The organism is Bizionia saleffrena (genome assembly GCF_008086175.1).
Classification (GTDB): Bacteria; Bacteroidota; Bacteroidia; order Flavobacteriales; family Flavobacteriaceae; genus Bizionia; species Bizionia saleffrena.
Map to the genome: position 1 here is coordinate 230,686 of NZ_VSKM01000005.1, position 57,671 is coordinate 288,356.

The window sequence follows — 57,671 nt, forward strand, 5'->3', positions numbered from 1 at the left end:
TTTAAGTCTTAAATGAAATACGTACAACTACTTAATCTGTAGAACATAAAAAAGCCCTGTAGTGAAACACTGCAGAGCTCTGTTGGGTTATTTATTCTTTCAATACTGTTGATTAATAGCACAGTAAAGGTATACTCTTTTTTGCTAAAATGAAATACGTAGAACTACGTAAATTTTGTTTTGGGGTGAAGAATAAAAGCAAAAAAAAACTCCGCAACACTAGAATAGAATTGCAGAGGATTAGTTGATTTTTCCCTAAAAAAACCATTAATAGCACTGTAAATGTATGGTGAATTTATAAGATATGAAATACGTATAATTACGTAATATAAAGAAACACCTTACTAAGATGTTGCTTATACGGTCTCTAAAAGTTCTTTGTTTAGGGTAGACCAGATCATTAAAGCATTGTGAGATTTTTGGAGTTTCAGTTTTTTAACAATGTTACTTCTATGTTTTTCAACCGTTCTCACCGAACAGTTTAAATGTTCTGCAATTTCATTACTCGACAGACTGGACGATAGTAGCTTCACAATTTTTAATTCAGATTTTGTAAGAAGTGCAATTAGACTCTTATCGGTGTATGTTATTTTGGAATTAAGATACGAGGCAATTTCTTCACTAAAATAAGGTTCGCCACGCTTAGTATGCTCTATACACGTTTCAATCTCTTCAATAGCAAACTCTTTTAAGATATAGCCGTAAACGTTATATTCCTTTGCTTTATCGTACAAGTGCTCTTCATTATCAAAAGTAATCAGTATCACTTTTGTTCTTAAATTGTTTTTCTTACACTCGTAAGCCACTTCCAAACCTGTTAAGTAAGGCATTCGTATGTCTAAAATGGCAATATCGGGATCGTGCTTTACTATTAAATTATAGGCGGTTCTACCATCTTCAGCTTTACCCAAAATAGTATAGCCTTTAGAAGATATAAAGTCGCTTAAACCTCTTAACATTAAGGGGTGGTCGTCTGCAATTACAATAGTAGCACTCATAAGGGAAGTTAGTAGTTAGTAGCGTATACTTATAAAAGTAAGAAAATTATTATGCTTTTTTAGGTTTTAGATATAAGTATTTTTTGTCATAATCGATAATAGCTTTGGCTTTGTTTAAAATATCGGCGCCAATAATTCCGTTTACAGCTTGTGCATTATGAGTGGTTAATGCGGTGTTTACATGCACCAAATCGAATAAGATTAAAGTCACTTTCTCCGTCTCCCATTTACCTATTTTAATCGTATTTTTTTTCGATATTCTAGTGAGCATATTTGTAGCGCCGGCACCTGCAGCTTTTACATCTGATGCTTTTACTTTTAATTTAAAAAGCGTAGCATCCTCAAAGCCTATACAGCTACTCGATGCGCCAGTGTCTAGAATAAAAAGCCCTTTAACACCGTTAATAGAGGCTTTTATTTCAAAATGATTCGTTTGAGTAAGTCTTAATTTTGTTTTTGTATATCCTTTATTAAGAAGAAATTCTTTGAGATCGTTTTTCATACCATTGCTTAAATAAACGCAGTAAAAGTACTACAAACAGAATTGAAATAATAGTAATAACACCATAATTTATGTTATTATCTCGAAGCGGTTCTATGCTGCCATAAAATACGAAAGCGCTCCAGTAATAAGGCGATTTTTTTATATTACTGATGTTTTTATCCTCTAAATAAGCAATTTTTGAACGGTGATTTGCGTGAGAAGCCGAACTAGTTTTTCCATAATCATTATAAAATAATTCCATAATTTTCGCCGTTGAAGCATCGCTAATTTGCCATAGTGAAAACAATATAGTCTCCGCGCCAGCATAATTAAATCCTCTTGCCAAGCTCATAGGACCTTCACCCTTAGTCAATTTGCCAATACCCGTTTCGCAAGCGCTTAAAACGACTAATTTTGGCGAAATGTTTAACGCGTATAGTTCGTTTAGGTATAGGGTTTCATCTGAAAACTCAATATGAGCGGGCACAATAAAATCGCCACTACTAGCGTGGGTGGAAAGATGTAAAATATTATACTGAGAGGCGTAATCTAAAAAACTTTGTTTTGTTGCCGAATGGTACATTAAAAATTTAGCATCTACCTCTTGCTCTATGCTTTTAGCCTCATTAATCGTGTATTTTAACGCGTTGGTAGTGCCTTCAAATACAGGGAATACACCGAGTAAATGATCTCCCGATTCGTGCTTTTTGTTTTTTAAAAAAAAGTAAGCACTCGAATTATAAACGATAGTGTGTTGCCTTACCATAAATGGCATTTTGCTATAATTAGATGTTTCTGTATGTTTTGTGAGTAAGGCTTCAAAAGGAATAAAATTAAGTAAGCCGTCGGGAATAATAACGATATTTTTATTATGCTGAAGGGGGGCTAATTGAAGCCTTTTGTACACTGAAAATGCTTGAGCACGATAGTCTGAAACATCATTATTTATAGCCGATGCATCGTTAAATAAAGTAATAAACCCCCGTAGGGATTCCTTTGTTTTATTATTTAAATTAATAGCGTTTAGAGTTGTGGTGTTATCCGTGAATATAAACTGATAGATGTTTTCTTTACCATAAAAATAAGCGACTAAAGCCGCGTCATCTACCAAAAGTCTTTGTTTTAAAACAGGAATGTTAATACGGTCATTGACTGAAAAATTATAACGCGTTTGAATTATTTTTTGAGCTGTTCTCAATGCAATATTAATACTGTTTAAAGAGTCTCTAACTTCTGAAAGGTTTTCTGTCTGCGTTCGCTGATAAGGCGTTCTAATAAGCCGGTTTGTTAATTGCTCTTGTGTTTTTAATAGCCATTGTTCTTCAATTAATAAAGTATCGCTAGGGTGTGCTTTTAGCAACTCTTTTTTCGAGTGATTTTCTTTTAATATAGACGCTTTACTGTTTTCGGCATATTGAAAAGCGCGTGTGGTATAACTTGTATTTGCGCTTTTAGATTCAAGCTGATATAATAAAGCGATACATTTTTCACTACGTATTCTATTGGCCGCTATTTCTACCATATTGGCCTCTTGCGACGTAATCTGGGCATTGAGTAAATTAGAAACATAAAAACTCAAATCGTAATATTGCAATGCCATTTCAGGGGTGTCTTGTAAGGCGGCTAAGGCATCGAAGATTTCAATAAAGGTGTTTTCTGGATACAGGTGGTTTGTTTTTGGGAGGCTGTTCTTGTCGTATTTAGGAAGTAAAAGGGATACCCCTAGTTGTAAGGCGTTTTTAGCTTCTTCATTTTGGTTTAATAAAGTGTATAGCTTTGCTTCCTCGTGTTTTAATTTCGCTAGTTCTCGAGCTGAAGTTAAATCGTTCTGCCAATAGTGCATTGAAGATTTAAAGAGGTATAGTGCCGTTTCGTAATCTTTGTGCTGCATAGCAGTAGTATAGGCTACTTGCTCATTTTTAAAATGGAAACCTATATTAGAGGCTTTGTTTTTAGAGGTGCCAATAGCTGTTTTGTTTCCTTTTAAAGTTATACTGCTATTCGCTTTAATTTGTTTAAGTCTTTGATATTCTCGTGAGTTTGGTGCCGCGATTTTCAATCCGTTATTAGCGACTTCTATGGCTAAAGTGTGTTTACCTAGTTTTTGATATAAGTTGGCCAAATTTACCGCGCCAATAGCTTGTTGCTGTGTATTATTTTGCTTTTTGGCTAATGCGATATAATATTTAATCGTGTTTTCAGCATTGGTGTAATTATTTGTTTTGTGATATAATACGCCCAAATTAATTAAGCAATTCTCGATGATATCGTATTGAAAAATAGTATTTATTTTTTCCTTTTTATACAAGCTCCAAGCGTCTTCGTAAGTAGAAATAGCCGATTGATAACTTTGGTTTTGTTCTAGGTAATAGGCTTTATTAATGAGAAGGTTAACAAAGGCTAGATAATCGTCTTTAGACTGTAATTCAGCTTCAAAAGCACTAATTTCAACGTTTAAAGTTGCTAAGGCTTCCGTAGTTTGTTGCGTGTTAAAAACTGCAGTAGCGCTATAAATGCGATCTTCTATCGTCTGAGAATAGAGACTTCCGCTAATGATAAAATAGAAAACAAGTAAGAGGGACTTCATCAGCAAAAGGGTTTTGGTATTTTATTTAGGCAGGAGAATGGATTCTAATATTAAAATTTCCATAAGGCGTAAAATTGTAAGTAATCATAAGCGTCTTTAAAGTTAAATACATAACGCACGCCAGCTGTGGGACCAATGCGCGCAAATCCGGCAGTAGCTTCAATTAAAAAGCCCGTTCTAAAATTTGCAAAATTATTTTTTGTATCACTTTCCGTGACCGATTGATTGATAAGAAGGTTTGAATCCGTCTGCTCACCTTCGTATTGCTGGATGGTAATGCGTTCTGTTTTTTGCTGGCTAACTGAAAAAGTGCCTTGCAGTCCAGCGCCCAAACCAATATAATTATTAACATTGTAACGGGCTAAAACTGGAATTTCCCAATCGATATTATCGTAAGAGCTTTCTTTTGTGGTGCGTTCAAGCGCTATAAAACCGGCGGGAGAATCTACAAATTCTTCGCGTATTGTTTTAGTGCCATTGTAAGAATGAAAACTGTTTAATAATTCCACCTGCCAATACCATCGGTACGATTTGTAAGGGGAAACCGTGGCGCCAATAAAATAACTTTTAGAGTTTTTTAAATCGCTGAATGAGTTATAACCCGCTTTTGCTCCAATAGAAATGCCCGGTAAAAAACGCGTGGTAGAATAATTGGTGATAATCGGGTCGTTTTTATCGAAAATAATCGCCGTTCTAGACTTGGTTTTTTTCTTATGAAAATCGTCGCTAAACTTTATGTTATACTTTACAAAACCTTTTGTAGAATCGTAATCTTTTACATTTTTTTGTTCGCTTCCTGGTAAATAAATGTTTTTAAACGTAAAAATGGCTTGCGTGGCGGTGTAAGTGGTGTCTAAACAACTGTACTGAACTTCCTCTTTTGGGCAAATTTTACACTTGGGGTACATATCTTCTACGGTAATACTAGATTTATCTAACATCTCTGGGATATCGGTTTCTAACCTAATTGTTGTGGCCGGACCTTCGCCATTATTTTGAAATTTTATTTTGAATTTTGGTGTTTTATAACGCACCAGTCGGTAATTTAAAAAGGTAGCGTTAGATGACATTTTATTGGGATCGTGAGACGTTACAATCTCCATTTCCATTTCCTTTACTTTGTGGTTTTGGTAATTATCGTCTGGAACATACACCCCGCGAATGGTTACAATTGCGCTCGTGTCCTTTATCATTTCGGGCGTTGTTTTTAGGGTGTAAAACAAATTGCGCTCTTCATTAGGTTTCATATTTTTAAAAGCAATCGTTTTTGAAGCGCGGTATTTAGTTTCAGATTCTGCTAACGTTAACGGCAGGTTTAATTTTTCGGTAGAATCTTGAGCTATCGTTTTAAATTCTAGAGGTTCTTGTGTGTGGCTCGCGTAAAAATAGTCGTTTGTAGTAATACTATTTACCATAACTAATTCTGTGTCGCTGACGTCTTCCTCGTTGTTGTAAAAACGAGCATCCAATACTTCAAAATTATCTGCTGTAAACGCTGTTTCATTATAATACAAATAAAGTGTGCCGTTTGTTTCGTAATCTTTGGTGTTTTTATAACGCATTACGACAACAATATCTTCCTCTGGCATAGGTTCGCGATTGCGTACTAAATCTAAACTTGTGTCTAAAGTAGCGCTGCTGTTGTCTGTGGAGCTATCTGTTGCTGTGTCAATTCTTATTTTTTTAGGACGTGCAGTGGGTGGTTTTCCCGAGGAATACATATTGGTTGTCCATAAGCGAACGTCGTATTCTTTAGCGTTTTTATAGGTGTGTTTTGGTAGTTCTTCATTACTATATTCTCCGTCTCCAAATTCCCAGAAATGCGTGTAAAAGGCTTTCGGTGCGCCTGCTGTTTGTATTAATTGTGGTGCTTTGGGACTAAATTGTACCGTATTATTTATTTTACTGTAATTAATTTCAGATAGGCCTCGAGTGGTATCTAAAGGTGTATCTGCTGTTTGGGCAAGTGTAACTAACGACATAAAAAAAGCGACGGTAAAAGAGAGCGTTTTCATAATTTTCTGATATTAATAGCTTTATAAATATAGCAAAAACTATGAGAGTGATTATTTAAATAGTTTATGAATCTTTTTTAGGATGAAAAAAGCAAAGCGCAATCACTTTAAAAGAGGGTTTTATAACCTTACTGAAAGTAAGTCTCTTATCCTGAAAGCAAAACTGCTAAAAACAAAAAAGCCAAAAACCGAAGTTTCTGACTTTTTTTAAGTAGGAATTTAATCATGGTAGCACATTAATATCTCCTTGTAAAGCGTTGTCATCTCCAATAACAAGATCATCTAGTGTGAAAGTGATGATATCGTCGTTAGCAATTGTAACAGGTTTTATAGCATATTTCCAAAGGCCATCTTCCGTGGTAATAAAAATAATATGGCACTCTAAACCAATAGGGATTTGTCCGTAATGTTCGCTAAATGCTTGAAAAGTATTGTCGTAAGTATCCAAACTAGCTAAACCAGAATCTTCGCCATCGTAAGATAAATATACCGCGCTATTACCAAAATTAAAACCTTGTGGCGCTTTTACTAGTATTTGAGTCTTTGGTCTTGGGTCGCTATAAAAGCGATCAATATTGCTCCATCCAAAACCTTGTAAAACGGCGTAGTATTCACCCATCTCATCAAAAACACCATCGTTTGTGCCAGGTTCTATTTGATCCCAAGTTAAGTTGCCATCGGTATCAATTTCGCCATTCCAAAGTGTCATTGCTGGATCAAAGCCGCCAGTTAAAGCAGACGGCACTAATAGGCTTAACCCACAGTTTGCGTCCAATGGAAGTCCGTTAATAGTCGCTTCTAGAAAGAATTCTCCACCAGTAATAATTAGAGTTTTGTCGCCATTTGGTAATCTTCCCATCGTAGGTTTGTTGGTAACAAGCATATTTGCTTTTTCAAAAATTTCTACATACTCTAAATCGATTGGGCCGGTAACGGGGTTTCCGTTTTGAGATAGGCATGACGTATTTAGTGAGATTTCTACACCATTGCTAGAGGTTAAAGTCACGAATCCGTCGCTGGCATCAAACTGAAAATGTTGCGTATTATCTTCCATAGCGCTCTGTCTAATGGCATCAAACTCTGCTGAGGTTGGAGCGGGGATTCCTGCAAAATAATCGGGGTTATCATCTTTACTTGTGCAACTGGTAATAAGTGTTAACGCCGTAATTGATAACGTTGTAAATAGGTGTTTAAATTGTTTCATAATTTCTAAGGTTTAAAATGAGTAATCTGTTTTTATGGAATTATAAACTGGATACCTGGTGAGAAGCATCCAGAATGTCTTATTATTTTATTTCTGAGCTAGCAACTATTTTATAGTAAACAACATCTCCGCTTGATACTAAGTTGATCATTCTATGGGCTGATGCTTCGCTAGTCGAAAATCCTTTCGCACGACCGTTTTCACTTTGTACTTCCCAGAAATACAATCTGTTTTCTGGTTTGTTTATATCGCTTCCTACTACGAAATAGCTAGTAATTATATGTTCTAAAACGATTAGGCCGTTACTTGCTAATTGCACTCGGCGTTCTGCTGAGGTTAAAGTTGAAGCGGTTCCAGAAAATTGGCCTACTGTTGTTGTAACCGACCAGTTATAAATTTTTACGATGTCGTCCTTTATAAGGTCTGAATTGTTAAAAGTTGTAGGCGTTGAATTTGGTGTTGTAGCGTTTGCTGTTAATAATCCAAAAACTAGGGCTGCGATAATTAAAATTGATTTTCTCATGATTTCTAAATATTAAAGAGTTAATAATTGATTTAATAGTTTTGCCATTTTGGCTTTTACAACCTTATATCAAAAGCATTTTGAATTTGTTACCCATTTATTTAAAAGTTTTTTTAAATTCGTTAGAAACCAACCAATATATAGGGGTTAATGGGTGATAAAAAAATACACGAAGACCAGAAGTATATTCACGGATTACTTCAAAATAATAGTTTTATTATACAAGCTATTTACGATACGTTTGTGCCTAAAGTGATAAATTACATCAAACAGAATAGCGGTAACGCTACCCAAGCAAAAGATGTCGTTCAAGAAGTATTGGTTACCATTTATAATCAAGCAAAACAGAAAGGGTTGGAATTAACTTGTCCTTTCGATGCCTATTTCTTTCTCTTATGTAAACGTAAATGGTTAAATGAATTAAAAAAGAAGACTAATAAGGAGGTAACAATTAATGAAGAAGTCTTATCTAAAGATGACGACGCTTTCACGCTAGCTTTCGAAACTACAGTATTTGGTGAAAAACAAGAATTGTTTAACGCAATGTTTCAAAAGTTGGGCGATGCTTGTAAAGATTTACTAAAAGCAACTTTTAAAATTAAATCGATGGAAGAGGTGGCAAAAAGTTTAAAAATTACTTATGCCTACGCTCGGAAAAAGAAATCGCTGTGCATTGGTAAACTTACCAAGTTAGTACAAGAGTCGCCTAAATTTAATCAGCTTAACAACTATTAAAATGGAAGAAAAAGACTATATTTTATTCGAAAACTACTTACAAAGAGACCTGTCTGCTAGTGATGTGCTCGCTTTTGAAAACCGCTTAGCAATCGATACTGCTTTTAAACATAGTTTTATAACATATAAAGAGCTTTCAGGATATTTGGAACAAACTTTAGATGAAGAAAGTTCTGACTTTAAACGCAACTTAATGCACATCTCAGAAGCGCATTTTAATACGATACAAACGGAACAACCGAAAGCCTTTCGTAAACGTTTCAATATTGCTCGATTGGCTATAGCGGCAAGTGTTGTTGTGTTAATAGGACTGTTTTTGTTTAAGCAGTTAAAAACGCCAACGTACAAAGATTTTAATACGCACGAAACAATAGATTTAACTGTTCGTGGAGGAAGTGTTCGCGATCTTGTTGAGGTTACCAAAGCTTTTAATAATCGCGAGTTTTCTAAAGCCAATACCATTTTAGAGCGTCTTTTAAAAACCGATAGCGAAAACAGGCAATTACAATTGTATTATGCTATTACTAATATCGAATTAAATCGTTTTGAAACTGCCGATGCACTGCTGATAGCTATTTCAAAAAGCGAATCGGTTTATAAAAACAGGGCCCTGTGGTATCACGCTTTAAGCAACTTAAAACAAGGTAAGACAGAGGTCACCCAAAGTTTATTAAAACAAATTAATGAAGAGGCCGACGATTACGAGCAAGCTCAGAAATTACTAAATAAATTAGAGTAAGTTTAACTTAAAATACCCTAGAAAAAGTCAGTGTTTAATCCCTGACTTTTTTATTTTTACAAAATGATAATTACAGATACACACACCCATTTATATAGTGAAGCTTTCGATGAAGATAGAGACGAAATGATGCAGCGCACTCTGGATGCTAATGTAACACGTTTATTTATTCCTGCTATCGATTCTACGTATACAGCAGCGATGCTTCGACTTGAAAAAGACTATCCGGAACACGTGTTTTTAATGTCGGGCTTACACCCAACACACGTAAAAGATAACTATAATGAAGAATTAGCCCACGTTGAAGAGATGCTCGACAATCATAAATTTTATGCAGTTGGAGAAATTGGCATAGATTTGTATTGGGACAAAGACACGTTGGCGATTCAAAAAGAAGCGTTTAAATATCAAATTCAATTGGCTAAAAAGCATAAATTGCCCATCGTAATACATTGCCGTGAGGCTTTCGATGCCGTTTTCGAAGTGTTAGAAGAAGAGAAAAGCGACGACTTGTTTGGAATATTTCATTGTTTTACGGGGACAATAGAACACGCAAAACTAGCGATTTCTTATAACCTTAAATTAGGAATAGGGGGAGTGGCAACCTTCAAAAATGGTAAAATCGATCAGTTTTTAAGTACAATCGATTTGCAACATATTGTTTTAGAAACCGATGCGCCGTATTTGGCACCGCATCCTTTCCGAGGAAAAAGAAATGAAAGTAGTTATATTGTAAAAGTTCTCGAAAAATTATCGGAGATTTACAATATATCTCAAGAAGACATCGCAGCAATAACAACTGCAAACTCAAAAGCCATTTTCGGCATTTAATTATGACAAAAGCAATACCTAATATACTTCTTATATATACCGGTGGTACCATTGGTATGATGAAAGATCCGGAAACTGGTGCCTTACGCGCTTTCGATTTCGATAATTTATTAGTGCGTATTCCAGAATTGAAATTATTAGAGTGTAACATTGAAACCACGTCGTTTGACCAGCCCATAGATTCTAGTAATATGAAACCCGAATATTGGGTAGAAATCGCTGAGGTTATAGAAGAGCAATACGAGTCTTTTGATGGATTTGTGGTGCTTCACGGTAGCGATACAATGAGTTACACGGCTTCAGCATTGAGTTTTATGTTAGAGCATTTAGCCAAACCAGTTATTTTTACGGGATCACAGTTGCCCATTGGTGATTTACGTACCGATGCTAAAGAGAATTTAATCACCTCTATTCAAGTGGCGGCACTTAATCATTACAATAAACCAGTGATAAAAGAAGTGTGCTTGTATTTTGAATACAAATTATATCGCGCCAACAGAACGACGAAAATTAACGCCGAGCATTTTGAAGCGTTTGCCTCTTTAAATTACCCTGATTTAGCCGAATCTGGGGTGCATTTAAAAGTAAATCAGGAATATTTATTTAAACCGAATGCCAGAAAAGACCTTATCGTTCATAAAAAATTAGACTCAAATATTGCTTTAATAAAATTATTTCCAGGAATATCTGAAGTATTATTACGTTCTATATTTGATACGCCAGGTCTAAAAGGTGTCGTTTTAGAAACGTACGGTGCAGGAAATTGCTCTACTGAAGATTGGTTTGTTAGCTTATTAAGAGACGCTGTAAATAAAGGTATACATATTATAAATGTAACGCAATGTTCTGGAGGAAGTGTGATGATGGGGCAGTACGAAACTAGCGAAAAGCTAAAAAGAATAGGTTTAATTTCGGGAAAAGACATTACTACGGAGGCCGCAATATGTAAATTAATGTATTTGTTAGGGCAAAATGTGTCGCCTAACTTGTTCAAAACCATATATCAAACAGCATTAAGAGGAGAATTGACGTAAAATTAACTCTCAAAATTTTAGTCTTTAATTATTTTTCTCTTATTTTGGTGCCTTGTAATTATCGGTAAACTTTAGAGAGGTGGCCGAGTGGCTTAAGGCGCACGCTTGGAAAGCGTGTATGCGTTTATAGCGTATCGAGGGTTCGAATCCCTTTCTCTCTGCGAAATAAGCCCGATTACACGGTTGTAATTGGTTTTTTTATTTTTTAATTACATTTTTTTTATATCTTTAACACTTTAACTAATTAAAATTAAGATCACGACAATGAAAAGATTATTTTCAATCCTAGCCATAACTTTAATAATGGCATTTGGAACAGCTAACGCAACTACAACTGCTGCCACAATAGCAACAACAGTAGTCTCAACAACACAAGAAGCATCGACAGATGGCGCGGCAGAAGAGTCGTTAGGTTTTCACCAAGAGCTTAAAAAACGTTTTATCGAAGGTGGACCTCAGTTTATGGGAATTGTATTATTGTGTTTAATTCTAGGTTTAGCAATCGCTATCGAAAGAATTGTATTTTTAAACCTTTCTACAACAAACTCTAAGAAATTAGCTAAAAATGTAGAAGACGCATTACAATCTGGTGGAATTGAAGCTGCTAAGGAAGTTTGTCGTAACACTAAAGGGCCTATTGCCTCCATCTATTACCAAGGGTTAGATCGCGCAGACGAAAGTCTCGAATCTGCAGAGAAAGCAGTAATTGCTTACGGTGGTGTGCAAATGGGACAATTAGAAAAGAACATTTCTTGGATCTCTTTATTTATCGCCCTAGCTCCAATGCTTGGATTTATGGGTACGGTAATTGGTATGATTCAAGCCTTCGATAAAATTCAATCTGCAGGTGGTATGGATGCCGCTTTAGTTGCAGGAGGTATCAAAGTTGCACTTTTAACAACCGTATTTGGTTTAATTGTAGCTATTATTCTACAAGTATTTTACAATTATATTATTGCAAAAGTAGATAGTATTGTTAATGATATGGAAGATTCTTCTATTACATTAATGGATATGCTTGTGAGATATAAAAAGTAATATTAACTAATTTTAAAAACGAATACTATGCATAAGATTTTAAAAATAGTTTTATTAATTATAGGTGTTTTATCTATGGTTTTTTTAGCAAGAATTGTAGGAGCAGGAGATGAAGAAGTAAAAGAATTGGCTGCCAATGGAGATACCTCTTTATTAGAACCAATGACTTGGATAGCCTACATAATATTAGGGATAACCTTAGCTTTAGTACTGTTGTTTGTCGTAGTTAATTTATTTGCTAATACTGCAACCTTAAAAAACGCGTTAATAGGAGTAGGTGCTTTTCTAGTTGTAGGATTAATCGCCTACTTTACTGCTTCGGGAGTAGAAACACCAATGCAAGACGGAAAAATGTTATCGGCATCTGGCGCTAAATGGGTAGATACTGGTTTGTATATGTTCTACTTTTTAGCTGTAATTGCAGCAGGTACTATGTTGATAACAGGAATCAATAAAATGATTAAATAATTATGGCAAAAAGATCAGCACCAGAAGTTAATGCCGGCTCTATGGCTGACATTGCCTTCTTATTATTAATTTTCTTTTTGGTGACAACAGATATAGCAACCGATTCGGGGTTAAATAGAAAGTTACCTCCTATAGTTGATATAACGGATCCACCAAAAATTAAAGAGAGAAACATCTTTCAGATAAACGTTAATAGAACTAATCAGATCTTTTTAAAGTCTGATGGTGAAGAACGACTTATCAATCTTGGAGATTTAAGAGCAGCAGCTGTTAAGTTTTTAGATAATGGAGGAGGAACTGGGGACGATGCTTGTAAGCGCTGTCAAGGAGGACAGAACCCAAAATCATCAGATAATTTCGATAAAGCAATTATATCATTAAGTAATGATAGGCTTACTAAATACAAAACGTATATAGCCGTACAAAATGAAATAATCGCCGCCTATAACACTTTAAGGGACAGAGAGTTTAAAAGGGAGTTCCCTGCTTTACAAATGTCTTATGTTGAAGCAAACGATCGTTATTTAGATCCTCAAACGCCGCAAGCGGAACAGGATAGGTTAAAAGATCAATTAGAAACGATCAAAATACTAATTCCACAAAAGTTCTCTGAAGCAGAAACAAAGTCTAATTAGATAAAAAGTAATTATGTCTAAATTTAAAAAGAAACAAGATGGAGGGTTACCTCCAATTTCAACAGCATCGTTACCAGATATTGTATTTATGCTTTTGTTTTTCTTTATGGTAGCTACGGTTATTAAAGAAGATAATTTATTGATTGAAAATAAATTACCCTCAGCCGATCAAGTAGAAAAATTGGATAAAAAGAATCCAGTTAGCTATATTTATATTGGAAAGCCTAGTGCAAACTATATCGATAAATATGGATCTGAAGCAAGAATTCAGTTAAATGATAAGTATGCAGGGGTAGAGGATATAGCGCCTTTTATAGCTGCTGAGCGTGCCGCATTAAGAGAAGAATTATTACCTAAGTTAACTATTGCTTTAAAAGTAGATAGAGAAGCTAATATGGGTTTAGTTTCTGATGTTAAGCAAGAATTGCGTAAAGTAAATGCATTAAAAATTAACTATACCACTCGTAAGGGTGATGCCGTAGCAAATGCACAAAATTAAAACAATCTTAATTTTATAGTAAAAGGCGTTTTGATGTAATCAAAACGCCTTTTCTTTTTATTTACTTTTGTACTTTTAGGTTTATGAGATATTTTTTCCCCTTAGCGCTATGCCTTCTGTTCGGAATACAAGTGTACGCCCAAGAAGATGTTTTTTTAAGAGAACAAACCGCGGATTCTTTATATAAGGAAGATCAATTTTATATTGGGGTAACCTATAATCTATTAGGTAAGCAGCCCTCAGGAATCTCTCAGAGTGGCTTTTCTAGCGGATATCATTTCGGATTTATAAAAGATATCCCAATCAACAAAAGACGCAACAGTGCCATTGGTGTTGGTTTGGGTGTTTCTATTAATTCTTTTAACCAAAACCTTTTAATTACCGAAACAACAAGAGGTACAATGTTTTCAGTCTTAGATCGCTCAGAAACTAGTTATACTAAGAATAAGTTCTCGAGTTATATGTTAGAACTGCCTTTAGAGTACCGTTGGCGTACATCAACATCCAGAGAGTATAAGTTCTGGCGGGTGTATACCGGAGTGAAATTCGGGTATGTATTTGCCAATCAAACAAAATTTAAAGGGGAACCCACTAATATATCACTAAATAATAAGGATGTATTCAATGAGTTTCAATACGGATTAACGATGAGCGCCGGTTACAATACTTGGAATTTCTATATCTACTACGCTTTAAACCCTATTTTTAATGCTTCAGCAAAACTTAAAGGAGACACTATAGACATGAATGCTATTAAAATTGGTTTGATCTTTTATATCTTGTAATAGATAGGCATCAAATAAACACCAAAAGATAATTATGGAAGCAAAACTTAGTATTTCGGAAGTAGATATTACGGAGTTAATGGTGGCAAAACGGCTCCTTGAAAACCCAGGTTTAGCGGCAAAAATCACCAATTTTATTGGCTCTCCTATAGAAAAAGGAATAGATAGTCTTCCAAAAAAGTGGACTGATAAATTAGGCGACATTACCACAAACTCGTTATTGAAGGCTGCCGATGCTGCTATTTTTACTATGAAAAACAAATCGGCAAAAAAGTCTTCTAATAGAATTCATAAAACAGCTGTTGCCGTAAGTGGTGGTGTAGGTGGTTTTTTCGGATTTGCCGCATTGGCTATTGAGTTGCCAATTTCGACGACTATTATGTTACGTTCTATTGCTGATATTTCTAGAGAATACGGGGAATCGGTTAACAGTATCGAAACAAAAATGGCGTGCTTAGAAGTTTTTGCATTAGGAGGAACTTCTACTTCCGATGATGGTACCGAAACAGGATATTTTACAATTCGGGCATTATTGGGTCAATCGGTATCGGAAACCTCAAAATTTATTTTAGAAAAAGGAGTGGTTGATGAAGGCGCTCCCTTAATATTGCGTTTAGTAACGAAAGTGGCAGAACGCTTTTCAATACAAATATCAGAGAAAATGGCCGGGCAAGCTATTCCGTTTATTGGTGCTGCAGGTGGTGCTATAATTAATACGGTATTTATGGATCATTTTCAAGATATGGCAAAAGGTCATTTTATAGTGAGAAAACAAGAACGCCTCTACGGCCAAGAGTTAGTTAAAGCGTGTTATAAAAGCATCAAGGTATAATATAATAGACCTCTTTTTTACACAATGCTTTATTGCAGAGACCAACTATTAATTTTTTATTAGATTTATACTTTATTAGAAATTTAGTAGTATAATTATGGACCACAGGTATCAAGTAGAAAAAGCAACTTCACATCTTAATTATTTTACTATTTTTATAAAGTACAGCGTGCTGTTTATCGTCCTGTTTTTATCTAGTTGGATTGCTATACTTTTATTTATAGTAGCTCGAAGAGCGACACGAGTAAACACCATTTCAGTATTTCTCTTCGAAAATACCGTCATTTTTTCCGTTTTAATGGCAGGAGGTATAATTACTTGGTTTATTCATCGACTATTAAAAAATATAGTAAAGGCGAAGTTTTCGAAATTACCTTTGTCGATTCTACCCAGTGTTTAGTGATTAAAAAAATAAATCTAGCGAATAATAACGAAAAGACTATTACCTATCATTATAAAAACATTACTTGTTGGTTTTCTAAAAAACAAGATCCCTTTTGGGTAAACAAATAGTGCTACATATTTACAATAATGGTTCAATAGTACACGATATAAATTTAGATCGTACAGCGTGGTGCCGTCACGATAATATCGAACACTTCATAGAGAAAATAGAAACACCTCACAGCATTTTATAGGGACCAATGAGTAGTAATTAGACTTATTTACTATTTAAATCGGTTAATTTTATAAAGTATCTATTTAAGGCTTTATACAAAATCGTATTTTAGGGTAAGCACAGTATTAAACAGTCATTTTTTTTAATCCTCTTATGCGTAATGGTTTTTGTTTGCAATAATAATGACGAATAGCCGCCTATAGAACCTGCATTAGTTGGAGATAGGAAATTAATCGAATTTCTAACCGATATGGCTGACGTTTCCATTGTATTTAGCTATAAGATTATTACTTTAATAGCAACGGCAAGTTGTCTCTAAATGGAATGGTAGGCGGTATGTCTATAACTACAAACAGTGGTTATACAGTAACATAATCATAGAACTAATCGGTTTTATGTCTTTACTTTGAAAAAAATCTGAGTATACTTGTCCTTTTACGTATACCGAAAATATTTTAAGTCTAGAGTATTTCTGTATTGCGCCGAGGGAAGTTAAGTACCAGAAATATGAACAGTGATTTTAAAACTATTAGCAATTGAGATAAAGGGACTAATTACAATAGTTAATGATTACTTCTTCTGCTCATTATGTATTTTAATCCGCCAGAAGCCCACAATGACCAAAGAATAAGTACCGGCTGAAAAAATAGACGCGTTAGTCGTTTAGCGTCGGTATTTAAACCAAAAGAATCGAAACCGTTAGTGTACTGACTAATATTTCCAGGAAAAACTAAAACATAAAAGAGGGCTAAAGCAATACCAGTGAACACTTTTATCTTTCCTCCCCAAACCATCAGAGCTCCAAAAATAATTTCTACTACCCCAGAGGCTAAAACAATAAAATCGACAAACCCTTCTTCGGTAGATAACCATGTTGGCACTTGCGCTTGAAACTCTATGCGTTTAAAGGTGAGATGAGCAATACCTGCAAAAAGCATAGCCAAGCCCATTAAAATCCTAAAGGTGTTTTGAGTTTTAGAGGTGTTTACGATCATTTTATAGCTTTTAAGTTACGTTTATAGTTACAGATAATTTTAAGCGAAATAATGTATTAATTGGCATTAAAGGTTTGAAGCGATAGGAAATTGTTTTTATTAAGCACTTAAATCCAGTAATTCATTAGAATAATTTGTGGAATAAAGCCAATAAAAAAGCCAAATATTAACTCGGTGGGAGTGTGTGCTTTTAAATGTAAGCGCGAGGTGGCAATGGCTCCAGTAATAATAGCCATTAAAGCTAAGGACCCATTTATATTAATACTAAAATGAATGGAGAATGCAATGGCAAACATAAACACACCAGAGATCGCAATCATATGAATACTGGCTTTAAAATTAGCTAATGCTAGCGCTAAACAAGTTATGGTAGAAATTAAGGTGCCAATAAAAAAGAAATATAATTCTACAATTTGATTAATTGGCAATACGCGTTTCAAAATTAAGAGAATTATAACCGCGTTAATTAGTAAAGGTGTTACGCGTTCTTTCGTCGTTTTTAAATAAATCGTTTGTGTTTTTCCTAAAGTTTTAAGTAAAAAATAGGTAAGAATAGGTAAGAGAATAGTTAATATAAAAAGTGACGTAATTTTTGCACTAATGACGTCAAAGGACAAATATCTTGGTGATTTTGAAAAATAGAAAATAACAGCCAATAAGGGCATTATAATTGGGTGAAATACAAAAGAGACGCTTTTAAGAAGGAAATTCATTATATCTTTTTTCTTAAACGTGCTACGGGGATATCTGACTGTTCTCTGTATTTAGCTACGGTACGTCTAGCTATGGGGTACCCCTTTTCCTTTAAGATTTTCGCTAAAGCTTCATCTGTTAACGGCTTTTTCTTATTTTCCTCATCAATAACCGTTTCTAGAATTGTTTTTATTTCACGGGTAGAAACCTCTTCGCCTTGATCGTTAGTCATCGATTCAGAGAAAAATTCTTTAATCAATTTGGTGCCATAAGGGGTGTCTACGTATTTACTATTAGCAACGCGAGACACCGTAGAAACGTCCATTTCAATTTCGTCTGCAATATCTTTTAAAATCATTGGTCTTAATTTGCGCTCATCGCCTGTTAAGAAGAATTCTTTTTGGTAATGCATAATAGCACTCATTGTAACGAATAGCGTCTGTTGGCGCTGTTTAATAGCTTCTATAAACCATTTTGCGGCGTCGAGCTTTTGTTTAATAAACTGTACGGCATCTTTCTGTGCTTTGGTACGCTCTTTCGTTTCTTTGTAACCTTTAAGCATATTGTTGTACTCGCGAGAGACATGAAGCTCGGGAGCATTTCTGCCATTTAAAGTCAATTCTAATTCGCTATTTACAATTTTTATTGCAAAATCAGGGACAACATGTTGCACAACACGGCTGTTTCCCGCGTAAGAGCCACCAGGTTTAGGGTTTAATCTTTCGATTTCGTGAATAGCATCTTTTAGCTGAATTTCAGTAATATCGAATTTCTGCATCAGTTTTTGATAATGCTTTTTTGTAAACTGATCGAATGCATTATTTATAATATCTAAAGCCAGAGCGACATCGGGCTTTTGTTCTTTACGTTCTAATTGAATACTTAAACACTCTTGAAGGTTACGAGCGCCAACCCCTGAAGGATCTAATTGGTGCACAATTTTTAAAACGCGGTTTATTTTATCTTCGGTGGTATAGACGTTTTGTGTAAACGCTAAATCGTCCATTATATCACTAAGTTCACGACGGATATAGCCACTTTCGTCTACACTTCCGACAAGGAATTCGGCAATTTCACGTTCTTCATCATCCAAACGATACGTGTTTAATTGACTCACTAAATGTTGTCTAAATGATGTTCCTGAAGCATACGGAATGCTTTTTTCATCTTCATCGGCGCTATAATTATTTACGCTCGTGCGGTAATCTGGTGTTTCGTCGTCACTTAAATAATCATCAACATTAATATCGTCGGTATTAATTGTTTCAGTATCGTCGTATTCGTCTTGCGAATTATCTAAATCATCGTACTCATTCTCAACCTCTTCTTTACCGCTATCTAAAGCAGGGTTTTCTTCTAACTCTTGCTTTAAACGTTGTTCAAAAGCTTGCGTAGGAAGTTGTATCAATTTCATCAATTGAATTTGTTGCGGAGACAACTTCTGAGATAATTTAAACTGTAAATATTGTTTAAGCATACTATATTTTAGAATATGTACTAAAATAAAAAAAACAATCTAGATTTATGAGTTTACTAGATTGTTTATTTTTACTATTGTAGGTAAATTTTTAACTAGAACTCTGCATTTTGAGGGGTTCTAGGAAACGGAATGACGTCTTTAATATTACCCATTCCTGTGGCAAACATTACCAAACGTTCGAAACCTAAACCAAAACCTGAGTGTACGGCTGTTCCATATTTACGCAAGTCTAGGTACCACCAAAGCTCTTCTTCTGGAATATTTAAGGCTGCCATTTTCTCTTTTAGAACATCTAATCGTTCTTCACGTTGCGATCCTCCAACAATTTCGCCAATGCCAGGGAATAAAATATCCATTGCTCTTACCGTTTTTCCGTCTTCATTTAAGCGCATATAAAAAGCTTTAATATCGGCAGGATAATCAAATAAAATTACAGGACATTTAAAGTGCTTTTCTACAAGGAAACGCTCGTGCTCCGATTGTAAGTCTACTCCCCATTCTTCAATAATATAATTAAATTTCTTTTTCTTATTAGGTTTACTATTTTTTAAGATATCGATCGCTTCAGTATAACTTACGCGTTTAAAATTATTTTCGGTAACAAATTTTAATTTATCAATAAGGCGCATTTCGCTTCTTTCAGCTTGAGGTTTTGTTTTTTCTTCATCAAATAAACGCTGATCTAAAAACTCTAAATCCTCACTATTATGCTCTAAAACGTAAGTAATAACTGATTTCATAAAGTCTTCGGCCAAATCCATATTACCAGCTAAATCCATAAACGCCACTTCTGGTTCAATCATCCAGAATTCTGCCAAATGGCGAGAAGTATTTGAGTTTTCAGCCCTGAATGTTGGTCCGAAAGTATAAACTTTTCCTAACGACATAGCATACGTTTCTGCTTCTAATTGCCCAGAAACGGTAAGGTTGGTTTCTTTACCAAAGAAATCTTTACTATAATCGACAGAGCCATCGTCTTTTAAGGGTGGATTTTTAGGGTCTAAGGCACTTACTCTAAACATTTCTCCAGCACCTTCAGCATCACTTCCTGTTACAATAGGGGTGTGCATATAGTAAAATCCGTTGTCGTTAAAATATTTGTGTACGGCAAACGAAAGGGTAGAACGTAAGCGCATTACAGCACTAAAAGTATTTGTTCTTGTGCGCAAGTGTGCGTTTTCTCTTAAAAATTCGAAGGAGTGTTTTTTAGGCTGAATAGGGTATTTTTCTGGATCTGAATCTCCTAAAATAACAATTGAAGTTACAGCAATTTCTACTGTTTGTCCTTGTCCCTGACTTTCTATTAGTTCTCCTTTAATGTGTACGGCGGCTCCGGTGGTAATGCGTTTTAACACATCTTCTGGTGTGTTTTCAAAATCGACAACACATTGAATATTATTAAGTGTAGAGCCGTCATTTAAGGCAATAAAACGTTTCGCTCTAAATGTTCTTACCCAGCCTTTAATTTCAACGTCTTGGGGCGCCGTTTGTTTTAATAATTGTGCAATTGTGTACTGTGTCATTTTTTTATAATGTATTTAAATGCAACTATAACTGTTTTTAGTTTTTATAGTTAAAATCTTATTTTTTGTCGTCTGTAGCATCGGTATTAAAATCACCTTCGCTTTCTCCAGGGATAATATTAATAGTGGGCTTTTTTAAAATTTGTTTGTTCGCAATACTGCGCTCTAAAGATAGTAATAATGAAGGCAACAGAAGTAAATTAGATAGCATAGCGAATAATAAGGTAATCGATACTAAAGCGCCTAGCGCTACTGTACCTCCAAAACTGGAGATCATAAATATTGAAAAACCAAAGAATAAAACAATAGACGTATAGAACATGCTGACGCCTGTTTCTCTTAAAGCACCGTAAACCGATTTTTTAATCTTCCAGTTATTGGCCTGTAATTCTTGTCTATATTTTGCTAAAAAGTGAATAGTATCATCCACCGATATACCAAAAGCAATACTAAATACTAATATTGTGGACGGTTTTATAGGGACACCTAAATAGCCCATTAAACCTGCTGTAACCACCAATGGTAGTAAGTTTGGGATTAACGATACAATAATCATTCTAAACGAACGAAACATATAGGCCATAAATAACGCAATGAGTAAAATAGCCAGCGATAACGATAAGGCTAAGTTTTTTACTAAATAGGTCGTTCCTTTTTGGAATACTAAAGCTTTACCAGTTACAATAACGTCATATTTGTCTGCTGGGAATAATTTTTTAATTTTGGCTTCGATATCACTTTCAATCTCTTCCATTTTGTCGGTACCAATATCTTTCATAAATGAAGTGATACGCGCATATTGCCCTGTGCTATCAACAAAATCATTTAATATTGTGGTCTCCCCGGAAGTCGAATTTTTTAGATAAGGCAATATAAAAGCTTCTTCCTGTTTTGTTGGTAATTGGTAGTATTTGGGATTTCCGTTATAAAATGCCTGCTTAGAATATTTTACAAGACTTACAATTGAAATGGGACGGGACAACTCCGGTGTGTCAATAATTAAATCTTCAAGCGCGTCCATACGTTTAAGAGTCGACGATTTCATAACGCCTTTTTCACGCTTGGTATTAATCATAATCTCCAAAGGCATAATACCGTTAAACTCCTTTTCGAAAAAACGAATGTCTTTATAGAATTCAGTGTTTTTCGGCATGTCTTCAAGAAGGCTTCCCGATATTTTTATTTTATAAATTCCAATAATACACGTAATCACTAAACAGCATACTGTAATGTAAATGGCAATGCGTTTCTCTTTTACCATACGCTCCGTCCAATCCACAAAACTACCAACCCAGCGTTTATTTAAATGCTCTAAATGGCGCTCTTTAGGATAAGGTAAAAAGGTGTATATGATGGGAATAATAAGCAAACACAAAATAAAAATAGCAATAATGCTTAAGGAGGCAACGATACCAAATTCTTTAAGTAAAGTGCTATCTGTAATTATAAAGGTAGCAAAACCTGAAGCTGTGGTAATATTCGTCATCAACGTCGCATTACCCACTTTGGTAATTACACGCTGTAACGATTTTACTTTATTACCATGCGATTTTACTTCTTGCTGGTATTTATTAATTAAAAAGATACAGTTAGGGATACCAATAACAATAATTAATGGGGGTATTAAAGCGGTAAGTACCGTAATTTCGTATTTAAGGAATCCTAAAATTCCGAGAGTCCACATAACACCAATACACACGACAACTAGAGAAATTAACGTGGCTCTAAACGACCTAAAGAATAAGAAGAAAATTATTGAGGTGACTAATAAAGCGCCTCCAACAAATAAGCCTATTTCATCTACTATATTTTGTGAATTTAGTGTACGGATATAGGGCATTCCCGAAATCCGTACATCTATATTTGTTTCTTTCTCGAAGACTTTAATACGTTCTATTAGCTTGTCTACAACAAAATCTTTTCGGGCGGGTGTATTTACTATATCTTTTTTGAGATAAATAGCGGAACGAATAGTCTTCGTTTCTTTATTGTATAAAAAGTTATCGTAAAACGGGTATTGTGTAAATAATTCATACTGCAACGTGTCGATTTGCGTTTGAGAATGAACAGAATTTTTTATAAACGGTACTAAATTAAATTTCTGGTTTTCGGTATCTTTTACAAGTTTTTGTAAATCTTTAATCGATGCAACGGTAATAACTTCATCATCGTTTCTAAAGGTATCCGAAAGAGCGTTCCAAGCATTTAGTTTATCTACCGTAAATAAAGTAGAATCTTTAACGCCAAGAACAATAAGGTTGCCCTCTTCTCCAAAAATATTTAAAAACTTGTTATATTCTATATTTACCTCGTGGTCATCTGGCAGTAAATTGGCCTCGGTATAGGTAAAGCGCATGTGCTTCCATTGTGTACTAAAAAGAATAGTAATTAATACAACGGTAATAAGGATACCAATTTTGTTTCGAAGAATTAATCTCGCAACAGTATCCCAAAAGCGTGATGTTTTAAGTTTCGACATAGTCATTTAAAAAGAAGCGCAAAGGTATATAAAACCGAGATAATTCATCTATTAAATTCAAAATTATAACGTAATATTAAATGTGAATTTTAAAGCAATATTATCGTTAAATTTAGGCAAATGGTAGCCGCCGTATCTATACGTTAAGCTTAAACCAAAGCCGAGAAGAAGTTTGTTAATCTCTAAGCCAGTCTCGGTATAACCGTGTTTAAGTGTTCCAAATGATACGTTTTGATGACGCCCAATATTATTAATATTTCCAATCGCGAAACGTGAAATAAGCACTAATTGTGGATTGAATTTTTCGGCAATAGCAAACGGTTTAAAGTAATGTTTGGCAACTAAAGTAGTAAAGCGATCAGAGAAAAACTCGTTAAAAAACATCGTTTCAAAACTATTAATTCCTGCTACCGAAAAACGACTTAGTATCGTTGCTTTATTAATATTGTTAGGATAAGCGTGATATAAATGCGTTAATGGAGTGTCTCCGTGGGCCAGACCAGCAGTTAAAACACCAGTGGTATACGACTTGTTTTTGTGTGTAATTTTATGAATGGTTCTAAAGTCTAATTTTGAAAAATTAAAATCGGCATCTAAGACCTCTCGGAAACTTTTGGTGTACTGTAATGAAAACTTTGGGAAACCATTTTTAGTTTCTACTAGCTTGTCATCTTTTGTTTTGTATTGGTTAAACGGACTCCATTGCAGAGAGACGGTAGCTGTTGTGGTTTCGAAGTCATCGTAAGATTTATCGTCTAGTACGTAATTATAGCTGTACGTTGGCCTAATATTACTAATTGCAAGTTGTGTCTCGGTAGTTAAATTCGGTGTAATTTGATGCTCTAAGGATACGGCAGATGTAATGTGTTTATGGAACAAATCGATGTTTAAAAGTCGTGGCTCGAAAAAAGAGAAAAAGCGGCTATCGGTTAGAAATTTAGAGCTCCCACTTTCTAACAAATCATCGGTATACGAAAAGTTAAACCACGTTTTTGTGTCTTCGTTTAAGCGAGCGCCTCCACCAATTTTATATTTAAATCTATGGTCTTTAAACCCATAAACAACATAAGAATCTATACGGTATTTTTCTGAAAAGCCATCGTTAGTAACGCCTCCCAAACCAGTTCTAAATCCTTCATATTGATTGAACTTTACGAGATAGCGTAAATCGAAATTCCAAAAGGATGTTGGAAAAAAACCATTACCAATCTGTTTTAAAAGCACATCAGATTTTGTGGAGTCTTGAGCAACGCGGGTACTGTCTTTAGGTGTTTGCGCACTTAAAGACAATGAGAACAAAAATATACAAAATAAAAAGCAGTGTCTTAGCATAGTGATATATCGTTTGTGGCTATGTAAAGTACAGCTTTTAGGCGATTCGAAAATTGATTCTGATTTAAAAGAATAAAAGTTACGATTATTTTAACATATTGTTTTTAATGGCGGCTATTTTTAATCTTCCTTTGGTTATCTGGATTTAGAATACAAAAAAAAAGGCGCTAAAGGTGAAGCGGTAAGTGCGAGTTAAAGTAAAAAAGCGACTTAAAAAAGTCACTTTTTAATTTAAACAGTCATTATTTCTTTTTCCTTTATAACAAAAATTTCATCGATTTTTTTAACATATGCATCGGTTAGATTTTGTATGTCTTGCTCTGCGTTTTTCTGAATATCTTCAGACACGTCCTCATTTTTTTTAATATCGTTATTAGCCTCTTTACGCGCATTACGGATACCAATTTTGGCCTCTTCGGCTTCAGATTTTGCCTGTTTTGCTAATTGTAAACGACGTTCTTCTGTTAATGGGGGTACGTTAATAATAATAATATCACCATTATTCATTGGGTTAAAACCAAGGTTTGCAATTTGGATTGCTTTGTCAATAGCTTGAAGCATATTTTTTTCCCAAGGTTGCACAGAGATTGTTCTACCGTCTGGCGTATTTACATTCGCTACTTGACTTAAAGGGGTTTGAGAACCGTAATAATCGACCATAACACTACCCAACATTGCGGGGCTTGCTTTTCCTGCTCTGATGTTTACAAATTGTTTTTCTAAATGCTTTACAGCAGATTGCATAGACTCTTTTGTAGAATCAATTATAAATGTAATGTCTTCGTTCATATTAAGATATTTTATTTTTTTAAGTAAAATTTAAGCCTGTTTTAAACGTAATATTAGTAGAGTGAATACCTTAAAATTACTATAAACTGACTTGAGTTCCAATTTTTTCTCCAGAAATAACTTTCATTAAATTCCCTCTTGTATTCATATCGAAAACAATAATAGGAAGTTCGTTTTCTTGACTTAAGGTAAACGCTGTGGTGTCCATCACTTTTAAACCCTTTTTTAAAACATCGTCGAAAGTGATGTGGTCGAATTTTACAGCGGTACTATCTTTTTCTGGATCAGTATTATAAATTCCGTCTACTCGAGTTCCTTTTAAAATAACATCGGCCTCTATTTCTATTGCACGTAAAACAGCTGCCGAGTCTGTTGTAAAATAGGGATTACCAGTACCTCCACCAAAAATAACGACACGTCCTTTTCTTAAATGGCTCATTGCTTTTCTTCTAATAAAGGGCTCGGCCACTTCATTAATTTTTATAGCAGTTTGCAAACGAGTTTTAACACCCGCGTCTTCAAGAGCATTTTGTAGAGCAAGACCGTTAATTACAGTAGCTAACATTCCCATATGGTCGCCTTGAACACGATCCATACCGTTCATCGCTCCGGCAACTCCTCTAAAAATATTTCCGCCGCCAATAACAATGGCAACTTCAATTCCTTTTTCGGTAACAGCTTTTATATCTTCAGCGTATTCGGCTAAACGATCTGGATCTATACCGTATTGGCGATTGCCCATTAAGGCCTCACCAGATAGTTTTAAGAGAATTCTTTTGTATTTCATTTTTGTTTCTGAAAGTTTAGCAAAGCTACATAAATTTTTTCCCTTTTGAAATCTTTTTAAAGCCGAAGCATCATTTTTACAAAAATGTTTTAATATAGTATTAGCAAGCCACCATAAAAAAACCACTACGGTGAGGTAGTGGTTTTTAAAACTATTATAATCGGTTTATACACCGTTATTCTCTATATAATTATCCTAAAGATACTCTTTCGAATGATGTTACTTCTACGTCTCCAAAAGTTTTAACGTATTCTGCAACTGTCATCTTTTCATCTTTAATAAACTTTTGATCTAATAAACATTGTTCTTGATCTAAAGTGGTATTATCAGAGATGAAACGCTCCATTTTACCAGGTAAAATTTTATCCCAGATTTGTTCTGGTTTTCCTTCAGCTTTCAATTCAGCTTTTGCAGTTTCTTCAGCTTGCGCTAAAACTTCAGGAGTTAATTGAGACATTGAGATATATTGTGGTACGTTTTTAAGTGTTTTACCTAAACGACCTAACTCGATGTTATCTTTTTCTATTACAGCTATTCTTGCTTCAGTTTCTGATGTTACGTAAGTAGCATCGAAAAATTTGTAAGATAACTTTGTTGCGCCCATAGAAGCGATTTGCATTGCTACATCTTTAGCTAATGTTTCAACATTATCAACTTTAGCCGATAAACCAACCAAGGCAGCAATTTTATTAATATGCACGTAAGTACCTACGTAAGGGGCATTAAGTTTAGCGAAAGCATTAATTTCTAATTTTTCACCAACAACACCAGTTTGTTCAACTAATTTTTCTGTTACCGTAAAACCTCCAAAATCTGACGCTAAGAAATCGTCTTTAGAATCGAAGTTGATTGCACTATCTGCTAAATCTGTTGCTAATTTTACGAACGTTTCGTTTTTACCAACAAAATCAGTTTCACAACCTAAAACAATAGCAACACCTGTTGTGTTATCATCATTTAATTTAGAAACGGCAGCGCCCTCACTAGAGTCGCGGTCTGCTCTTTTTTCTGCTACTTTCTGTCCTTTTTTTCTAAGAACATCGATTGCTTTATCGAAATCTCCTTCAGCTTCAACTAATGCTTTCTTGCAGTCCATCATACCTGCACCTGTAGCTTTTCTTAATTTGTTAACCTCTGCGGCTGATATTTTTGTCATAACTTTTATGATATAATTTAAAAAAGTCGTTCAATCTAATTCTATGAAGAAAAACATTAAACGACTTATAGATATTGTATAATTATTATTTATTCTTCTTCTTCACTAGCTGCTTTAGCTTTTTCAGGTGCTGCTTTAGCTTGTTCAGCAACTGCTTTTTCATCAGCTTTAGCGGCATCTTTATCAGCTTTTTCAACTTTACGTGCATTTAAACCGTTAGTAACGGCTTCTGTAACGTGTGTTAAAATTTTATCGATAGATTTAGAAGCATCATCATTTGCTGGTATAACGTAATCTACTTGACGTGGATCTGAGTTAGTATCTACCATTGCAAAAATAGGAATGTTTAATTTCTGTGCTTCTTTAATCGCGATATGCTCACGTTTAATATCTACAACAAACAAAGCTGCAGGAAGACGTGTCATATCTGTAATAGAACCTAAGTTTTTCTCTAACTTAGCTCTAAGACGGTTTACTTGTAAACGCTCTTTTTTAGATAACGTTAAAAAGGTACCATCTTTCTTCATTCTATCGATAGTAGCCATCTTTTTGATCGCTTTACGGATAGTAATGAAGTTCGTTAACATTCCGCCAGGCCATCTTTCTGTGATGAAAGGCATATTAATGTTACCCGCTTTTTCAGCTACGATGTCTTTTGCTTGTTTTTTTGTAGCAACAAATAAGATTTTACGACCAGAGGCTGCAATTTTAGCAAGAGCTTCTCCAGCTTCCTCAATCTTAGCTGCTGTTTTGTATAAGTTTATAATGTGGATGCCATTACGCTCCATATATACGTAAGGAGCCATATTAGGATCCCACTTACGGGTAAGGTGACCGAAATGTACACCTGCTTCAAGTAATTCTTTTACTTCTACTGCCATTTTGTAATAGTTTACGTTCTGTTGAATTAGCAATAATTAAGTGGTCTTTTTACAAATCGCCTTAAATATTTAGATGCTAAACTAAATCCTGTCTTTTGGACTAGGACAACAATAACTAGTTATTTTTTGTTTTGAACCCAATTAAGAATAATCGATAAACGATATCCCCAATGGAATTGAGGATATTAACGTTTAGAGAATTGGAATTTCTTACGTGCTTTTTTCTGACCGAATTTCTTACGTTCAACCATTCTAGGATCTCTAGTTAATAAACCTTCAGGTTTTAAAAGACCTCTGTTTTCGTCATTTAACTCACACATTGCGCGAGAAATGGCTAAACGGATAGCTTCTGCTTGTCCTGTAACACCACCACCAAATACATTTACATTAATATCAAAAGTAGTTTCGTTTTCCGTTAATACTAACGGTTGCTTTACTTTGTATTGTAAAATTGCAGTTGGGAAGTAGTTTGCTAATTCTTTTTTGTTAATCGTTATTTTACCTTCTCCTTGAGATAGGTAAACACGAGCAACAGCCGTTTTTCTACGACCAATTTTGTGTAATACTTCCATTACTTAAATTCGTTTAAGTTAATTGTAGCTGGCTTCTGAGCTTCGTGAGCATGCTTTGTTCCAGTAACAACAGTTAAATTTCTAAAAAGACTTGCTCCTAACTTGTTCTTAGGTAACATTCCTTTTACAGATTTCTCTACTAATCTTGATGGATCTTTTCCAAATAATTCAGTAGCAGTTAAACTTCTTTGACCACCTGGGTAACCCGTGTGACGAATGTACGTTTTGTCATTCCACTTGTTTCCTGATAAGTTGATTTTTTCCGCATTGATAACAATTACGTTATCACCACAATCAACGTGTGGTGTGAAGCTAGGCTTGTGCTTTCCTCTTAAAAGTTTTGCAACTTTAGAAGCCATACGCCCTAATGTTTGACCTTCAGCGTCAACTAAAACCCACTGTTTATCTACAGTTGCTTTATTGGCTGAAATCGTTTTGTAGCTTAATGTGTCCACAGTTATTAATATTTTTTATTAAACATTCCTCTCTTTAAAAGAGTTGGCAAATTTACGATTATATATTTGATTACCAAATAGTGTACGTATATATTTTTAATAACTCTGTTGATATCTTTCTATCATCCCTTCCCGCATTTAAGGAAATCGCTATGCTTTTGGTGTAAAAGTAGCGCTCCCAATATGTTTTTTTATCTATTAGAGTGTTGTTTTTTTATTTAATAGTAACCTCCAGCAGTGTTGCGGGGCCTTTATGGGCTTCATTAGAGATATAAAGAAGCCCGTCTTCACTAAATGTAATTCCTTCTGGTTGTGGAAATTCGTCTTTGTTTAATCGAATCACTTTTTTTATGTCACCTTCGGGAGTGAATATAACTAATTTTGGGTGTTTTCCTTCTAAAATATAGATGTCCTTGGTCTCTGGATGTATCGCTGCATCTGATGGATTGAACGTTTTTTCTGCTTTCTTCTTTCTAAAGGTGTTAAATGCTTCGGCGTTCATGTCTATTTTTAGAAAGGGTTGTACTCCACGAATTTTAGTTTCTAAATCTATTTCATAAAGCGATTTAAAGTTTTTATCTTTTAAACCTTCGTCTTTAGGTGCTGTAATTAAACGGTTTGTGTTGTTGTTATAGGTTAAGGTTTCCATATTATGTTTAATAGAAAACCCAGTACTGAAAGTGGTTACTTTTTTGTCTTGAGATTGAAAATCGGTAACTTCAAACAGGATGCCATCGCTACGCATTATGTACGCGTCTTTATTTACGATAGCAATACCTTCATAATCGCCAGGGCCAGCGAAATCTATCCTTTTAATAATACTTTTGCTGGTTATATCGTAAACATATATACTACCGTCTTCATCTTGAATGCACGCAAATGTAGCAGGGCTTAACCAAGCAATACCGCTAACTTCCTTCAGCGCTTTAGGAAGATTCCATGTGGTGTTTACAACGTAGTCTTTTTTGGGTTTAGAGTTTTTAGTTAGTTTATTCGTCTTTACTGTTTTAGTCGGTACTATGGGCATACTCGTATTGAAGGCAACGCCTAAACCAATAATGGCAATTGTTAAAAGTGCTACGAATAGATAACTTGATTTTTTCATTGTTCTTATTTTAAGTCCCGAAGATGTTTGCAAAAACTGAAAACAAAATGGAATTTTAAAGTATAATTTAAAGTTTAACTATTTTTTAGGGAAGGTAAGTTTAAAGATATGTGCGTCATTATAGTCGTAATTTAATTCTATAGCGTACTTAGTAGCAATCGCTTTCGCTATGGATAGCCCTAATCCAGTAGATTTTGTGTTAGTAGTCGTTTTCTTAAAACGCGTAAATAACAGATTTTGATCCAGTTGATGTGGCGTACCGTAATTTATAATACTCCACATATGCGATTGTATAGTAATAGTTATGGTATTATTCCGTTTACCGTGCACCAATGCGTTTTTCACTAAGTTCGTGAGCATTATAACGGCTAAATCTTGATTTATTTTAAAATTTAAATCGTTTGAAGCCTTAATTTGTAACCGCATATTTTTATGATTTGCTAAATCTTCAAAATCGGCTATTACCTTTTCAGTAAGGGTATTAAAAGGGATCGTTTCTACATTTACAAATTGTTGATTTTCGATTTTAGATAATAATAAAAGAGATTTATTAAGTCGTGTTAATCGGCCTAAATTATCTAAGGCGGTGCCTATGTCTTTCAATTGTTTATCGTTTAGCGGGGTGTTTTCTAAAAATAACTCCAATTTATTAATGGTTATTGCCAATGGTGTTTGTAATTCGTGCGCGGCGTTTTCAATAAATTGTTTTTGTGCACTATAACTATGGGTAGATTTTTGTAATAAAGTGTTCACTGCTGTATTTAGCAACTTAAATTCTTCAATATTAGATTTAGGAAGCGTTATAGGTGTATTGTCCTCGATTTTAAAGGTTTGTAATTGGGCAATTAAATGATAAAATGGTTTCCATAAGCGTTTCAATAATAGATTATTTAAAATTAAAATACTCAGAATTAAAATAACATACAATCCCAAGAGGTAAGTGATTAAGCTTTCAATCAAATCATCTTCCTCTACCATCGAAGTTATAATATCTAACTTATAATAGGCATTATTGTGTTTAATAGCGCTGCTGTAAATACGCATGGCTTCGAGTTCGTCTTCACTTTGCACGTATATTAGCGTGTCGCGAAAGTTTTCCTTAAAGTGTTTATGTTTTTTTTTGTTTATGGGAGTAAAAACGTGATTGTTTTTTTTAACATTGCGGTGCTCTATTATATTTGGCTCTGTTTTTAAACGACCTATTAAAATATCTTTCTGGTTTTCTAAGCCGTCATCTAGGCTGTCGTAAATTTCGTTAAGCATCGCATAATAAAATACAAATGCCCAAACCGTAATTAATGGTAGCAATAATATAGAGAGGTATTACGTGGTTTTATTAAGTAGTTTCATTATTCAATATCTAATTTATAACCTACGCCATACACCGCTTCGACGTTAATAGTCGCGTGATTTAGTTTTTTTCGTAGATTTTTAATTTGGGAGTATATAAAATCGAAGCTATCGGCCTGGTCAATATAATCTCCCCAAACGTGCTCTGCTAAGGCCGATTTAGTAACTAAACGTGTTTTATTAGTAATTAAATACATTAAAATATCGTATTCTTTTCGGTTTAAAACAATATCTTTTTGGTTTATTGTAATCGATCGGTTTTCGGGGTTTATAGAAACATTGCCAATATCAATCGTTTTATTGCCATCAAAATTACGTCTGCGTAACACCGCTTTTACTCTGGCATGCAGCTCGGCCATATGGAATGGTTTTGGCAAATAATCGTCTGCACCCAAGTTTAAACCTTCTAATCTATCGTCTAACGAATCTTTAGCAGAAACAATTATTACCCCCTCATTTTTACCTTGTGCTTTAAGCTGTTTTAGTAACTCTAAGCCATTGCCATCTGGTAGACCAATATCGAGTAAAATACAATCGTAACTATAAACCCCAATTTTTAAACTCGCCTCTTTAAAGTGAGTGGTCGCTTCTACAATATACTTTTCGCGCTCTAAAGTTTCACGCATATTATTTAGCATTTCGCGTTCGTCTTCGATAATGAGGATTTTCATTGTATTATTAATTTTGCTACAACAATATACTGTAAATCTATAAAGACTTGGGAATTATAGTATTTTGAAATTTAGATTTTATTAACGTACCAAGGTCTGAAATTACCAATTCGTTACAGTATTAAGTGATTCATTTGCCGAGTAATTAATTTAAAAACAGATAAAGATGAAAAATTCGGTAATAGTAGTATTAGCCTTATTGGCAACAGCGACTCTAAGTGCTCAAGATTTAAAAATGACTGATTTGCCTGCAAATTTAACTAATAATTTCCAAAAAGTGTATCCTGGGGTGACCGGATATTGAGTGGGAAATGGATGGAATGAATTATAAAGTGGAATTTGATGAAGGTAGTAATGAGCATGAAATTTGGTATAACACAAATGGAGATATTATAAGAATGGAGAGTGAAATGAATGCGACCCAATTACCAACAGCAGTTGCTTCTACATTACGCAGTAAATACGCCGACTACTCTATAGATTCTATAGAAAAAATTGAGAGTGCGGGAAACACCACTTATAAAGTAGAGATTGAAGAAGGTTTCTTTACAGAGAAAACAGTTGTTTTTGATGCAAAAGGAAATGTAGTGAGTGAAATGAATGACTAAAGGTCCCTTATAAATTAGACGTAAAGGGTTGGAAGGTATTCCAGCCCTTTCTTATTTTTTGTTGAAATGAGAAAGCACGTTATAAACCTTTTTAGTCTATTGAGCATTCTGAACGGGTTTGCGCAGAGCTACTTTTACGATTTTTTTTTTTGAGCCTGAAGTAGGTGTTACTTAAGGTGTAAGCGAGGAGTATTCGCAAAGCTTTTATATGGAAAACAGAAGCTTTATTTATAAAAATAACACCTTTAATTTTGAAGGAAGGCAATTAGAGATCGCCCATTCTTCGAATTACGAGTATTAACAAGCACATAGTATAGGTATTGGTGTACAATACAGATTTAAAAAAACGTTTAAGAAAACTGAAAAAGATGAGTTTAGGCTAATGCAGCTTTACACGTGGCTAATAAATATAGGAGTTTTAACCTGAAAAACAGAATGCGAAACAAAATACAGTTGGCGAAACGAATTAGGAATAGCTTTTTATTTAAATGAAACCGTGTCTTCTTTTAAAGCTGAAACGGAAAGTTTATTAGGATGGTTAAAATTTGAAAAGCCTGAATCTGAAGAACGCCTATCTGGTGTTTTCGGTTGGCAATTATGCAGCTATATTGAGGCGATTGGTTTACAATATCGCCTTCCAAATGCTACCCAGTATTTAAGTCATGGATTCTTTTTAGTAACAGTAGTAGAGATTACACGCTAGATACAGTCTTTTAAAAATAAAACGGCATCAGTATTTTACTACTGGTGCCGTTTTTTTATAGTGTAGAGACATTAAAAAACGGCTCTACTAAGTTTCAGTCTAAGAAAGTTCTTTTTCCTTTGCCTCTCTAATTAAATAACGCTCCTTACTATCGTCTAATTCGTCCATCCATTCAGTGTGGTGTTCTGCAGCAACAGTACCTGTAACAACACTTTTAAAGGTTTTATCGCGATACGTTAAGATGTTTTCACTCTTATCATTTAGCCACTCTTTAAACATAGCGGCCACTTTATTGAGATCAAAATCAGGATAATCAGATAGGTTAATCAGTTCTTGAATGTAATCTGTTTGAAAATCGACGTGGTCGACAGACGATTTTAACTTATCGTTTTTTTCTAACCAAGAATCAATATCTTTTCTACGCTCTTCTTTATTAGGTATTTCGAAACGGTTCATCATATAATCTCTAGCTAACCAAGCCTGCGTATCGAACATATTAAACGTGTAATATTGATCTTGCATTCCTAAATAAATAAGTTGAGGCACTTCGTTAAAAAAGATCCCTTTATACAAATTGTCTGGATACAGATTATTTGTTGTTTTTAAACGTAATTCGTCTGGTAAAAACGGGAATTTATGTTGGTAACCCGTACATAAAATCACAGCGTCGAAATTCTCTGAATGTCCGTCCTTAAAATGTGCTGTTTCGCCATCAAAATGAGTTAATAAAGGTACTTCTTTAACCCCTTCTGGCCAGTCTACACCAATAGGGCTGCTTCTGTAACTTAAAGTTACCGATTCGGCTCCGTGTTTATGACATTGAATTCCGATATCTTCAGCCGAATAACTACTTCCTATTAGTAAAATGTTCTGATCTTTAAATTGATCGGCACCTCTAAAATCGTGAGCGTGCATTACATTACCAGGGAAATTTTCTATCCCTTTAAAGTGCGGCATATTTGGTGTTGAAAAATGACCTGAAGCTATAATTAAATAATCAAATTCTTCAGAATATGTTTTATCATTTTTTAAATCGTCTAAAATAATGGTAAATTTCTTGGTGTCTTCATCAAAACTTACCCAGCGTGCAGTGGTATTAAAACGAATAAAATCTTTTGCGTTACTTTTATTTATTCTTCCTTGAATATAATCGAAAAGCACTGGTCTTGGTGGATACGAAGAGATTGGTTTTTTAAAATGCTCATCGAAAGAATAATCAGAAAATTCTAAACACTCTTTTGGTCCGTTAGACCAAAGGTATTTGTACATACTACTATGAATAGGTTCTCCGTATTTTCCTACGCCCGTTCTCCAAGAGTAATTCCACATGCCACCCCAATTTTCTTGTTTTTCAAAACAAACAATTTCAGGAACGTCAAACCCTTTTTTCTCTGCCGCTTCAAAAGCTCGTAGCTGTGCTAGACCACTAGGTCCAGCTCCAATAATACCAATACGTGTATTCTTCATAAAGTTGTTATTTAATGTTATTTGAGAGTGTATGTTTCACAACATAAAATCTATAAATTAATGATGGGTCTTTTTTCGATCTAAAAAAAGGAAAGGCCTTACTGCTCTTTTAAAGGAGTAAAAGCCTCTGCTAAAAAGTTGATTTATTCCAGAATTTGTATATAAATTCGAGAGGCGATAAGGTACGGTTTTTTGAGTGTAATTACAAATAGACTATTTTTTACTGTTTAACTTAGACTTTCGTACGCTATAACTGGGGTTGAAAACGTTTTATGTTGTTTATAAAGAATGTCTATAAAAGGGGTTTGCCTAAAAAAATGTTCTCAAAACGAAAAAAGGCATAGTTTTAGCGTAGTACTATAATAACGAAACGATTTGACTGTTTATAGGTGGGGATATAAAAAAAATCTTACATTTTAATGTAAAAACACTATCTTATCCCTAAAAAAGGTGGGTGCTATATTCTGTAATAGCTGCGTTTAGATAGCGTAAATATTGAAAATATAGTTTTAAAACAAATAATACATTATGAAACAATTACTTGCTCTTTTAGGCTTACTCTGTTTTAGCATGCAGGCTCAATCTCCAGAATTAGCATTAACAATTACCAATATACAGTCTGTAAAAGGAACTATTGAGATTGGTGTGTTTAATACGCACGATAATTATTTAAAAGAAGGTGCGGCTTATAAAAACTATTCTATAGTTGTTACAGACAATAGTGAGACTATTATTATAAAAGACTTACCAAAAGGAGAGTATGCTATTTCTATGTATCATGATAAGAACTCAGACGATAAATGCAATAAAAATTTTCTTGGGATACCTAAAGAAGCTTTTGGGTTTTCTAATAATATCGTTCCTAAATTCTCCGCACCATCTTATGAGGATTGTAAATTTGTATTAAACGACAATGAAAAAATGGATATTAAACTAACTGCGTTTTAACTAAATTTATCGAAAAAAAAGGCTACAAACGTAAATTTGTAGCCTTTTTTAAGAGGCCTAATAGGCGTCTTACAATTTTCTCATTTAATCCGTATAGACTATTCCACCGTTAAAATTAAATCATCTTGCATAACCATAGTGCCTTCTTTTAAAGTTATAGATTTTACTTTTCCGGTTTTAAAAGCGGTAACAGTAGTTTCCATTTTCATAGCTTCTATTATAAATAAGGGATCATTCTCTTTTACGTGTTGCCCTTTTTTTACTAATACTTTGGAAAGTGAGCCTTGTAAGGGAGCACCAATCTGACTTGAATTTTCCGAATCTATTGTAACGTGTTCTTCTTTTTTAATGTTTAACGATCGGTCTAAAACTTCAACAAATCTATTCTCACCATTCACACTAAAAAACACAATACGAATACCTTCTTCATTAGGGATTCCAACCGAAAGTAATCTAACAATAATTGTTTTACCCGGTTCTAACTCAATAAGTGTTTCTTCGCGCTGTTTCATTCCATAGAAGAAATTCTTAGTGGGAACAAGTGCTAAATTGCCGTATAACTTATAATTTTCGTGAGCTTGTTCAAATACTTTTGGATATAACGTGTAAGATAAAAAATCTTCGATTTCTAGTGCGCGGGTAAATCCTTTTTGAAATTTCTTTTTAAAGGTTTTATATTCTATATCAAAATCTATGGGTTCTAAATGTGCATTTGGTCTATCTGAATACGCTTTGTGATTTTTTAGAATTATTTTCTGTAACTTTTCAGGAAATCCACCTGCTGGCTGACCTAGATCGCCTTTAAAGAAACTGATCACCGATTCAGGAAATGATAACTCCTCACCGCGCTCCATAACATCTTGAGGTTTTAAATTGTTGGTTACCATAAAAATTGCCATATCACCAACTACTTTACTACTTGGCGTCACTTTTATTAAATTACCAAACATCAAATTCACTTCAGCGTACATTTTTTTCACCTCTTCAAAGCGATCGCCTAATCCCAAAGCAATTGCTTGCGGTCGTAAATTAGAATATTGTCCACCAGGAATTTCATGTTTGTAAACTTCGGCTGTCCCGGCTTTTAAACCGGATTCAAAAGGGTAATACATTTCACGGGTATCTTCCCAGAAATTCGAAAATTGATTTAACGTGTCCATATCAAAGACATGGGCGCGTTTTTCATATTTCATCATTTCAACAATAGCGTTAAAGTTGGGCTGAGAAGTTAAACCTGATAATCCCCCTAGAGCGACATCTACAACATCTACACCAGCTTCAATAGCCTTTAAGTAGGTAGCTGACTGCAATGAAGACGTATCATGTGTATGCAAATGAATAGGCAGATTAACGGTGTTTTTTAAAGCGGCAACCAATTCTGTAGCCGCATACGGTTTTAATAATCCTGCCATATCCTTAATAGCAATCATATGGGCGCCCGCATTTTCAAGATCTTTCGCTAATTGGGTGTAATATTTTAAGTTGTATTTAGTTTGCTTTACATCAAGAATATCACCCGTATAACTAATAGCGGCTTGGGCAATACCACCCGTTCTATCGCGAACATAGTTGATACTTGGTTCCATAGCCTTAACCCAATTTAAAGAATCGAAAATTCGGAATACATCGACGCCATTTTCCCACGATTTTTCTACAAATTTCTCTATTAAATTATCTGGATAAGCTTTATATCCAACCGCATTACTACCACGAAGTAGCATTTGGAATAGAATATTTGGCATCGCTTTTCGCAATTCGCGTAAACGCGTCCAAGGACTTTCATGTAAAAAACGTAAACAGACATCGAAGGTTGCACCTCCCCAAACTTCCATACTAAAAGTGTTAGGATGGTTTTTTGCATAACTCTCTGCTACTTTCATCATGTCAAAGGTTCGCATACGGGTAGCCAATAACGATTGGTGCGCATCGCGCATCGTAGTATCTGTATAGTGGATTTTAGTATCGTTTTTAAGCCATTCACAGAATTTCTCTGGTCCTAATTCCGTTAGTAGATCCTTTGTACCTTTTGGATACGGATTTTTGACATTGAATTGCGGAACTTTTGGGTTTCTAAAAACTTTATTATCATCTTTAAATTTAACATCAGAATTACCGTTAACAATTACTTCGCCTAAAAATTGTGTTACTTTCGATGTACGATCTTGTGGTAATTTAATTTTGAATAGGGAAGGTGTATTCTGAATAAAATTAACGGTTACACCACCCGCTTTAAAGGTGTCATGTTGTATAACATTCTGTAAAAAGTGAATGTTGGTATTTACGCCGCGAACACGGAATTCTTTTAAGGCACGAACCATTTTTCGGATAGCACCATCTAAGGTTCTACCTTGAGCAGATACTTTTACTAGCATAGAATCGAAAAACGGACTCACACTATAGCCTTGGTAAATACTTCCGGCATCCAGCCTAATACCCATTCCTGCAGCACTCCTGTAGGTGGTTATTGTACCGTAATCTGGGGTGAAATTATTTGATGGATCTTCTGTTGTTAATCGACATTGTAAAGCAAAACCATAAGTGGCAAGCTTGTCTTGTTCGTAAATTTTAATTTGTTGATCCGATAGCTTGTAACCACCAGCAACAAATATTTGAGTTTTCACCAAGTCAATTCCCGTTACCATTTCAGTAACCGTATGTTCTACTTGAATCCTTGGATTAACTTCAATAAAATAAACGTTATCCTCTCTATCGACTAAAAATTCGACGGTTCCAATATTGTTATAGTTTACTTCTTCGGCAATTTTAATAGCATATTTGTATAACGATTGCTTTACTTTTTCTGAAACATTAAATGATGGCGCTATTTCAACAACCTTTTGATGACGTCGTTGTACAGAGCAATCACGCTCAAACAAATGGCGAATATTTCCATGATTATCAGCAACTATTTGCACTTCGATGTGTTTTGGATCTTCTACATATTTCTCAAGAAACATAGTGTCATCACCAAAAGCATTTAAAGCCTCGTTTTTTGCAGACTCGAAATGTTGTTCTAAATCTTCGGTTTTATGTATAATTCGCATACCGCGACCACCGCCACCAGAAGCCGCTTTTAGCATTAAGGGAAACCCGATCTCTTTGGCTTCAGAGAGGGCTATTTTTAAGGAGGTTAGTTTCTTTTTATTACTTTCTATAACTGGAACATTACACTTTACAGCTATTTTTTTTGCGGTAATTTTATCACCCAAAGCGTCCATAACTTCAGGGGTAGGTCCAATAAAAATAATGCCGTTTTGAGCACATTTTCTAGCAAACTCTGAATTCTCTGAAAGAAAGCCATAGCCTGGGTGAATAGCATCAACGTTTTTAGATTTTGCAAGTTCAATTATTTCGTCGCTGTCTAAATAGGGCTTTAAAGGGTCGTTGTTTTCACCTATTTGGTAGGATTCGTCCGCTTTATTTCGGTGTTGAGAATACCGGTCCTCATAGGTGTAAATTGCAACCGTATCTAGGTTTAATTCGGTGCAGGCGCGTAAAATACGTATAGCAATTTCTCCTCGGTTGGCAATTAATACCTTTTTAATTTTCATTTTTATTAGTTTTATTTAATGATATATGGGTTTTCATTTTTGTAATTTCTAACAATAAAATCGATTGCATTTTCTAACAATTCACCCATATTTTTAGATTTTTTAAAGTTAACATCACCAACAAGATCAAATAATCCTGCTTTTAGTTGTTTTATTTTAGCAGGTGTCGATATATTATCTTCTTTCATACATCTTAAAAGATGTTCCAAACGTTCATGCTCAACAGTAGCACGTTTGGCGAGTAAAGAGCGTTCTTCTATTTCGTATTGATCTATAGATTCGGGCGCTAAAACCTCCAAGCTTAATTTTACAAGTGCATTGTTTTCTTTTAAAAATTGTGGTTTGTAAACTTTAGGGTTGCCTTCATAGCTTTGCTGATCGAAATCTACAGCACGAAGTCGGTATTGAACGCGATCGAAATCTTGCGTAATAACGATAACATAATTATAAGAACGCATATCGGCCAAAAGACGCACAAAACAACGCTCGTTAAATTTAACAAATTCCTTAGCAAGAGCTCGTTTATCTTGGTCAGGGAGTTTTTCTAAATGCTCACTAATAAAAGTGTCACCAGCAATGCCAGAGATGTGTTCTTCTATTAACGTATCTTTATGAACCAAAAAAGTAATATGATTTGGCGATAGCAAGTGCTCCAATTCTAATCCGTAAATTCTAGAGGCATCTGCTTTTTTTACATACAGATATAAATAATTGTCGTTTAATACATTTCTTACCTTAATTCGAAACGGCTTAGTGTTTCCAAAGGTGCAAAAATCAATACTGTCAATGCTTAAATAAGGTATAATACGATCGCTTCCATCGGAATGTAAAATGGAATACATTTGTTTAAGACTGTATTCTATTTCGTCTCGCTCATGCTCTGCAAAATACGTGCGTATCCAAAGTGTATCTTTATCATTTTTATCCATAATGTCAATAGCGCCTTGAAAGCGCAGTAAATCATCATAAAAGATAGGGATTTTGATGTTTCTACCTTGCGCAGTTAGGTACTCCGACAATAAAGGCGTGATAGGGAAAGCAGGTTTTTTTTTCGAGATTAGTTTTTTATCCACGGTGTTTTAGCTAATCGTCCGAAGATAATTTTTATATTACTTAAAAGCAATAATCTGTCCTCAAAATAAAAGAACTGTTTTATAAGTTACTCTAGAAGTGACTGTTGTTCTAAACCTTAAAAGCATAAGGTTATATTAATTTTAAAAAGTACTAATCAGCCGCTGCCGTTTAACGTTTTTTAATAACAAATTTTGGAGTTTATACTAAAAGTTTGTTCACGCCGGTATTAATGCTTAGGCGCCTCTGGTAAATTTGCATGTGGTGTTATAACTTTTTTTCTGAATAGCTATTATACTAAATCCTTTGTTAAACCTTATTTTATGTTCACCTTTCTTTAAAAAGGAAAATAATTGTTATAAATACAGTAATTAGACGGCGATTTTGTAAATAAAAAAAAGGCCGTAAATACTAATTTGCAGCCTTTTTTGGGTGTTAAAGTTAATTTTTTAATGAGATCACACTCTAGAATTGCGTTTTTTCATCTTTTTGTCTTCCAATTTTTTTAGAATTTTTTCTTGTTTCTTCGCGTTTAATTCTGCTTTTGTTAGCTTTTTTCTTAAGACAGCCATACTATAATTATTTTAAATTTATTATAAAAAGAACATCGCTTAAACTACAATTAAATACACAATTTTAAATGCGAGTGAAGGTCTTCAATATGTTTTAAATTGAATAGCTTCTGAAATAAATAGTGTAAAAGAGTTTTTCAGGCACACTCGTTATGCCTGATTAATGCAGGAAGATAAGTTTGCGTTTTTTAGACCAAGCAAAATAATAAAAAGAACAAAACACTCTAAAGATTAGCGGCTCGTAAAAGCTATGTGAGTGAATTGTTTTTAAGTGATACATCTTAGTGTTATAAAAAGGATTTATTAGTGCTAAAAGGTAAACATAGCCATAAAACTGTGGCTAACCTAATTTAGTAGGTTAGTTTTGAGTTCTTTAGCTAGTTATAACACTTATTAACAAAGAGATAGGCTTTATTTTGCATTTAAAACAACGGGGTCATAGTATTTAAAACAGATTAAGCGGCGTGTTTAAATTCCTTTTAAAGTGTTAAAAAGAACAGTAAAAAAACGTAACACCTCATTTTAATTGTACATTTGCGGAGAATTCATTTTAGATACTTTAAATGATTTCGGTTGAGAGTTTATGAAAAAGCTTATTAAAATACTTCTATTATTATTTTGTGCATTCGGTTTTGGAGCTGAAGAAATTGCATATCTTGGTTCGTCAGAAATTGACAGGAAAATTGCTTACGTAAGTAAGAAAAGCCGAAAAGCAGAAGGCATTAACTATCAACAGACATCGGTATGCGATTTTCACGTATTGATAGCTCAACAAGAACTACCCAACTTTTCAAGACTACCAAAACAAGGATTTTGTTCCTCAAACAAAACAGGTCTTAGAAGTCAAATTAATTTACAATCAGAACACCAACTATATATGTTGTTTCAACATTTCATAGTTTACTTTTAATACAGTAGCAGCACTTTACATTCAATTCGTAACGTGTTCACACACTTTCTAAACTAATAGCAAAGTTTTTAAACCTACTTGCTATTCTAGTAATGGCATGCCTTTGTCTTAAATATCCAGCACGAAAATCTTCACCTTAGTGAACTTTCGTCTCGAGACAACTTGTGTTATAGTTTATAAAGAACAACCTTCAATATACAGTAATTAAATCACTTACATCGTGCTGTCTATAATTTAAGATAATAGAAAAGAGGTGTTTCTTAGAGTACCGTCAAAACCCTTAATTTTAGTTTTTATCGGCTCCCAAGAGACTTCTTTCTCTTTTCTCCATATTCAATATTAACCTTTAATACAATACTTATGCATTTAACAGCTAGAGAGACAGAGAAGCTTCTCATATTTATGGCAGGTGAACTCGCCGAAAAACGAAAGGCTCGAGGCCTAAAATTAAACTATCCAGAATCTATAGCACTAATTGGTAACCGGTTGCAAGAAGCTGCGCGAGATGGTAAAACAGTTGCGTCTTTAATGCAAGAAGGGGCTACCTATTTAACCAGAGACGATGTTATGGAAGGAATTCCAGAAATGATTCACGATGTGCAAATAGAAGCCACTTTTCCAGACGGAACCAAATTGGTTACCGTACACAATCCTATACGCTAACCTTTAATAATAATACAATGATACCAGGAGAATACCTATTAAAAAAAGAAGCCATCGAGTGCAACTCGGGGCGAAAAGTGCTAAAATTAAAAGTTATTAATAAAGGAGACAGACCAGTACAAATAGGGTCTCATTATCACTTTTTTGAGGTGAATAGAGAAATGGAGTTCGACCGTGAAAAGGCATATGGACACCGTTTAAATATCCCTTCAGGAACTGCTGTTCGCTTTGAACCCGGAGAATCTACAAAAATTGAACTCGTAAGATTGGGAGGTAAACGCAACTCATTCGGATTAAACAATCTGTCTGTAGGTGATACGATGAATCCTCAAAATTTAAAAAGAGCCATGTTAAATGTAGAACACGAATCCTTTAAAAATAAAAAATCATGAGTTTAAAAATAGATAGAATTAAGTATGCCAATATGTACGGCCCTACAGTTGGCGATAAAATAAGATTAGGAGACACTGAACTATTTATTGAAATTGAAAAGGATTTCACGTATTATGGTGAAGAAAATAAATTTGGTGGTGGTAAAACCGTTCGTGATGGAATGGCACAATCTAGTACAGCAACCCGCGATAGTGGTGTTTTAGATTTAGTAATCTTAAACGCTACTGTTTTAGATCATTGGGGTATTGTAAAAGGGGATATCGGTATCAAAGACGGTAAAATTGTTGGTGTTGGAAAAGCCGGGAATCCTGATACAATGGAGAACGTTGATCTAAATATGATTATCGGTGCGTCTACCGAGGTACATAGTGGAGAAAACCTTATCGCAACGCCAGGAGGAATAGATTCACATATTCACTTTATATCACCACAACAAATAGAGCACGCTCTTTATAGTGGTATTACGACTATGATTGGTGGTGGAACAGGACCTTTCGACGGTACCAATGCCACAACCGTAACGCCAGGAGCTTGGAATATTGAACGTATGCTGCAAGCAACAGATAATCTTCCTATGAATATAGGCTTCTTCGGAAAAGGAAATTGCTCTCATTTAGCGCCTTTAAAAGAACAAATTGAAGCTGGAGCATTAGGTTTAAAAATACACGAAGATTGGGGAGCAACCGCATCTGTTATAGATGCGGCATTAACAGTTGCCGATGAATATGATATTCAAGTAGCCCTGCACTCTGACACCTTAAATGAGGCTGGTTTTTTAGAAGATACTATCGATGCTATAAACGGAAGAACCATCCACACCTTCCATACCGAAGGTGCAGGAGGCGGACACGCGCCAGATATTATTAAAGCAGCAATGTATCCAAACGTATTGCCAGCCTCTACAAACCCAACGCGTCCATTTACTAAAAACACCATCGATGAGCATTTAGATATGCTAATGGTGTGTCACCATTTAAGTAAAAGCATCCCGGAAGATGTTGCTTTTGCCGATTCTAGAATTAGACCAGAAACCATCGCAGCCGAAGATATTCTTCAAGATATGGGCGTTTTTAGTATTATGAGTTCCGATTCGCAAGCTATGGGACGTGTTGGAGAAACCATCTCAAGAACATGGCAAACAGCGCATAAGAATAAGATTCAACAAGGGTTTTTAGAAGAAGATAAAGAAATGGAAGCTGATAACTTCCGTGCAAAACGTTATGTAGCTAAATACACGATTAATCCTGCGATTGCTCACGGTGTTTCTCATCATGTAGGTTCTATCGAACCAGGTAAAATGGCAGATCTTGTACTTTGGAAACCGGCTTTATTTGGTGCAAAACCAGAGATGATTGTTAAAGGAGGTATGTGTATTGCAAGTAAAATGGGAGATCCAAACGGGTCTATTCCAACACCACAACCCGTTATGATGCGTCCAATGTTTGGAGGTCTAGGTTCAGCGGTACATAAAACATGTGCAACTTTCGTTTCTAAAGCGGCAATGACTAATAATGTAAAAGAAAAATACGGATTGAAAAAGCAATTATTTGCGGTATCAAACTGTAGAAATATTTCTAAGAAAGATTTAATTCATAACGACAAAACACCAGTTATAGATGTTAATCCAGAAACTTATGAAGTAAAAGTAGATGGTGTAAAAGTAACCTGTGAGGCTATTGACACAGTGCCATTAGCACAACGTTACTTTTTATTTTAGTATTAATTTAAAACGATTCGGCACCTATATTACTGTCGAGTCGTTTTTTAAAAATGAAATGATAATATGCTTTGTAAAGAAGTTATAGGAAATATAAAAACCTATTCTGTAGGAAATAAAACAATAGATACACTGTCTTTGGAATGGTTTGAAATGACCAAGCGCATTATGCGTAAAAAGACAGAAGGAGGTCGTGAAGTGGCTATTAAGTTCTTAAAAGAAGGTCAGCGCTTGCATCAAGGAGACATTGTGTTAGAAGATGATAATAATGTGGTTATAGTCGATGTATTGCCCTGTGATAGTATACAAGTTACCCCAAGAAACATCGTAGAAATGGGGACTGTTTGCTACGAAATTGGTAATAAACATTTGCCTATTTTCATTCAAGACGAGAAAGTTCTAGTGCCTTACGAAAAGCCGCTAGAACGTCTATTAGAAGTTACAGGATATATCGTAGAAAAAAAACATTGCCAGTTACTTAATATGCTAAAAGCAAACATCGGCCATGCACACGGAAATGGAAATGATAGTCCGTCGCTATTCTCAAGAATTTTAGACCTCACAACAAAACAGTAAATAGTATGGCAAATAATAAACAAAAAATACTATTAGAGTTACTGCATATTTCAGACCCCACCTTGCCGATAGGAGGGTATTCTCATTCCAACGGATTGGAAACCTACATACAGCAAAACGTGGTTAGAGATGTGGAAAGTACGCGCGAATTTGTGCAAAATATGCTTCTTTATAACTTTAAATATAACGACGGTGTTTTTGTTCGTGACGCTTTTAGATATGGGTTAGAAAACAATTTAGAGGCTCTTTTAGAATTAGATAACGAAGCGCACGCTTTAAAAGCCCCAATGGAAGTACGTGACGGTAGTTTAAAATTAGGAACACGATTACTTAAAATCTATGTTAGATTACACGATTATGAAGTGATGCACGTGTTTTTCAATAAGGTGAAAAATAAAGAAACCCCAGGTCATTTTGCCGTTATATTTGGAATGATTACGGCTCTTTTAGGGGCAGAAATCAAACCTGTGCTAAGCGCTTTTTATTACAACGCTGCTGTTAATATGGTGACTAACAGTGTTAAATTGGTGCCGCTTGGGCAAATGGACGGACAGGATATTTTATATAAAATGCACGATTTAATAGCGCAGGTTGTGGACGAAACATTAATACTAGATGAAGATATGCGCGGACTTTGTAATCCCGCATTCGATATTAGATGTATGCAACACGAAACCTTGTATTCAAGACTATATATGTCTTAAAAAATAATTAATAATCAAAAAATATCACATATAAAATGGAAGAGAGAAATTATATTAAAATAGGAGTTGCGGGGCCAGTAGGTTCAGGAAAAACAGCTTTAATTGAAAAGCTTTCACATAAAATAGCAAAAGAGTACAGTATTGGTGTTATCACCAACGATATCTACACGAAAGAAGATGCCGAGTACTTAACAAAAAACTCATTATTACCAGCCGATCGCATTATTGGCGTAGAAACAGGGGGCTGTCCGCATACTGCCATTCGTGAAGATGCTAGTATGAATTTGGAGGCTATCGACGAAATGGTTGACCGTCATCCAGAAATTGAAATAGTATTTATCGAAAGCGGCGGAGATAATCTTTCGGCAACGTTTAGTCCAGATTTAGCCGATGTAACCATTTTTGTAATTTCGGTGGCTGAAGGCGAAAAAATACCGCGCAAAGGGGGACCCGGAATTACGCGTTCAGACCTTTTAGTTATTAATAAGATCGATCTAGCACCTTACGTTAATGCCGATCTTGAGGTGATGCGTGCAGATTCCAGTAAAATGCGCCAAGGAACGCCTTTTGTGTTTACCGATTTAATGAGAGGAGACGGTTTAGAAGATGTTATTAATTGGATTAAAAAATATGCTTTAATAGAAGAGAAAGCATCTGAACCAGCACTAGAATACTAAAATATGGGACAATATAGTGTTGAAACTAGTCTGTATAGAGAGGTTACTATTTTAAAAGATACTTTTTTTACCCCGCCATTTAATGTGGTTGAGGTGCGAGAAGATAAAAGTAACCCGTTACTTGAAGTTATGATTATGAGTTCTTCACCAGGTTTTTTTAATCATGATCATTATAAAATAGATGTAAACGTTAAAAAAGAAACCTTGCTTAATATACAAACACAATCGTATCAACGGGTATACGACACGCCTGATGGCGCTAGGCAGGAGATGAATGTAAATATTGAGGAAAACGCATACTTTAGTCATTTACCACATCCTTCCGTGCCGCATAAAGGCGCTATTTTTAATAGTAAAAACACCATAAACCTCGCGGCAAATAGTGTTCTTGTTTGGGGTGAAATTTTGGCTTGTGGTCGTAAGTTGAATGGTGAATCGTTTGCCTTTATTAAATACAACAGTCTTACTGAAATTTATCGCGAAGGTAAATTGTTTTATAAAGACAATTTATATCTGAAACCTTCAGCGATAGATTTTAAATCGATTGGGCAATATGAGGAATTTACTTATCAAGCAAACTTTGTATCTATCGATCCTTTTCATTCTGTAAAAGAACATATAGAATTAATGACTACAGTGCTTGCAGAGGAAGAAGATATGATTTTTGGAGTTTCAAAACTTTCGGAAGATGCTTGTGCTATAAGAGTCTTGGGTAATTCTGGAGAGCAGCTTTTTATAGCCTTAAAGAAAATACGAATACAATTAGATAATCAAGCGAATGCACTTCGCAAAAAAGAAATAGAGATTAAGTTAATATAGATATGGAATCAGAGTTAAATGTATTGTTAATAGCGGCAGTTTCAATTAGTGTGCTTCATACTCTAACTGGGCCAGATCATTACATCCCGTTTATAGCAATAGGAAAAGCTAAAAGTTGGACCCTTAAACGCACCGTTTTTTGGACTATTGTTTGTGGTATTGGTCACGTAATGAGTTCTGTAGTATTAGCCTTAGGTGGTGTTGCTATTGGGTTTTCTTTAAATAAATTATCGTGGTTTGAGGGTTTAAGAGGCGGTTTGGCGGCTTGGGCTTTATTTGTTTTTGGAGTGGTGTTTATGTTAGTAGGCTTATATCAAGCCTATCGTAATAAAAAGCATAAACATTTTGATGTGTATGATAGTGGCGATGTTTATGTTTACCAACACCAGCATAAGCAAGGTCCTGTTATGCCTTCAGAAAGAAAGAAGGTAACACCTTGGGTAATGTTTATTATCTTTTTATTAGGGCCTTGCGAACCAATGATTCCGTTGTTAACCTATCCGGCGATCATGAATTCTACTTATGGTATTTACCTTATTACCAGTGTGTTTTTGTTTTTCACTCTATTAATGATGGTGATAATGGTTGTCCTGGGGCACTATGGCTTTAAATTAATAAAAACAGATTTCTTCGAGAAATACATGACAGCTATAGCGGGAGGAACTATTGCAATATGTGGTGTAGGAATGATTTTCTTGGGCTGGTAATAATATTAAAATAAACAGATGGTTAAAAAAATTAAACAATTTAGTGTAATTAATCTTAAAGGTATTGCTCAAATAATGCTACAAGAGAATGCTATTACAGGATTACTTTTTCTTTTGGGTGTATTATACAACTCTTGGTTAATGGCAATCGGTTTAGTGATAGCAACAATAACCGGCAGCGTTTCAGGTTATTTACTTAGTAAAAAAAATTATAAAGCTCTTAATCAAGGGCTTTATGGTTTTAATGCGGCTTTAATAGGAATAATTATTGTCTATAAATACGGTTTATCCTGGGAGTCTGTTTTTAGTATTATTGTGGCTTCAGTGATTGCGACATTAATAATGCATTTCGCTATTATTAAAAACCTTCAGGTCTTTACATTTCCTTTTGTTGTGATGGGGTGGGTGGTTGTCTCGCTTGTGAATACAACAAATTTTATGCCTTTAGTACAACATCCCACTGCCGAAGAGGATTTTTTACAAGAACCTACGGCTGAGATGTTTGAAGACGCGCTAGAGCAAGTCGGAATCGAGTACGACGATGATAGAATAGATGATGATCTTATTTTTTCCACGCACGGTTTCGGACAAGTAATGTTTCAAGGAAGTTTAATCGCGGGATTGTTATTTCTATTCGGAGTTTACGTTAACAAACCTATTGCCGCATTGTATGGCATTTTTGCTTCTATTTTGGCTATTTCAGTATCCCATTTACTTAATAGTCCCGAATCTTCAATAGATACAGGGATGTTTAGTTTTAATGCGGTGCTCTGTGCTCTCGCCTTTGCTGGAACCCGGCATAGAGATGGGTTTTGGGTAGTTTTAAGTACTGTAGTTACGGTGATTATAGATGACTATCTAATAAAAATAGGAGTGCCACCTTATACGTTTCCGTTTGTAGCTACAATGTGGATTTTATTGCTAACACGAAAAGGATTGGTAATTGTTGAAAACGCTTTTCCAGTTACAAAAAGAGAAACAGAAGATTAAAAACAGAATAAAACAGGCGATTTACTATTTGTTTTTAAAAGTTTTCTCGGAGTATTGGCCCAAGAAGTACGCCATTAATATAGGGATTAGTGCAAACGCGATGTAGTTCTCTAACACGTTATACGCGTTAAAAGTAATTAAAAGAGAGGTTGAAATAATAATAAAAAGTAAATCGAATGTTCTTTTTTTTAATTTCATAAATTGTTTTTAGGCTGTAATAACAAATATAATAAATTCCTAATACGACTAACCACTACTACTACAGCTAAATTTGAAAAAATAATTCTTTTGTTCTCTAGTTTTTTAAAGCAAAAAACCCCGGCAGGGCCGGGGTTTTTATTATAAACTTTTAGTAAAAAGTCTTAATTAAAAGAATCCAACTGGTTTCTTGTCGTAAGAGATTAACATGTTTTTTACAACACGGTAATGATCTAAAGCCATTTTATGGTTTTCACGACCGAATCCTGATTCTTTAACACCACCAAACGGAGCGTGAGCAGGGTACGTATTGTATTGGTTTACCCAAACTCTACCCGCTTTAATAGCACGAGGAACTTGGAATAATTCGTGAGCATCACGAGACCAAACACCGGCACCTAAACCGTAAGGCGTATCGTTTGCGATAGTGATAGCTTCTTCAGTAGAACTGAAAGTTGTTAAAGCGACAACTGGACCAAAAATTTCTTCTTGGAAGACACGCATATCGTTCGTACCTTTTAAAACTGTAGGTTGTATGTAGTATCCGTTAGAAATTTCACCGTCGTAATTTCCAGCGTCTCCACCAGCTAATACTTCTGCACCTTCTTCTTTACCGATGTTAATATAACCTAAGATTTTGTCGTATTGTGCTTTAGACACTTGAGAACCAATCATAGTTTCTGGATCAAGCGGATTTCCTTTTTGAACTAATTTTAGTCGTGCTTGCATTCTTTCTATAAAAAGATCAGCAATATCTTCGTGAACTAAAATACGTGAAGGAGTGGTACAAATTTCCCCTTGATTAAGTGCGAACATTAACGCGCCTTCAATAGCTTTACTAAAGAATTCGTCGTCTTGATCTGCTACTGAAGGGAAGAAGATGTTGGGAGATTTCCCACCTAATTCCATAGTTACAGGAATAATGTTTTCGGCTGCATTGTGTAAAACTTTACGGCCTGTTTCAGTAGAACCAGTAAATGAAAGTTTTGCAATACGTTTAGACGTTGCTAAAGCTGCACCAGCTTCGGCACCAAAACCAGTTACGATGTTTAATACACCTGCTGGTAAAATGTCACCAATAAGTTCCATTAAAGCAATAACACTAGTAGGCGTTTGTTCTGCTGGTTTTACAACCGCTGTACACCCTGCTGCTAAAGCTGGAGCAATTTTCCAAGCTAACATTAACATAGGGAAGTTCCAAGGAATGATTTCCCCAACAACACCAACAGGTTCGTTTAAAACGATGCTTAATGTATTTTTATCATGTTCAGAGATGCTTCCTTCGTCTGCACGAATAACACCTGCGAAATAACGAAAGTGATCAATACAGTAAGGGATATCTGCTGCACGAGCTTCACGAATTGGTTTCCCATTATCGATAGTTTCTAAAGTTGCTAAGTATTCAAGGTTATCCTCCATTACTTGAGCAATCTTTAATAGCATATTGCTACGATCTGTTGCTGAAGACGTACTCCAAGATGGAAACGCTTCGTGTGCTGCATCAAGAGCAAGATCAACATCTTCTTGTGTTGAACGCGCCGCTTGAGTAAATACTTTACCATCTACTGGAGATACGTTATCGAAATACTCACCTTTAACAGGGGCTACGAATTTACCGCCAATAAAATTCCCATATCTTTCTTTGAATACAGGTTTAGTTACATTTGCCATAATTATATAATTTAAATTTAGATTCTTAAATACTGCTTGCTATAACAAGCGTTTTAATTATGGTACAAATGTACGATGGATTGTTACCTTCTTATTTATGGATACGGTTCAATAACTTATGAAATTGGTTCAATGTGTTGGTTTGTATAAAAATCAGTTTCTAGTGTTTAAATAAACAGCTTAAAGACAGCGCTTTAAGTAGTTTGTATTTTAATTTTATATATCTTTTGGACTATAGGTGGTTGTTTTTCAATTGATAAACCATAGTGGAGGGTGAGATTTGTTCTGGGGCACCTCTTGGCTAAATTATAAGAAGTCACTAAGAATTGTGTCCAGAAGGTTAAAAGGAATTGCCTTTATAGATAGACTTTACAATTTGGGATATCTACTTTTTTATACGCTTTATTACCTTTAGATGAATTAAAATTCAATTAGAATCAATATTTAGGGGGATTTAAAAATATAAAAGTAGCCCTTAACCGATTTTCAACGCACGAACTTTGTATGGGTACAGGCTACTTTTATTTGTATTTAAGAAATCAATTAATAATTTGATTATTTTATTGGCCATTATACTAGAATTTCAACTCCACTATTCTTAGGAGAAATTTGTTAACTCAAGATAATTTAAGAGTTTTTCAAATAGCCATTAGGGTTTAGTACAAACTTCTTGGGAGATCCATCACTGAATGTTTTGTATGCATCAACACCAGCCGTAAGTGGTACAACCTTAATATCCATTACGGATTGAACATCGATTCGATTCCATAGAATTGCTTGCATCAAATCGTAACTATAATTCATTACTGGAGCCATTCCAGTGGTCATAGTCAGTGATTTAACCCATACTTGTCCAAGAATAAGATCGAGCGTTCCTTTTTTTGGTCGCGGTAATTTACTTCCTGGATCTCCACCTACGTAAATTCCTGGGATTCCAATGCTTCCTCCTGCTCGAGTAATATCCATAACATCATTTAAAGCGGTTTCAGGAAGTTCTGTGTCTGCATTTTCACCATGGCCATGCGCTTCGTAACCTACTGCATCAACACCACAGTCCACTTCAGGAACACCGAGAATCGCGTCAACTTTGTCCTTTAACGAACCAGAAGTTGAGAGATCGACTGTTTGATAGCCTCCTTTTTTAAGTACGGCTAATCGTTCTTTGTTTTGGTCTCCAATAATAACACAAGAAGCCCCTAGTAAACGAGCGGACATAGCTGCAGCTCGACCAACTGGTCCAGCCCCTGCGATATAAACTGTCGATCCGGGTTTTACTTTGGCAGAAACACAACCATGATAACCTGTAGGTAATATGTCTGAAAGAAATGCCAAATCCATCATGCGGTCTAGCGCCTGATCTCGGTCAGGGAATTTTAATAGTGCAAAATCGGCATAGGGCACTAAACAGTATTGAGACTGTCCGCCTTGCCAGCCACCAAGATCAAAACCATAGGCACCCAGTGGTGCTTGATCGTTGACTGTTTCACAGACTTCAGGATGTTGGGTCTTACAATTTCTACAACGTCCACAAGAAACGTTGAAGGGAACAGATACAATGTCTCCCACCGCTAAATGCAGAACATCGCGACCAATCTCAATAATCTCTCCGGTAATTTCATGTCCTAGAACTGTTCCCGCTGGTACATCAAAACGGCCACGGTAGATGTGCTGATCACTCCCGCAAATATTTGTAGCAATTACTTTAACAATAACGGCATGTTCAAGAATTTTTCCTCGAAATTCCCTTTTTGGAATAGGTAAATCGACAGCTTCTAGCTTCCAAGGAGCTGTATACGTAATACTTAGATTTGTACTCATAATTTTAAAATTTAAGTTATAAAAAACTAATTATCTAAAGGGTCCAAGACCCAGAGGCTTGTCTCTTTTCGAAAAAAAATAGTACTCTCTAGAAATAAGGCTAAGAATACATAATCATAAGAGTCATAACGATTCGTTGTAGCTGTTTTGCTTTTCAAAAAAGCATCAACAATTCATTCGTTCTGTGTTCCAAGATTAACAGTAAAAAAGCTTTACATCTTATGTAAATCATCAAAGTGGTAGGTATATGAGCTGTTACAGTGCGCAAATCTATTTAATATTAATGCTTCGAGGTTCGCCTCGATAATTATTTACTTTTGTTTAAATGAAAGGATTTCAGAAACTAAAGCCGACCTCCAGAGAATAAAGGTCTTAATTCATAGAACTATTGAAAAGGTTAACAAGAAAAATAACTATAAAATAATAATATTCTTATTATTAACGTTTATTATGGCGAATATACGAGATTTTAACAGTAAAACTGATTTAACTTTAGCTTTTTACGATTTAAAGCACGAATAGAATATAGGTGTAGTTGTTTCAAGAGTGTTTATCTAGCAGTCTTGAATAGCGTTCCTTGTGTCACTATTATCTCTACTTATTTTGTGCTATCAAAAGGCTTATCAAGGGCTGTTTCTAGGTTAATTTTAAATAAAAACGTATTAGCAGATAGATCTAATAAGATGCGATAGGTGCCATTCATATTTAGACATTATCACGCTATAAATACTAATTAAAATTATGGAGAGAAAGAAAGTAACGGTGTAATTTATTGATTTATAGGTCTTGGTGATCCCAAACACACGATCGTGATGGTGCATAGGCCGAAATTTTATGATTGTGATCTTAATCGTAAAAATATTGATAAACCAAAATAACACTTAAAGCACACTGCTGTTATGTGTATAACTTGTTTTTCTACTTTATTAATAGAGTCGTGATATAAGCACAAATTTTTATTTAATGTTAGTTAATATAATTTTAATTATTATTATCGAATTCTAGAGCTACAATTAGGTAAGGTAAAGCATCAAAAAAAATCATTAAGAAGTAAGTTAATACGTGTTACTCAATATTAAATATAAATAAAAACCACTTTTAGTTGAGTGGTTTTATTTATTAATGAATGAGAACTTATTGTCGATAAAATAGTAACGTCGTAGTTAAAATTGAAAATAGAACAACATTAAGTTTAGATGGTAAATAGTAATTAATGTCTGCTATTACAACTCTGAAAATAATAATTTGATTAATGGTTTCTCTTTTTGAGCGTTTTAGCTCATAGCTACCAGCTGTGGCAGAGACAAAAACAGTCTGAGATTTTATTTTTTTTAATTCTTCAAACCTTAATGGGCTATATTTGCGGTATCATTACATGCCAATATTTGTAACGGCAATAAGTTTTGCAATGGCTTATGTTGGTTCACCAGAAGGCGTATAGTTTGAATGTAAAATAAATGAATCTTGTTCCATAATCTACGATCTTTATTCGTGATTTCTCTTAAGATACAATAATTAGGAAAGTATTTGCTTGTTGTTTGAGCACTTACTGTTCTCTAATTATTTTTGTTATTCTTTTTTCTGATAGACAAAACAATAAAAGTTTTATCCTTATCCTCTTCTTTAACACATCCGCTACTTATAATTTACTTCATTTTAATAACAACTTTACCTTTAGTTCTTCCGTTTTTAACATGTAGAAAGGCCTTTAAGGTGTCTTTAAAAGGAAATACTTTATCAATAACAGGTTGAATTTTCTGTGCCTCTACAAGTTGCGTTATTTCATCAAGTTGCTTAGCGTTTGCTTTGAGAATTACAAGACTGTAAGAAGCCGATTTTAATTCCATTTGCTCTGTTATTTTCTGTCTTTTCTGCTTTAAATCATCTTGGTTTGCCCCCATTTTTTTGGCAGTTTCCTCGTCAGGAGGTCCTACCAGGCTGATTACTTTCCCTCCCTCTTTAATTACTTTAAAAGCATCTTCAGTATATGGATCTCCAAGAGGATCTAAAACTATGTCCAAATCTTTGACAATAGTTTTGTAGTCTTCGGTTTTATAATCAATAACCCGATCTGCACCAAGTGCTTTTACCCATTCTACATTATCTGTACTTGTAGTAGTATAGACATAAGCGCCTTTTGCTTTTGCTATCTGAATGGCTATAGAACCAACCCCGCCTGATCCTGCATGAATTAGTATTTTATCACCAAATTTTAACTGACCTCTTTGCAAGGCTTGTAGAGCGGTAAGGCTTACCAACGGTAAACTTGAAGCCTCTTCAAAATTTAGATTTTTCGGCTTTAGACTTATATTATCTTGGCTAATCGCGACGAATTCAGCAAAGGTTCCTTGCTTATTATGATAGGTATACACGTCATCTCCAATATTGAAACCTGTTACATGTTCTCCTACCGCAACAATTTTACCACTTACGTCATAACCCAAAGTTGCAGGTAAGGTGTAATTCTTTTTAGTTTTCCATTTTCCATTTAAAACTTTTATACCTAGAGGATTTACACTAGCGGCAAATATTTCAATTAAAACTTCATCTTTATTAATTGTTGGTTTTTCAATTTCAGAAAATTTTATGCTTTCCGAAATTTCTCCGTAACCGATATGTTGTATTGCTTTCATAATTTACTTATTTTAAATTGTTAGTACTATCTTCTTTCTTAAGTTTTAATACTTTTAAACCTATAGCCATTAAAACAATGGAAATAGGAAGGATTAATAATTCCCATTTTAAATTATCGATGTTTACAAAAACCACTTCTAAGAATTTTACAAATAGAATGATGATGATTACTTCGGCTAAAACATTTTTTAAATGCCCAATATTGGGTGTTTGAATCCAATTTAATACGCCACTATTTTTGGTGCTAGAGGTATTTGAAATAAACAAGGTGTATATGCCATGAGCAAAAATAAACAAGACTAAAGCGATTAAAAAGGTGTCTAAAGATTTTATAAGATAGGTGATGCCAATATCGGCGCTATGTAAATGCGCTTTGCCTTCTGGAATATAACCTAAAAAAAACACACGAAAAGCATTAAGCGTTTTTAATGCGCCCACGATAAATAAAAGTAATGAGCCTAAAAGCGAAAATATAATGGCAATCCAGCTGATATATCGAAAGGCGTAAAATGGTTTTTTCATAATTAAAAAGTAATTAAAGTCTTCAGTTAAGACAGGTGATTAAAGCAAAAAACCCCGGCAGGGCCGGGGTTTTTATTATAAACTTTTAGTAAAAAGTCTTAATTAAAAGAATCCAACTGGTTTCTTGTCGTAAGAGATTAACATGTTTTTTACAACACGGTAATGATCTAAAGCCATTTTATGGTTTTCACGACCGAATCCTGATTCTTTTACACCACCAAACGGAGCGTGAGCAGGGTACGTATTGTATTGGTTTACCCAAACTCTACCCGCTTTAATAGCACGAGGAACTTGGAATAATTCGTGAGCATCACGAGACCAGACACCGGCACCTAAACCGTAAGGCGTATCGTTTGCGATAGCGATAGCTTCTTCAGTAGAACTGAAAGTTGTTAAAGCGACAACTGGACCAAAAATTTCTTCTTGGAAGACACGCATATCGTTCGTACCTTTTAAAACTGTAGGTTGTATGTAATATCCGTTAGAAATTTCACCGTCGTAATTTCCAGCGTCTCCACCAGCTAATACTTCTGCACCTTCTTCTTTACCGATGTTAATATAACCTAAGATTTTGTCGTATTGTGCTTTAGACACTTGAGAACCAATCATAGTTTCTGGATCAAGCGGATTTCCTTTTTGAACTAATTTTAGTCGTGCTTGCATTCTTTCTATAAAAAGATCAGCAATATCTTCGTGAACTAAAATACGTGAAGGAGTGGTACAAATTTCCCCTTGATTAAGTGCGAACATTAACGCGCCTTCAATAGCTTTACTAAAGAATTCGTCGTCTTGATCTGCTACTGAAGGGAAGAAGATGTTGGGAGATTTCCCACCTAATTCCATAGTTACAGGAATAATGTTTTCGGCTGCATTGTGTAAAACTTTACGGCCTGTTTCAGTAGAACCAGTAAATGAAAGTTTTGCAATACGTTTAGACGTTGCTAAAGCTGCACCAGCTTCGGCACCAAAACCAGTTACGATGTTTAATACACCTGCTGGTAAAATGTCACCAATAAGTTCCATTAAAGCAATAACACTAGTAGGCGTTTGTTCTGCTGGTTTTACAACCGCTGTACACCCTGCTGCTAAAGCTGGAGCAATTTTCCAAGCTAACATTAACATAGGGAAGTTCCAAGGAATGATTTCCCCAACAACACCAACAGGTTCGTTTAAAACGATGCTTAATGTATTTTTATCATGTTCAGAGATGCTTCCTTCGTCTGCACGAATAACACCTGCGAAATAACGAAAGTGATCAATACAGTAAGGGATATCTGCTGCACGAGCTTCACGAATTGGTTTCCCATTATCGATAGTTTCTAAAGTTGCTAAGTATTCAAGGTTATCCTCCATTACTTGAGCAATCTTTAATAGCATATTGCTACGATCTGTTGCTGAAGACGTACTCCAAGATGGAAACGCTTCGTGTGCTGCATCAAGAGCAAGATCAACATCTTC

Annotated in this window: 53 protein-coding genes, 1 tRNA gene and 1 pseudogene (1 of these 55 running past the window's edge); 24 read left to right on the plus strand and 31 right to left on the minus strand. The window is 34.8% G+C overall.

The genetic code is table 11. The features are described 5' to 3' along the window. Positions 1 to 356: 356 nt before the first annotated feature. The 6 genes from ES676_RS06520 to ES676_RS06545 all read right to left on the minus strand — a co-directional run bounded on the left by ES676_RS06520 (position 357) and on the right by ES676_RS06545 (position 7,811). Positions 357 to 998: a response regulator transcription factor gene (locus ES676_RS06520; RefSeq protein ID WP_148369521.1), complete on the minus strand. Its 642-nt coding sequence runs from the start codon at positions 996 to 998 to the stop codon at positions 357 to 359. A gap of 49 nt (positions 999 to 1,047) precedes the next feature. Beyond that, entirely contained in the window at positions 1,048 to 1,500 is a 453-nt protein-coding gene (locus ES676_RS06525) for a retropepsin-like aspartic protease family protein (protein ID WP_148369522.1), read from the minus strand. Further along, positions 1,469 to 4,069 carry a CHAT domain-containing protein gene (locus ES676_RS06530; RefSeq protein WP_148369523.1) on the minus strand — a complete coding sequence of 867 codons (2,601 nt, stop codon included), beginning with the start codon at positions 4,067 to 4,069 and terminating at the stop codon, positions 1,469 to 1,471. Before ES676_RS06530 ends, ES676_RS06525 begins: the two co-directional genes overlap by 32 nt. A gap of 50 nt (positions 4,070 to 4,119) precedes the next feature. Continuing rightward, entirely contained in the window at positions 4,120 to 6,084 is a 1,965-nt protein-coding gene (locus tag ES676_RS06535; RefSeq protein WP_148369524.1) for a DUF7849 domain-containing protein, read from the minus strand. A gap of 223 nt (positions 6,085 to 6,307) precedes the next feature. After that, positions 6,308 to 7,288, minus strand: a complete 981-nt coding sequence (locus tag ES676_RS06540; RefSeq protein ID WP_148369525.1) for a hypothetical protein — start codon at positions 7,286 to 7,288, stop codon at positions 6,308 to 6,310. Positions 7,289 to 7,370: 82 nt separating this feature from the next. Continuing rightward, a complete protein-coding gene (locus ES676_RS06545) occupies positions 7,371 to 7,811 on the minus strand; it encodes a hypothetical protein (protein ID WP_148369526.1) in 441 nt (146 codons plus the stop codon). A 150-nt stretch (positions 7,812 to 7,961) separates the two neighbouring features. Here ES676_RS06545 and ES676_RS06550 point away from each other — a divergent pair, with 150 nt between their 5' ends. From ES676_RS06550 to ES676_RS06600, 11 genes are all read left to right on the plus strand, one after another. Beyond that, positions 7,962 to 8,546, plus strand: coding sequence for an RNA polymerase sigma factor (locus tag ES676_RS06550; protein WP_148369527.1), 585 nt, complete (start codon positions 7,962 to 7,964; stop codon positions 8,544 to 8,546). A 1-nt stretch (position 8,547) separates the two neighbouring features. Next, positions 8,548 to 9,285 carry a hypothetical protein gene (locus ES676_RS06555; RefSeq protein ID WP_148369528.1) on the plus strand — a complete coding sequence of 246 codons (738 nt, stop codon included), beginning with the start codon at positions 8,548 to 8,550 and terminating at the stop codon, positions 9,283 to 9,285. A gap of 63 nt (positions 9,286 to 9,348) precedes the next feature. Then, entirely contained in the window at positions 9,349 to 10,116 is a 768-nt protein-coding gene (locus ES676_RS06560; protein WP_148369529.1) for a TatD family hydrolase, read from the plus strand. 2 nt (positions 10,117 to 10,118) lie between these two features. Then, entirely contained in the window at positions 10,119 to 11,150 is a 1,032-nt protein-coding gene (locus ES676_RS06565; protein WP_148369530.1) for an asparaginase, read from the plus strand. Between the two features lie 73 nt (positions 11,151 to 11,223). Beyond that, positions 11,224 to 11,311 (plus strand) — tRNA-Ser (locus ES676_RS06570). 103 nt (positions 11,312 to 11,414) lie between these two features. Then, positions 11,415 to 12,188 carry a MotA/TolQ/ExbB proton channel family protein gene (locus ES676_RS06575; RefSeq protein WP_148369531.1) on the plus strand — a complete coding sequence of 258 codons (774 nt, stop codon included), beginning with the start codon at positions 11,415 to 11,417 and terminating at the stop codon, positions 12,186 to 12,188. A gap of 27 nt (positions 12,189 to 12,215) precedes the next feature. Further along, complete coding sequence (locus tag ES676_RS06580; RefSeq protein WP_148369532.1) at positions 12,216 to 12,656, plus strand: hypothetical protein; 441 nt, start codon at positions 12,216 to 12,218, stop codon at positions 12,654 to 12,656. 2 nt (positions 12,657 to 12,658) lie between these two features. Next, on the plus strand, positions 12,659 to 13,291 hold the full coding sequence (locus ES676_RS06585; RefSeq protein WP_148369533.1) for an ExbD/TolR family protein: 633 nt from the start codon (positions 12,659 to 12,661) through the stop codon (positions 13,289 to 13,291). Between the two features lie 13 nt (positions 13,292 to 13,304). Beyond that, positions 13,305 to 13,790, plus strand: a complete 486-nt coding sequence (locus ES676_RS06590; RefSeq protein WP_148369534.1) for an ExbD/TolR family protein — start codon at positions 13,305 to 13,307, stop codon at positions 13,788 to 13,790. 83 nt (positions 13,791 to 13,873) lie between these two features. Continuing rightward, on the plus strand, positions 13,874 to 14,575 hold the full coding sequence (locus ES676_RS06595) for a porin family protein (protein WP_148369535.1): 702 nt from the start codon (positions 13,874 to 13,876) through the stop codon (positions 14,573 to 14,575). A gap of 34 nt (positions 14,576 to 14,609) precedes the next feature. After that, a complete protein-coding gene (locus tag ES676_RS06600) occupies positions 14,610 to 15,407 on the plus strand; it encodes an EcsC family protein (RefSeq protein WP_148369536.1) in 798 nt (265 codons plus the stop codon). Between the two features lie 1,182 nt (positions 15,408 to 16,589). On the opposite strand, the gene ES676_RS06605 is transcribed toward ES676_RS06600, so the two are convergent. The 15 genes from ES676_RS06605 to ES676_RS06675 form a co-directional block, all read right to left on the minus strand. After that, on the minus strand, positions 16,590 to 17,021 hold the full coding sequence (locus ES676_RS06605) for a DoxX family protein (protein ID WP_148369537.1): 432 nt from the start codon (positions 17,019 to 17,021) through the stop codon (positions 16,590 to 16,592). Positions 17,022 to 17,128: 107 nt separating this feature from the next. Beyond that, the gene (locus ES676_RS06610; RefSeq protein ID WP_148369538.1) at positions 17,129 to 17,734 is read right to left on the minus strand and encodes a hypothetical protein; all 606 of its coding nucleotides are present in this window, start codon (positions 17,732 to 17,734) and stop codon (positions 17,129 to 17,131) included. Next, positions 17,734 to 19,191, minus strand: coding sequence for an RNA polymerase factor sigma-54 (rpoN, locus tag ES676_RS06615; RefSeq protein WP_148369539.1), 1,458 nt, complete (start codon positions 19,189 to 19,191; stop codon positions 17,734 to 17,736). The genes ES676_RS06610 and rpoN overlap by 1 nt, the downstream gene beginning before the upstream one ends. Before the next feature lie 95 nt (positions 19,192 to 19,286). Beyond that, a complete protein-coding gene (gene asnS / locus ES676_RS06620) occupies positions 19,287 to 20,717 on the minus strand; it encodes an asparagine--tRNA ligase (protein ID WP_148369540.1) in 1,431 nt (476 codons plus the stop codon). A 58-nt stretch (positions 20,718 to 20,775) separates the two neighbouring features. After that, positions 20,776 to 23,196 carry an efflux RND transporter permease subunit gene (locus ES676_RS06625; RefSeq protein WP_148369541.1) on the minus strand — a complete coding sequence of 807 codons (2,421 nt, stop codon included), beginning with the start codon at positions 23,194 to 23,196 and terminating at the stop codon, positions 20,776 to 20,778. 63 nt (positions 23,197 to 23,259) lie between these two features. Continuing rightward, the gene (locus tag ES676_RS06630; protein WP_246130320.1) at positions 23,260 to 24,495 is read right to left on the minus strand and encodes a DUF5686 family protein; all 1,236 of its coding nucleotides are present in this window, start codon (positions 24,493 to 24,495) and stop codon (positions 23,260 to 23,262) included. A 264-nt stretch (positions 24,496 to 24,759) separates the two neighbouring features. Beyond that, entirely contained in the window at positions 24,760 to 25,317 is a 558-nt protein-coding gene (gene frr / locus ES676_RS06635) for a ribosome recycling factor (protein WP_148369543.1), read from the minus strand. Between the two features lie 79 nt (positions 25,318 to 25,396). After that, complete coding sequence (gene pyrH, locus ES676_RS06640; protein ID WP_148369544.1) at positions 25,397 to 26,104, minus strand: UMP kinase; 708 nt, start codon at positions 26,102 to 26,104, stop codon at positions 25,397 to 25,399. A gap of 190 nt (positions 26,105 to 26,294) precedes the next feature. Then, positions 26,295 to 27,260, minus strand: a complete 966-nt coding sequence (gene tsf, locus ES676_RS06645; protein WP_148369545.1) for a translation elongation factor Ts — start codon at positions 27,258 to 27,260, stop codon at positions 26,295 to 26,297. Between the two features lie 89 nt (positions 27,261 to 27,349). After that, on the minus strand, positions 27,350 to 28,141 hold the full coding sequence (rpsB, locus tag ES676_RS06650; RefSeq protein ID WP_148369546.1) for a 30S ribosomal protein S2: 792 nt from the start codon (positions 28,139 to 28,141) through the stop codon (positions 27,350 to 27,352). 185 nt (positions 28,142 to 28,326) lie between these two features. Next, positions 28,327 to 28,713, minus strand: a complete 387-nt coding sequence (gene rpsI / locus ES676_RS06655) for a 30S ribosomal protein S9 (RefSeq protein ID WP_148369547.1) — start codon at positions 28,711 to 28,713, stop codon at positions 28,327 to 28,329. Continuing rightward, positions 28,713 to 29,168: a 50S ribosomal protein L13 gene (gene rplM, locus ES676_RS06660; protein ID WP_148369548.1), complete on the minus strand. Its 456-nt coding sequence runs from the start codon at positions 29,166 to 29,168 to the stop codon at positions 28,713 to 28,715. Before rplM ends, rpsI begins: the two co-directional genes overlap by 1 nt. Positions 29,169 to 29,382: 214 nt before the next feature. Continuing rightward, the gene (locus tag ES676_RS06665; protein WP_148369549.1) at positions 29,383 to 30,273 is read right to left on the minus strand and encodes an SdiA-regulated domain-containing protein; all 891 of its coding nucleotides are present in this window, start codon (positions 30,271 to 30,273) and stop codon (positions 29,383 to 29,385) included. Positions 30,274 to 30,351: 78 nt separating this feature from the next. Then, positions 30,352 to 31,587, minus strand: a complete 1,236-nt coding sequence (locus ES676_RS06670) for a sensor histidine kinase (RefSeq protein ID WP_449374889.1) — start codon at positions 31,585 to 31,587, stop codon at positions 30,352 to 30,354. A gap of 35 nt (positions 31,588 to 31,622) precedes the next feature. Continuing rightward, entirely contained in the window at positions 31,623 to 32,294 is a 672-nt protein-coding gene (locus ES676_RS06675) for a response regulator transcription factor (protein WP_148369551.1), read from the minus strand. Between the two features lie 166 nt (positions 32,295 to 32,460). Between ES676_RS06675 and ES676_RS14680 the strand changes: the two genes are divergently transcribed. The 3 genes from ES676_RS14680 to ES676_RS06685 all read left to right on the plus strand — a co-directional run bounded on the left by ES676_RS14680 (position 32,461) and on the right by ES676_RS06685 (position 33,605). Next, entirely contained in the window at positions 32,461 to 32,598 is a 138-nt protein-coding gene (locus ES676_RS14680; protein WP_170234430.1) for a hypothetical protein, read from the plus strand. Between the two features lie 16 nt (positions 32,599 to 32,614). Further along, the gene (locus tag ES676_RS06680) at positions 32,615 to 32,902 is read left to right on the plus strand and encodes a PepSY-like domain-containing protein (RefSeq protein ID WP_170234431.1); all 288 of its coding nucleotides are present in this window, start codon (positions 32,615 to 32,617) and stop codon (positions 32,900 to 32,902) included. A gap of 496 nt (positions 32,903 to 33,398) precedes the next feature. Further along, a complete protein-coding gene (locus ES676_RS06685) occupies positions 33,399 to 33,605 on the plus strand; it encodes a hypothetical protein (protein WP_148369553.1) in 207 nt (68 codons plus the stop codon). A gap of 99 nt (positions 33,606 to 33,704) precedes the next feature. Here the strand turns inward: ES676_RS06685 and ES676_RS06690 are convergent, their stop codons facing one another. Continuing rightward, the gene (locus ES676_RS06690) at positions 33,705 to 35,072 is read right to left on the minus strand and encodes an NAD(P)-binding domain-containing protein (RefSeq protein ID WP_148369554.1); all 1,368 of its coding nucleotides are present in this window, start codon (positions 35,070 to 35,072) and stop codon (positions 33,705 to 33,707) included. A gap of 528 nt (positions 35,073 to 35,600) precedes the next feature. On the opposite strand from ES676_RS06690, the gene ES676_RS06695 reads away from it, so the two are divergent. Next, entirely contained in the window at positions 35,601 to 36,020 is a 420-nt protein-coding gene (locus ES676_RS06695) for a DUF2141 domain-containing protein (RefSeq protein WP_148369555.1), read from the plus strand. Between the two features lie 98 nt (positions 36,021 to 36,118). On the opposite strand, the gene ES676_RS06700 is transcribed toward ES676_RS06695, so the two are convergent. Together ES676_RS06700 and ES676_RS06705 are read right to left on the minus strand one after the other, a co-directional pair. Then, positions 36,119 to 39,571: a pyruvate carboxylase gene (locus ES676_RS06700; protein WP_148369556.1), complete on the minus strand. Its 3,453-nt coding sequence runs from the start codon at positions 39,569 to 39,571 to the stop codon at positions 36,119 to 36,121. A gap of 11 nt (positions 39,572 to 39,582) precedes the next feature. After that, the gene (locus ES676_RS06705) at positions 39,583 to 40,644 is read right to left on the minus strand and encodes a hypothetical protein (protein WP_148369557.1); all 1,062 of its coding nucleotides are present in this window, start codon (positions 40,642 to 40,644) and stop codon (positions 39,583 to 39,585) included. 1,840 nt (positions 40,645 to 42,484) lie between these two features. Here ES676_RS06705 and ureA point away from each other — a divergent pair. The 9 genes from ureA (at position 42,485) to ES676_RS06750 (ending at position 49,370) form a co-directional block, all read left to right on the plus strand. After that, positions 42,485 to 42,787: an urease subunit gamma gene (gene ureA, locus ES676_RS06710; RefSeq protein ID WP_148369558.1), complete on the plus strand. Its 303-nt coding sequence runs from the start codon at positions 42,485 to 42,487 to the stop codon at positions 42,785 to 42,787. 17 nt (positions 42,788 to 42,804) lie between these two features. Next, positions 42,805 to 43,179, plus strand: coding sequence for an urease subunit beta (locus ES676_RS06715; protein WP_147113382.1), 375 nt, complete (start codon positions 42,805 to 42,807; stop codon positions 43,177 to 43,179). Next, the gene (gene ureC, locus ES676_RS06720; protein ID WP_147113379.1) at positions 43,176 to 44,897 is read left to right on the plus strand and encodes an urease subunit alpha; all 1,722 of its coding nucleotides are present in this window, start codon (positions 43,176 to 43,178) and stop codon (positions 44,895 to 44,897) included. Before ES676_RS06715 ends, ureC begins: the two co-directional genes overlap by 4 nt. A 66-nt stretch (positions 44,898 to 44,963) precedes the next feature. Further along, on the plus strand, positions 44,964 to 45,473 hold the full coding sequence (gene ureE / locus ES676_RS06725) for an urease accessory protein UreE (RefSeq protein ID WP_148369559.1): 510 nt from the start codon (positions 44,964 to 44,966) through the stop codon (positions 45,471 to 45,473). A gap of 5 nt (positions 45,474 to 45,478) precedes the next feature. Continuing rightward, positions 45,479 to 46,177: an urease accessory protein UreF gene (locus ES676_RS06730; RefSeq protein ID WP_148369560.1), complete on the plus strand. Its 699-nt coding sequence runs from the start codon at positions 45,479 to 45,481 to the stop codon at positions 46,175 to 46,177. A 35-nt stretch (positions 46,178 to 46,212) separates the two neighbouring features. Beyond that, entirely contained in the window at positions 46,213 to 46,854 is a 642-nt protein-coding gene (gene ureG, locus ES676_RS06735) for an urease accessory protein UreG (protein WP_147113370.1), read from the plus strand. 3 nt (positions 46,855 to 46,857) lie between these two features. Continuing rightward, positions 46,858 to 47,673, plus strand: coding sequence for an urease accessory protein UreD (locus ES676_RS06740; RefSeq protein WP_148369561.1), 816 nt, complete (start codon positions 46,858 to 46,860; stop codon positions 47,671 to 47,673). Between the two features lie 2 nt (positions 47,674 to 47,675). Further along, the gene (locus tag ES676_RS06745) at positions 47,676 to 48,380 is read left to right on the plus strand and encodes a hypothetical protein (protein ID WP_148369562.1); all 705 of its coding nucleotides are present in this window, start codon (positions 47,676 to 47,678) and stop codon (positions 48,378 to 48,380) included. Positions 48,381 to 48,398: 18 nt separating this feature from the next. After that, the gene (locus ES676_RS06750) at positions 48,399 to 49,370 is read left to right on the plus strand and encodes an urea transporter (RefSeq protein ID WP_148369563.1); all 972 of its coding nucleotides are present in this window, start codon (positions 48,399 to 48,401) and stop codon (positions 49,368 to 49,370) included. Between the two features lie 24 nt (positions 49,371 to 49,394). On the opposite strand, the gene ES676_RS14685 is transcribed toward ES676_RS06750, so the two are convergent. The 7 genes and pseudogenes from ES676_RS14685 to ES676_RS06775 form a co-directional block, all read right to left on the minus strand. Then, positions 49,395 to 49,568 carry a hypothetical protein gene (locus ES676_RS14685; protein ID WP_170234432.1) on the minus strand — a complete coding sequence of 58 codons (174 nt, stop codon included), beginning with the start codon at positions 49,566 to 49,568 and terminating at the stop codon, positions 49,395 to 49,397. Positions 49,569 to 49,736: 168 nt separating this feature from the next. Beyond that, positions 49,737 to 51,239 carry an aldehyde dehydrogenase family protein gene (locus ES676_RS06755; protein WP_148369564.1) on the minus strand — a complete coding sequence of 501 codons (1,503 nt, stop codon included), beginning with the start codon at positions 51,237 to 51,239 and terminating at the stop codon, positions 49,737 to 49,739. Positions 51,240 to 51,866: 627 nt separating this feature from the next. Beyond that, a complete protein-coding gene (locus tag ES676_RS15070; RefSeq protein ID WP_246130321.1) occupies positions 51,867 to 52,571 on the minus strand; it encodes an MDR/zinc-dependent alcohol dehydrogenase-like family protein in 705 nt (234 codons plus the stop codon). A gap of 54 nt (positions 52,572 to 52,625) precedes the next feature. After that, positions 52,626 to 53,057 (minus strand): annotated as a pseudogene (locus ES676_RS15235) (alcohol dehydrogenase catalytic domain-containing protein); the annotation flags it as partial. A gap of 1,646 nt (positions 53,058 to 54,703) precedes the next feature. Further along, the gene (locus ES676_RS06765; RefSeq protein WP_148369566.1) at positions 54,704 to 55,690 is read right to left on the minus strand and encodes an NADP-dependent oxidoreductase; all 987 of its coding nucleotides are present in this window, start codon (positions 55,688 to 55,690) and stop codon (positions 54,704 to 54,706) included. A 7-nt stretch (positions 55,691 to 55,697) separates the two neighbouring features. Further along, a complete protein-coding gene (locus tag ES676_RS06770; protein ID WP_148369567.1) occupies positions 55,698 to 56,213 on the minus strand; it encodes a YqhA family protein in 516 nt (171 codons plus the stop codon). Between the two features lie 102 nt (positions 56,214 to 56,315). After that, positions 56,316 to 57,671 carry the 3' portion of an aldehyde dehydrogenase family protein gene (locus ES676_RS06775; protein ID WP_148369568.1) on the minus strand. 147 nt of this gene lie beyond the right edge of the window, so 1,356 of the gene's 1,503 nt are visible here — the last part of the coding sequence; its start codon lies beyond the right edge, outside the window — the gene reads right to left on this strand; the stop codon is at positions 56,316 to 56,318.

Bases quoted from the DNA above. Each gene is read 5' to 3' on its own strand.
- ES676_RS06690 (WP_148369554.1), bottom strand. From the start codon at position 35,072: ATGAAGAATACACGTATTGGTATTATTGGAGCTGGACCTAGTGGTCTA.
- ES676_RS06730 (WP_148369560.1), top strand. From the start codon at position 45,479: ATGGCAAATAATAAACAAAAAATACTATTAGAGTTACTGCATATTTCA.
- ES676_RS06545 (WP_148369526.1), bottom strand. From the start codon at position 7,811: ATGAGAAAATCAATTTTAATTATCGCAGCCCTAGTTTTTGGATTATTA.
- ES676_RS06695 (WP_148369555.1), top strand. From the start codon at position 35,601: ATGAAACAATTACTTGCTCTTTTAGGCTTACTCTGTTTTAGCATGCAG.
- ES676_RS06770 (WP_148369567.1), bottom strand. From the start codon at position 56,213: ATGAAAAAACCATTTTACGCCTTTCGATATATCAGCTGGATTGCCATT.
- ES676_RS06715 (WP_147113382.1), top strand. From the start codon at position 42,805: ATGATACCAGGAGAATACCTATTAAAAAAAGAAGCCATCGAGTGCAAC.
- ES676_RS06680 (WP_170234431.1), top strand. From the start codon at position 32,615: ATGAATTATAAAGTGGAATTTGATGAAGGTAGTAATGAGCATGAAATT.
- ES676_RS14680 (WP_170234430.1), top strand. From the start codon at position 32,461: ATGAAAAATTCGGTAATAGTAGTATTAGCCTTATTGGCAACAGCGACT.
- ureE (WP_148369559.1), top strand. From the start codon at position 44,964: ATGCTTTGTAAAGAAGTTATAGGAAATATAAAAACCTATTCTGTAGGA.
- ES676_RS06765 (WP_148369566.1), bottom strand. From the start codon at position 55,690: ATGAAAGCAATACAACATATCGGTTACGGAGAAATTTCGGAAAGCATA.
- ES676_RS06555 (WP_148369528.1), top strand. From the start codon at position 8,548: ATGGAAGAAAAAGACTATATTTTATTCGAAAACTACTTACAAAGAGAC.
- asnS (WP_148369540.1), bottom strand. From the start codon at position 20,717: ATGACACAGTACACAATTGCACAATTATTAAAACAAACGGCGCCCCAA.
- ES676_RS06665 (WP_148369549.1), bottom strand. From the start codon at position 30,273: ATGAAAAAATCAAGTTATCTATTCGTAGCACTTTTAACAATTGCCATT.
- ES676_RS06610 (WP_148369538.1), bottom strand. From the start codon at position 17,734: ATGAATTTCCTTCTTAAAAGCGTCTCTTTTGTATTTCACCCAATTATA.
- ES676_RS06590 (WP_148369534.1), top strand. From the start codon at position 13,305: ATGTCTAAATTTAAAAAGAAACAAGATGGAGGGTTACCTCCAATTTCA.
- ES676_RS06595 (WP_148369535.1), top strand. From the start codon at position 13,874: ATGAGATATTTTTTCCCCTTAGCGCTATGCCTTCTGTTCGGAATACAA.
- ES676_RS06585 (WP_148369533.1), top strand. From the start codon at position 12,659: ATGGCAAAAAGATCAGCACCAGAAGTTAATGCCGGCTCTATGGCTGAC.
- ES676_RS06560 (WP_148369529.1), top strand. From the start codon at position 9,349: ATGATAATTACAGATACACACACCCATTTATATAGTGAAGCTTTCGAT.
- ureG (WP_147113370.1), top strand. From the start codon at position 46,213: ATGGAAGAGAGAAATTATATTAAAATAGGAGTTGCGGGGCCAGTAGGT.
- ES676_RS06535 (WP_148369524.1), bottom strand. From the start codon at position 6,084: ATGAAAACGCTCTCTTTTACCGTCGCTTTTTTTATGTCGTTAGTTACA.
- ES676_RS06520 (WP_148369521.1), bottom strand. From the start codon at position 998: ATGAGTGCTACTATTGTAATTGCAGACGACCACCCCTTAATGTTAAGA.
- rpoN (WP_148369539.1), bottom strand. From the start codon at position 19,191: ATGCTTAAACAATATTTACAGTTTAAATTATCTCAGAAGTTGTCTCCG.
- frr (WP_148369543.1), bottom strand. From the start codon at position 25,317: ATGAACGAAGACATTACATTTATAATTGATTCTACAAAAGAGTCTATG.
- ES676_RS06755 (WP_148369564.1), bottom strand. From the start codon at position 51,239: ATGGCAAATGTAACTAAACCTGTATTCAAAGAAAGATATGGGAATTTT.
- pyrH (WP_148369544.1), bottom strand. From the start codon at position 26,104: ATGAAATACAAAAGAATTCTCTTAAAACTATCTGGTGAGGCCTTAATG.
- tsf (WP_148369545.1), bottom strand. From the start codon at position 27,260: ATGACAAAAATATCAGCCGCAGAGGTTAACAAATTAAGAAAAGCTACA.
- ES676_RS06750 (WP_148369563.1), top strand. From the start codon at position 48,399: ATGGTTAAAAAAATTAAACAATTTAGTGTAATTAATCTTAAAGGTATT.
- ES676_RS06580 (WP_148369532.1), top strand. From the start codon at position 12,216: ATGCATAAGATTTTAAAAATAGTTTTATTAATTATAGGTGTTTTATCT.
- ES676_RS06700 (WP_148369556.1), bottom strand. From the start codon at position 39,571: ATGAAAATTAAAAAGGTATTAATTGCCAACCGAGGAGAAATTGCTATA.
- ES676_RS14685 (WP_170234432.1), bottom strand. From the start codon at position 49,568: ATGAAATTAAAAAAAAGAACATTCGATTTACTTTTTATTATTATTTCA.
- rpsI (WP_148369547.1), bottom strand. From the start codon at position 28,713: ATGGAAGTATTACACAAAATTGGTCGTAGAAAAACGGCTGTTGCTCGT.
- ES676_RS06600 (WP_148369536.1), top strand. From the start codon at position 14,610: ATGGAAGCAAAACTTAGTATTTCGGAAGTAGATATTACGGAGTTAATG.
- ES676_RS06625 (WP_148369541.1), bottom strand. From the start codon at position 23,196: ATGTCGAAACTTAAAACATCACGCTTTTGGGATACTGTTGCGAGATTA.
- ES676_RS06540 (WP_148369525.1), bottom strand. From the start codon at position 7,288: ATGAAACAATTTAAACACCTATTTACAACGTTATCAATTACGGCGTTA.
- ES676_RS06530 (WP_148369523.1), bottom strand. From the start codon at position 4,069: ATGAAGTCCCTCTTACTTGTTTTCTATTTTATCATTAGCGGAAGTCTC.
- ES676_RS06525 (WP_148369522.1), bottom strand. From the start codon at position 1,500: ATGAAAAACGATCTCAAAGAATTTCTTCTTAATAAAGGATATACAAAA.
- ES676_RS06550 (WP_148369527.1), top strand. From the start codon at position 7,962: ATGGGTGATAAAAAAATACACGAAGACCAGAAGTATATTCACGGATTA.
- ureC (WP_147113379.1), top strand. From the start codon at position 43,176: ATGAGTTTAAAAATAGATAGAATTAAGTATGCCAATATGTACGGCCCT.
- ES676_RS06740 (WP_148369561.1), top strand. From the start codon at position 46,858: ATGGGACAATATAGTGTTGAAACTAGTCTGTATAGAGAGGTTACTATT.
- ES676_RS06575 (WP_148369531.1), top strand. From the start codon at position 11,415: ATGAAAAGATTATTTTCAATCCTAGCCATAACTTTAATAATGGCATTT.
- ES676_RS06745 (WP_148369562.1), top strand. From the start codon at position 47,676: ATGGAATCAGAGTTAAATGTATTGTTAATAGCGGCAGTTTCAATTAGT.
- ES676_RS06565 (WP_148369530.1), top strand. From the start codon at position 10,119: ATGACAAAAGCAATACCTAATATACTTCTTATATATACCGGTGGTACC.
- ES676_RS06605 (WP_148369537.1), bottom strand. From the start codon at position 17,021: ATGATCGTAAACACCTCTAAAACTCAAAACACCTTTAGGATTTTAATG.
- ES676_RS06675 (WP_148369551.1), bottom strand. From the start codon at position 32,294: ATGAAAATCCTCATTATCGAAGACGAACGCGAAATGCTAAATAATATG.
- ureA (WP_148369558.1), top strand. From the start codon at position 42,485: ATGCATTTAACAGCTAGAGAGACAGAGAAGCTTCTCATATTTATGGCA.
- rpsB (WP_148369546.1), bottom strand. From the start codon at position 28,141: ATGGCAGTAGAAGTAAAAGAATTACTTGAAGCAGGTGTACATTTCGGT.